Origin of the sequence: Paraeggerthella hongkongensis (genome assembly GCF_003726035.1) — a bacterium.
GTDB classification, from domain to species: Bacteria; Actinomycetota; Coriobacteriia; order Coriobacteriales; family Eggerthellaceae; genus Paraeggerthella; species Paraeggerthella hongkongensis.
Map to the genome: position 1 here is coordinate 1 of NZ_QICD01000014.1, position 57,671 is coordinate 57,671.

Annotated in this window: 44 protein-coding genes (1 of these 44 running past the window's edge); 3 read left to right on the forward strand and 41 right to left on the reverse strand. The window is 63.0% G+C overall.

Features of this window, described 5'->3' with window-relative positions; genetic code table 11:
- Positions 1 to 163: 163 nt before the first annotated feature.
- Together DMP08_RS07760 and DMP08_RS07765 are read left to right on the forward strand one after the other, a co-directional pair.
- Positions 164 to 973, forward strand: a complete 810-nt coding sequence (locus DMP08_RS07760; RefSeq protein ID WP_123192363.1) for an ABC transporter ATP-binding protein — start codon at positions 164 to 166, stop codon at positions 971 to 973.
- A 7-nt stretch (positions 974 to 980) separates the two neighbouring features.
- Positions 981 to 3,416: an ABC transporter permease gene (locus DMP08_RS07765; protein ID WP_123192364.1), complete on the forward strand. Its 2,436-nt coding sequence runs from the start codon at positions 981 to 983 to the stop codon at positions 3,414 to 3,416.
- An 86-nt stretch (positions 3,417 to 3,502) separates the two neighbouring features.
- Here the strand turns inward: DMP08_RS07765 and DMP08_RS07770 are convergent, their stop codons facing one another.
- From DMP08_RS07770 to DMP08_RS07840, 15 genes are all read right to left on the reverse strand, one after another.
- Positions 3,503 to 7,465 (reverse strand): acyl-CoA dehydratase activase, encoded by a 3,963-nt coding sequence (locus DMP08_RS07770; RefSeq protein ID WP_123192365.1) that lies wholly within the window; start codon positions 7,463 to 7,465, stop codon positions 3,503 to 3,505.
- 9 nt (positions 7,466 to 7,474) lie between these two features.
- Positions 7,475 to 7,684 carry a nitrate ABC transporter ATPase gene (locus DMP08_RS07775; RefSeq protein ID WP_114566820.1) on the reverse strand — a complete coding sequence of 70 codons (210 nt, stop codon included), beginning with the start codon at positions 7,682 to 7,684 and terminating at the stop codon, positions 7,475 to 7,477.
- On the reverse strand, positions 7,681 to 8,280 hold the full coding sequence (locus DMP08_RS07780) for an ATP-binding cassette domain-containing protein (RefSeq protein ID WP_123192366.1): 600 nt from the start codon (positions 8,278 to 8,280) through the stop codon (positions 7,681 to 7,683). Before DMP08_RS07780 ends, DMP08_RS07775 begins: the two co-directional genes overlap by 4 nt.
- The gene (locus DMP08_RS07785) at positions 8,268 to 9,515 is read right to left on the reverse strand and encodes an ABC transporter permease (protein ID WP_123192367.1); all 1,248 of its coding nucleotides are present in this window, start codon (positions 9,513 to 9,515) and stop codon (positions 8,268 to 8,270) included. Before DMP08_RS07785 ends, DMP08_RS07780 begins: the two co-directional genes overlap by 13 nt.
- A gap of 3 nt (positions 9,516 to 9,518) precedes the next feature.
- Complete coding sequence (locus DMP08_RS07790; RefSeq protein WP_123192368.1) at positions 9,519 to 10,631, reverse strand: substrate-binding domain-containing protein; 1,113 nt, start codon at positions 10,629 to 10,631, stop codon at positions 9,519 to 9,521.
- Between the two features lie 95 nt (positions 10,632 to 10,726).
- Positions 10,727 to 14,656 carry an MBG domain-containing protein gene (locus DMP08_RS07795; protein ID WP_123192369.1) on the reverse strand — a complete coding sequence of 1,310 codons (3,930 nt, stop codon included), beginning with the start codon at positions 14,654 to 14,656 and terminating at the stop codon, positions 10,727 to 10,729.
- A gap of 152 nt (positions 14,657 to 14,808) precedes the next feature.
- Complete coding sequence (locus tag DMP08_RS07800; RefSeq protein WP_123192370.1) at positions 14,809 to 15,441, reverse strand: ubiquinol-cytochrome c reductase iron-sulfur subunit N-terminal domain-containing protein; 633 nt, start codon at positions 15,439 to 15,441, stop codon at positions 14,809 to 14,811.
- A gap of 386 nt (positions 15,442 to 15,827) precedes the next feature.
- Positions 15,828 to 16,487 carry a Crp/Fnr family transcriptional regulator gene (locus DMP08_RS07805; RefSeq protein WP_114566814.1) on the reverse strand — a complete coding sequence of 220 codons (660 nt, stop codon included), beginning with the start codon at positions 16,485 to 16,487 and terminating at the stop codon, positions 15,828 to 15,830.
- Positions 16,488 to 16,950: 463 nt separating this feature from the next.
- On the reverse strand, positions 16,951 to 18,540 hold the full coding sequence (locus tag DMP08_RS07810; protein WP_161555442.1) for an ABC transporter ATP-binding protein: 1,590 nt from the start codon (positions 18,538 to 18,540) through the stop codon (positions 16,951 to 16,953).
- Positions 18,537 to 19,271 carry an energy-coupling factor transporter transmembrane component T gene (locus DMP08_RS07815; protein WP_161555443.1) on the reverse strand — a complete coding sequence of 245 codons (735 nt, stop codon included), beginning with the start codon at positions 19,269 to 19,271 and terminating at the stop codon, positions 18,537 to 18,539. The genes DMP08_RS07810 and DMP08_RS07815 overlap by 4 nt, the downstream gene beginning before the upstream one ends.
- A gap of 49 nt (positions 19,272 to 19,320) precedes the next feature.
- Positions 19,321 to 19,932: an MptD family putative ECF transporter S component gene (locus DMP08_RS07820; protein ID WP_114566811.1), complete on the reverse strand. Its 612-nt coding sequence runs from the start codon at positions 19,930 to 19,932 to the stop codon at positions 19,321 to 19,323.
- A gap of 129 nt (positions 19,933 to 20,061) precedes the next feature.
- Positions 20,062 to 21,051: a helix-turn-helix domain-containing protein gene (locus DMP08_RS07825; RefSeq protein ID WP_123192373.1), complete on the reverse strand. Its 990-nt coding sequence runs from the start codon at positions 21,049 to 21,051 to the stop codon at positions 20,062 to 20,064.
- Positions 21,052 to 21,074: 23 nt separating this feature from the next.
- Entirely contained in the window at positions 21,075 to 22,847 is a 1,773-nt protein-coding gene (locus DMP08_RS07830) for an ABC transporter ATP-binding protein (RefSeq protein WP_123192374.1), read from the reverse strand.
- Positions 22,831 to 24,696: an ABC transporter ATP-binding protein gene (locus tag DMP08_RS07835; RefSeq protein ID WP_123192375.1), complete on the reverse strand. Its 1,866-nt coding sequence runs from the start codon at positions 24,694 to 24,696 to the stop codon at positions 22,831 to 22,833. The genes DMP08_RS07830 and DMP08_RS07835 overlap by 17 nt, the downstream gene beginning before the upstream one ends.
- A gap of 452 nt (positions 24,697 to 25,148) precedes the next feature.
- Entirely contained in the window at positions 25,149 to 25,847 is a 699-nt protein-coding gene (locus DMP08_RS07840; protein WP_161555444.1) for a TetR/AcrR family transcriptional regulator, read from the reverse strand.
- Between the two features lie 213 nt (positions 25,848 to 26,060).
- Here DMP08_RS07840 and asnB point away from each other — a divergent pair, with 213 nt between their 5' ends.
- Positions 26,061 to 28,016 (forward strand): asparagine synthase (glutamine-hydrolyzing), encoded by a 1,956-nt coding sequence (gene asnB / locus DMP08_RS07845; protein ID WP_123192376.1) that lies wholly within the window; start codon positions 26,061 to 26,063, stop codon positions 28,014 to 28,016.
- A 51-nt stretch (positions 28,017 to 28,067) separates the two neighbouring features.
- Here the strand turns inward: asnB and DMP08_RS07850 are convergent, their stop codons facing one another.
- The 26 genes from DMP08_RS07850 to DMP08_RS07975 form a co-directional block, all read right to left on the reverse strand.
- Positions 28,068 to 28,265, reverse strand: a complete 198-nt coding sequence (locus tag DMP08_RS07850) for a hypothetical protein (protein ID WP_123192377.1) — start codon at positions 28,263 to 28,265, stop codon at positions 28,068 to 28,070.
- A gap of 39 nt (positions 28,266 to 28,304) precedes the next feature.
- Positions 28,305 to 29,147 (reverse strand): tRNA pseudouridine(38-40) synthase TruA, encoded by an 843-nt coding sequence (gene truA, locus DMP08_RS07855; RefSeq protein WP_123192405.1) that lies wholly within the window; start codon positions 29,145 to 29,147, stop codon positions 28,305 to 28,307.
- Positions 29,148 to 29,345: 198 nt separating this feature from the next.
- Entirely contained in the window at positions 29,346 to 32,807 is a 3,462-nt protein-coding gene (gene dnaE / locus DMP08_RS07860; RefSeq protein WP_123192378.1) for a DNA polymerase III subunit alpha, read from the reverse strand.
- Between the two features lie 269 nt (positions 32,808 to 33,076).
- Complete coding sequence (gene atpC, locus DMP08_RS07865; protein WP_123192379.1) at positions 33,077 to 33,481, reverse strand: ATP synthase F1 subunit epsilon; 405 nt, start codon at positions 33,479 to 33,481, stop codon at positions 33,077 to 33,079.
- On the reverse strand, positions 33,482 to 34,933 hold the full coding sequence (gene atpD / locus DMP08_RS07870; protein WP_123192380.1) for a F0F1 ATP synthase subunit beta: 1,452 nt from the start codon (positions 34,931 to 34,933) through the stop codon (positions 33,482 to 33,484). It abuts the gene before it with no gap.
- On the reverse strand, positions 34,934 to 35,839 hold the full coding sequence (atpG, locus tag DMP08_RS07875) for an ATP synthase F1 subunit gamma (RefSeq protein ID WP_114566801.1): 906 nt from the start codon (positions 35,837 to 35,839) through the stop codon (positions 34,934 to 34,936). It abuts the gene before it with no gap.
- Positions 35,840 to 35,851: 12 nt separating this feature from the next.
- On the reverse strand, positions 35,852 to 37,426 hold the full coding sequence (gene atpA / locus DMP08_RS07880) for a F0F1 ATP synthase subunit alpha (protein ID WP_181792552.1): 1,575 nt from the start codon (positions 37,424 to 37,426) through the stop codon (positions 35,852 to 35,854).
- Positions 37,420 to 37,998, reverse strand: coding sequence for an ATP synthase F1 subunit delta (atpH, locus tag DMP08_RS07885; protein ID WP_123192381.1), 579 nt, complete (start codon positions 37,996 to 37,998; stop codon positions 37,420 to 37,422). The genes atpA and atpH overlap by 7 nt, the downstream gene beginning before the upstream one ends.
- Positions 37,988 to 38,545 (reverse strand): F0F1 ATP synthase subunit B, encoded by a 558-nt coding sequence (atpF, locus tag DMP08_RS07890; protein ID WP_420541192.1) that lies wholly within the window; start codon positions 38,543 to 38,545, stop codon positions 37,988 to 37,990. The genes atpH and atpF overlap by 11 nt, the downstream gene beginning before the upstream one ends.
- 116 nt (positions 38,546 to 38,661) lie before the next feature.
- Positions 38,662 to 38,880: an ATP synthase F0 subunit C gene (gene atpE / locus DMP08_RS07895; protein ID WP_123192383.1), complete on the reverse strand. Its 219-nt coding sequence runs from the start codon at positions 38,878 to 38,880 to the stop codon at positions 38,662 to 38,664.
- Positions 38,881 to 39,002: 122 nt separating this feature from the next.
- On the reverse strand, positions 39,003 to 39,773 hold the full coding sequence (gene atpB / locus DMP08_RS07900) for a F0F1 ATP synthase subunit A (protein ID WP_114566796.1): 771 nt from the start codon (positions 39,771 to 39,773) through the stop codon (positions 39,003 to 39,005).
- An 18-nt stretch (positions 39,774 to 39,791) separates the two neighbouring features.
- Positions 39,792 to 40,073: a hypothetical protein gene (locus DMP08_RS07905; RefSeq protein WP_114566795.1), complete on the reverse strand. Its 282-nt coding sequence runs from the start codon at positions 40,071 to 40,073 to the stop codon at positions 39,792 to 39,794.
- Positions 40,074 to 40,313: 240 nt separating this feature from the next.
- Complete coding sequence (locus tag DMP08_RS07910; protein ID WP_123192384.1) at positions 40,314 to 40,775, reverse strand: deoxycytidylate deaminase; 462 nt, start codon at positions 40,773 to 40,775, stop codon at positions 40,314 to 40,316.
- Positions 40,776 to 40,953: 178 nt separating this feature from the next.
- Positions 40,954 to 41,598, reverse strand: a complete 645-nt coding sequence (gene upp / locus DMP08_RS07915) for a uracil phosphoribosyltransferase (RefSeq protein ID WP_123192385.1) — start codon at positions 41,596 to 41,598, stop codon at positions 40,954 to 40,956.
- 12 nt (positions 41,599 to 41,610) lie between these two features.
- A complete protein-coding gene (gene glyA / locus DMP08_RS07920) occupies positions 41,611 to 42,867 on the reverse strand; it encodes a serine hydroxymethyltransferase (RefSeq protein ID WP_123192386.1) in 1,257 nt (418 codons plus the stop codon).
- A 68-nt stretch (positions 42,868 to 42,935) separates the two neighbouring features.
- Positions 42,936 to 43,376, reverse strand: coding sequence for a ribose 5-phosphate isomerase B (rpiB, locus tag DMP08_RS07925; protein WP_123192387.1), 441 nt, complete (start codon positions 43,374 to 43,376; stop codon positions 42,936 to 42,938).
- A gap of 16 nt (positions 43,377 to 43,392) precedes the next feature.
- Complete coding sequence (glpK, locus tag DMP08_RS07930) at positions 43,393 to 44,889, reverse strand: glycerol kinase GlpK (RefSeq protein WP_123192388.1); 1,497 nt, start codon at positions 44,887 to 44,889, stop codon at positions 43,393 to 43,395.
- On the reverse strand, positions 44,868 to 45,851 hold the full coding sequence (locus DMP08_RS07935) for an alpha/beta hydrolase (protein WP_123192389.1): 984 nt from the start codon (positions 45,849 to 45,851) through the stop codon (positions 44,868 to 44,870). The genes glpK and DMP08_RS07935 overlap by 22 nt, the downstream gene beginning before the upstream one ends.
- 95 nt (positions 45,852 to 45,946) lie before the next feature.
- Positions 45,947 to 46,555: an L-threonylcarbamoyladenylate synthase gene (locus tag DMP08_RS07940; RefSeq protein ID WP_123192390.1), complete on the reverse strand. Its 609-nt coding sequence runs from the start codon at positions 46,553 to 46,555 to the stop codon at positions 45,947 to 45,949.
- A 57-nt stretch (positions 46,556 to 46,612) separates the two neighbouring features.
- On the reverse strand, positions 46,613 to 47,347 hold the full coding sequence (locus tag DMP08_RS07945; protein WP_123192391.1) for an ECF transporter S component: 735 nt from the start codon (positions 47,345 to 47,347) through the stop codon (positions 46,613 to 46,615).
- A complete protein-coding gene (locus DMP08_RS07950) occupies positions 47,344 to 48,813 on the reverse strand; it encodes an ABC transporter ATP-binding protein (protein WP_123192392.1) in 1,470 nt (489 codons plus the stop codon). Before DMP08_RS07950 ends, DMP08_RS07945 begins: the two co-directional genes overlap by 4 nt.
- Complete coding sequence (locus DMP08_RS07955; protein ID WP_123192393.1) at positions 48,801 to 49,697, reverse strand: energy-coupling factor transporter transmembrane component T; 897 nt, start codon at positions 49,695 to 49,697, stop codon at positions 48,801 to 48,803. Before DMP08_RS07955 ends, DMP08_RS07950 begins: the two co-directional genes overlap by 13 nt.
- Positions 49,698 to 49,923: 226 nt before the next feature.
- Entirely contained in the window at positions 49,924 to 50,703 is a 780-nt protein-coding gene (locus tag DMP08_RS07960; RefSeq protein ID WP_161555445.1) for a DUF4430 domain-containing protein, read from the reverse strand.
- A complete protein-coding gene (locus DMP08_RS07965) occupies positions 50,696 to 56,206 on the reverse strand; it encodes a DUF4430 domain-containing protein (protein ID WP_123192395.1) in 5,511 nt (1,836 codons plus the stop codon). The genes DMP08_RS07960 and DMP08_RS07965 overlap by 8 nt, the downstream gene beginning before the upstream one ends.
- A 286-nt stretch (positions 56,207 to 56,492) precedes the next feature.
- On the reverse strand, positions 56,493 to 57,242 hold the full coding sequence (locus tag DMP08_RS07970; RefSeq protein ID WP_123192396.1) for a nucleotide-binding protein: 750 nt from the start codon (positions 57,240 to 57,242) through the stop codon (positions 56,493 to 56,495).
- Positions 57,239 to 57,671, reverse strand: partial view of a nitrogenase component 1 gene (locus DMP08_RS07975; RefSeq protein ID WP_123192397.1) — the 3' end only. The gene runs 791 nt beyond the window's last position; 433 of the gene's 1,224 nt are visible here — the last part of the coding sequence; the start codon falls outside the window, past its right edge; its stop codon occupies positions 57,239 to 57,241. The genes DMP08_RS07970 and DMP08_RS07975 overlap by 4 nt, the downstream gene beginning before the upstream one ends.

Consider the following 57,671-nt stretch of genomic DNA (forward strand, 5'->3'; position numbering starts at 1 on the left):
CGCCCGACCCGCGCCGCCCTCCACCGCGCCGCAGAGCCCTCCTCGGCCGAGCAAGGCGCTGCGCGCGCCCGTATTCCCCCTTGTCGTTGTGTTTCCCTCTCCGTAGTGGTAAATGTTAGCCTTAGTAAACTTATAAGCCGCTCACGCGGGGAAACGAGAACCCATGTCCAACCAAGCAGCCTTCTTCCCCCCGAAGAAGCACGACCCCCACGAAAACCGCAAGGCGCAAGACGCCGACTCCGACGAACGCCGCGAACGCCCAGCGATCGACCCCGTCTTCCTGTCGGTCGACGGCCTTTGCAAGCACTACGGAGAAGGCGAAGCGCGCGCCACCGTGCTCTCGGACATTGCCACGACCATCGAACAGGGCGCCGTATGCGCGCTGCTCGGGCCTTCGGGCTCGGGAAAGTCCACGTTCCTCAACCTGGTAGGCGGGCTGGAGCCGGCCGACTCGGGCTCCATCCGCGTGGGAGGCGTTGAGCTGACCGGCCTTTCCGACAAGGAGCTTGGCGAGTACCGCCGACGCGAGCTGGGATTCGTGTTCCAGTTCTACAATCTGATCCCCGACCTGACCGTGCGCGAGAACATCGAGGTGTGCCGCCATCTCAGCGCAAGCCCGCTTCCCCTTGACGATCTGCTGCATTCGCTGGGGCTATGGGACCATCGCGGAAAGTTCCCGCGCCAGATATCGGGCGGGCAGCAGCAGCGTTGCGCGATCGGGCGCGCGCTCGTGAAAAACCCTCGCCTGCTGCTGTGCGACGAGCCGACGGGCGCGTTGGACTATCAAACCTCGAAAGAGATACTTGAGTTGATGGAACGGGTCAACCGCGACTACGGCTGCACCATCGTCATCGTCACGCACAACGACGCTATCAGGCACATGGCCCATCGCGTCCTGCGGCTGCGCGACGGGGTCCTGGCCGAAGACGCGCGCAACCAGCAGGTGCTCGCTGCGCGCGATCTGGAATGGTAGGCGCGCCATGGCAACCCCTCTTGTCCGCCGCCTTCCGCGCGAGCTCAGGCACAACTTCGGCAGGTACCTGGGCATCTTCCTGCTCATGACCATCTCCATCACGCTCGTGTCCGGCTTCCTTGCAGCAGCCAGCAGCATCGAGCGCATCACCGACGGCATGCGCGACGCCTACGCCGTCGAGGACGGGCGCTTCACGACAAGCCGGGAAGCGCCCGCCGAAGCGCTTGCGGCCGTCGAGGACCTGGGCGCGTCCGTGCACGAGAACTTCAGCTACGACCTGCCGCTCGAGCGCGACGACGCACCGGGCGCCACGGTGCGCGTGCACCTCAACCGCAACGGCTTCAACGAGGCCGCCTACGCGCAGGGCGAAGCCCCGCAGGGAGCCGACGAGATCGCGCTCGATCGGACCTTCGCGGAGCATGCCCGCATCGAAACGGGCGATACGGTGCGCGTGGGCGGGCGGGATCTGACCGTGTCGGGCATCATGACGCTTCCCGACTACGCGGCTCTTTTCGAAAAGAACTCCGATTTCGTCATGAACACGCTCACGTTCGGCACCGCCGTTGTGGACCGAGCCGCGTTCGCGTCCTTCGAAGGCGCGAGCGTTTCCCACGTCTACTCCTTCCTGTTCGACGACCGCGCCTTGCCCCTGTCCGAGCGCATCGACGCCGAGCAGGACATCGCCGATGCGCTGGCCAGCCACGGAGCCCTGCTGACCGATCTGGTGGACGCCGCGTCGAACCAAGGGATCACCTACGCCGCCGAAGACGTGGCGGGCGACCAGGTCACCTGGGAGACCATGCTGTTTCTGCTCATCGTCATCATGGCGTTCGTGTTCGTGGTGCTGACCTCGGCCGCCATCGACGAAGAGAGCGCCGTCATCGGCACGCTTCTGGCATCGGGATACCGCAAACGCGAGCTGATCGCGCATTACCTGGCGCTGCCTTGCTTGGTAGGCCTGGCGGCGGCCGTGGCGGGCAACGTACTGGGATACACCGTCATGGTCGACCCTATGAAAGGCCTGTACTACAACAGCTACAGCCTGCCGCCCTACGTTGCCGCCTGGAGCTGGCGCGCCTTCGGATTGACCACCGTCATCCCGTTTTTCCTGCTCATGGCAATCACGTCCGTCGGGCTGGCGCGCAAGATGCGCTGCACGCCGCTCATGTTCCTACGGCGCGAAACGGCGAAGGCAGGCATGCGCGCAACCCTGAAGCTTCCCGAGCGCCTTGGCTTTTCGGCGCGGTTCAGGCTGCGCGTGTTCCTGCGCAACCTTTCGCACTTCGCCACGCTGTTCGTGGGGATCGCGTTCGCCAGCATGCTGCTGCTGTTCGGGCTGTGCATGATGCCCACCATCGAGCACTACGCCGATTCCCTGCGCAACGATCTGGTGGCCGAGCACCAGTACCTGCTCAAGGCGCCGCTCGAAATCGCCGCGACCGACGACGAGCGCGAGGCGTTCGCAGCCACGACCGCGCTGGCCGCAACCGAGCAGTCCCAACTTGAAGCCATGGACCCGATCGAGCTTGCCGCGCTCGCGCAAAAAGCCTCGACGGTGCAGGAAGGAGCCCACCCCGTCAACGTGAAGCCGAACGACCGCAGCGTCATCGAGCAGGCCGAGAAGTTCGCCGCAGGGCGCCTGGAAACCGCCCGCTTGGCACAGGGGAACGAAGAGGTCGTCGTGTACGGCATCGCGGAAGGATCCCGCTACTGGAACGACGCCGACGTCGGCGAGGGAAAGGTGGCCGTAGGACGCGGATTGGCGCAGAAATGCGGGCTGAAACCCGGAGAGCCGCAAACGTTCTCGAACAAGTTCGACGGCGCAGCCTACGAGCTGACCCCCAGCTCGCTTTGGGGCAGCTTCTCGTGCATGGCGGTGTTCTTGAGCATCGAGGACTTCAACGAGCTGTTCGGCAACGATGCCGGCTATTTCAACGGATACGTGTCGAACGAAAGCCTCAACCTGGACGAACGCTATCTGGCAAGCGATCTTGCCCCTGCCGACATGGACAAGATCAGCGCCCAGATGCAAGACTCGATGGGCCATGTGATGGGCATGATGACGGCAGCGGCCACGCTTGTCTACCTGGTGCTCATGTACCTGCTCACGAAAACGGTGCTGGATCGAAGCGCGTGCAGCATTTCGTACATGAAGGTGTTCGGCTACCGAAACCGCGAGATCAACAAGCTGTACCTGCATTCCATCACAACCGTGGTGATCGCCTCGCTCCTTGCATCCCTGCCCCTGGTTGTCCTGGGTATATCGACGCTGATCAGAGCTGCCCTCGCGGGATACGGGGGCAACATGGAGGCGTACGCGCCCGCCGACCGCCTGGCGCTTATCGCGGCAATCGGCGTTGCCACGTACGCCGTCGTGGCGTTTCTGCACACCAGGCGCATCAAGCGCGTCCCGCTTGCCCTGGCGCTCAAAGCGCAGGAGTAAGCCCCGACCGGCGGCGGGGCCTGGATCCCGCCGCCGGTCGCAGGGCTGCGGTCAGCCCGGGAAGCCGCGCGTTTCGCAGCCGCTCCTCACACGTAGTAGAGAAACGACCGCAAGCGCTCGTCGATGCCCTGGTCGAGCGCGCCGTCGAACGACACGTGCAGCACGGGAGCCGCAAGGTCGTCGGCATCGTCGAGCAGCTTGAGCACGATGCCGGTGTTCTCGTACATCGACGACACCGCTATCACGCCGTCCGCCTCACGCGCCGCCAAGCGCGCCTTAGCCGCTCGGTACCTTCCGTTCGCGCCTCGATAGCCCCCCAGCGCCTCGCCAGCCGCAATCCGCAGGTCGTCCAAGCTGGCGCAAAACGGCGAGGCGCAGCCCAACGAACGGTGCACTTCGGCCATCTGCGCGGCGAAGGCCGCCAGCAGCCCGTCGGGCTGACGCGCATCGCGCCATAGAAACCACAGGTACTCGGACAGCGGCATACGCACCAGGCGATACCCCGCGCGCTCAAGGCCCTCCCAGCGTCCGCCCGTCAGCTGATCGGCGTACACCAAAGGCCACTCGCCCACCAGCGCAAGCGTCTTGCGGGCGCGGCGCGAACCCCCTTCGGCCGCAGTCCCCGCTCGGCGGGCTGCGGCGCATACGCGCTCGAACGTCACGCCATCGCGCAGGAACCCGTCCAGCACCTCTTGACGATCGTCCTGGTCGGCCGCGTAGGCTACGTCGCCGGCCAAAAGATGCAGGAAGAAGCCCTCGGGATCGGGCATCGACCAAGGCAGCTGATCGAGGATCGGCGCAACCAGCTTCGCGTCGGCCGCCCCTTCCTCGTCCAAGACGGCGCGGATCACGCGGTCGTACTGCCCGTCGGCCTCGGCGCCTTCCGTCGAAGGCAGCAGCAGCTGCAAGCCGCTCGCACCGGCACGTTCCGCCGAGGCTTTCGCAGCCGCCCGCAACGACATTCCCAGCAGCGCCGTGAACGACAGGTACTCCTTCGAAGCGCTGCGCGCACGTCCGGCGGCCACAGCCGCGTCGTCGGGTTCCAGCAATTCCACGCGCAGGCCGCGCCCCTCCAACCAGCCGCCCACCAAGGGCCCCCACGCCCCGAACGACGGCAGCGCCACAACCCGCTGCGCGTCGAGCGTCGCGTGCGGCGCCTCGTACGGACGGCCCGCCAGGGGCAGCGCGCGCTCGTCGCGCGGCTCGTAATGGTCGATCGCGTTCAAAAACGCCTCGATGCGCGTCACGACCCCCACCTGCGAAGAATGCTCGTCGGTCTCGATATGCAGGTAGGGCTTGTCGCCCATCTCCTCGCGAAACAGGTGGCTCACCATGGTGTCCGGGCCGCACCCGTGATTGGTCAGGTACACCGCGAACAGGCGCGGATCGCGGCGCACCAGCTTCGCGCCCGACACGATATGCTGCCCGAACGGCCAGTACAGCCCCGGATGATCCTGCGACACGTCCACGTCATGCGCATGCAGGTGGCTCACCGTGATCACCTTCCGGCCACGGTCCAGAAGCGCACCGGGAATGCCCATGTTGAGCGCCGGGTCGACAATGCCGTAGTTGCGGGTGATCAGCACGAGCACGCGCTCGTCGGGGCCGAGCGAACCCAGCAGCTGCTCTCCCAGCTCTTCGGTCTTGCGCGTGAACTCCTGCACCGCGAAACCGCCCGCCAGCATGGCGCGGACGGTTTCGCGCGGCTCCTTTCCCAGCTGCGCGCCCACGCCCAGCAGCGCTTCGGCAACGGCCTGCTGCCCGAAATCCATGTCCAGTACCGGGTTCAAAAGGCGAATGCCGCGACCCTCGAAGTCAAGCTCCTTGGCCGCCAGCATCGGCGCCGACTGCATGTAGGGGCACGCGTAGTTGTGCGCAACCTTGGAAGAGACGTGGCGAATCGTGCGCACCGCCGGCATGAACACGTAGTCCACGCCGCGCCGCGCCAACTGCTCCAGATGGCCGTGGACGAGCTTCACGGGATAGCATGTCTCCCCTTGAGCCGTCTGCTGGGAGAGGCGCACCGTCTCCTCGTCGGTCGCATCGGACAGCAGCACGTTGTAGCCCAACTGCTTGAAGAACGCGTTTGCCAGGGGAAACAGCTTGTGCAGCATAAGGCAGCGCGGAATGCCCACCGTTTGCTTGGACGGATCGATGCGGGCGTCGTACCCCTCCAAGAACAACTCGTCGACCTTGCGAAAGAACCGACGATTCTCCTCGACGGACGCGCGGTCGACGGCCCTCGAAGCCTGCGACGCGCGCGTCAGGTCGAACCCGCGAAACGCCGTGGCCTCCGCCCCGGCCTCCTGCGCGAGCAAGGCCGCGCCCACCGCGCCCGACACGGCGAACCACGGCGACACCGAAAGGGCGTCGCCCAGGTGCGCCTTGAACGCGGCCACGATGCCGGGGTTGTAGGCCACGCCGCCCTGCAGCACCACATGGGCGCCCACCGGCTTGGTTCCCACTACGCGATGCAGGTAGTTGCGCACCACCGACAAGCACAGGCCCGCCGCCACATCGGCCGTCGACGCACCTTTCGCCAAAGCCGCGTTGATGGCTGTTTCCACGAACACCGTACAGCGTTCCCCCAGGTCAATAGGTGCCTTCGAGGACAGCGCCAGCGGCCCGTAGCCGGCAAGCTCGATGCCCAGGCGCGCAGCCTGCTCCTCGACGAACGACCCGGTGCCCGCCGCGCATATCTTGTTCATTTGGAAATCGGCCACCCGCCCGTCCTTCAAGCTGACGTACTTGGAGTCCTGGCCCCCTATCTCGAACACGGTGTCGACCCGCGCGTCGGCAGCCACGGCGGCGCGCGCTTGCGCAGTGATCTCGTCGCGTACCGCATCGGCGCCAACCATCTTCCCGATCATGCTGCGCCCCGAACCCGTCACGCCCACGGCCGTCACGCGAACGGCGGAGCCCAGGCGCTTCGCAAGCGAGTCCAAGCCCTCGCGCACCGCCCGTCGCGCGTCGCCGCGCGTGCGCAGGTATTGCGCGTCCAGCAACGCGCCCCGTGCGTCCAGCAGCACCAGGTTCGTCGACGTGGACCCCACGTCGATTCCCAGCGCGCAGTCCACCGGCTCGCCCGTCAAAGCCGACCAGGACCGCGGGCGCAGCCGAAACCCGGGCCTCGCCTCGACCGGCACGGACGGCAGCGCGCGCAGCCGGGGCAGGTCGTCGACGACCGTATGCTCAGCCAACCGCACGGCAAGGTCGCCTATCGCAAGGGGGCGGCAGCCGTCTTTGCCGGAAAGCGTGCGCCCGCCTTGCGCCCGGGCCTCGCGCGCCGCGCCCGCCGCTTGGAAAAACAGGTGGTCGGGCGCGTGCAAAAGCTCGCCTTCTCCAAGCTCGAACACCTCGCGCACCGCCCGAACCACCCCGCGGTTCGCCAAAACGCCGCCGGAAAGCGCCACCGGGCGCGCCACGGGCAGCCCGCGCACGATGGTGGCCTTGTAGCTTTTCACCATGGCGAAGCACAGACCCAGCAGAATGTCCTGCACCGACGCGCCCTCCTGCTGGTGATGAATGATGTCGGTTTTTGCGAACACCGCGCAGCGCCCGGAGATACGCGGCACCGAAACCGCGCCTTCCACCAGATCCGAGTACTCCTCCAGGGCAAGTCCCAAGCGCTCCATCTGGTCCTCGAAAAACGACCCCGTGCCCGCCGCGCAGCTTTCGTTCATGGCGAACTGCGGCACCCGCCCCGACCCGACGCCCGTAACGAACAGCGCCGACTGCCCGCCTATCTCGATGACCGAACGCGCCTCGGGCGCCAGAAGCTGCGCGCCTTGGCACACCGCCGGCACTTCTTCCAGCATAAGGCAAGCGGGATCGATGCCCCGCAGCGCCGCCGCCCCCGATCCGGCGGCGGCCCAGCCCGCGCACTCGCCCTCCGGCAGCTTGGACGCCAAAACGGCCAGCATATCGCGCAGGCACGCGAGCGCGGCCCCGCGATGCAGGCGGCTTTCGCGCCACGCAAGCTCCTCAGCGTCCGTAAGCGCCACGAGTTTCACCGACGATGCGCCGATGTCGATGCCAACGGTGTACATGCCCGCCCCCTATTCCCCCTTCGCGCGCACGCGATACCGCTCGTACTCGGCCAGAAACGCGCGCTCGTCCAGCTGGCGCACCTGCACCACGTCGGCGAACGTCACCAGGTCGGCTATAGGGTTGTCCAGCGAAAACGGAAACCCCTTCGACACCAGGAACTCCCCGAACAAAGGCTCGTCCAGCACCGTCTGCTTCATGGTCTTCGTCGCGTCTATCATCGCGCAGCCCCCTTCGTTATATCGGCTAACATGATTTTTCGGGCGCCCAGAAGCGCCACGTCCTCGTCGCTGTGCGTTGACGCCAAAAGCGTGCGTCCGCGTCGCTCGGCCAGCAAGAACTCGATGACCGCGCGCTTTGTTTGCCCATCGAGCCCGGTGAACGGCTCGTCCAGCACGATCGCGCTGCCGGGATAGGCAACCGCCCTTGCCAGCGAAACGCGTCGGCGCATGCCGCCCGAAAGCTGCATCACCGGGCGCTTCAGGCAATCCGCGGGAAGGATCTTCTCCAGCATGCAGCGGATCTGGCGTCGGCTGGCCCGCGCGGGCAGCACCAACGCCACGTTCTCCACGGCCGTCAGCGTCTCGCACAGGCGGTCCTCCTGAAACATCGCCGAAACCGCGCCGGAAGGCGCGCCCTCGATGCGCCCCGCGTCGGCGCGCTCAAGGCCCAGCAGCACGCGCAGCAAGGTGGTCTTGCCCGCGCCCGAAGGCCCCATCAGGCAGTACACGCCGCCTTCGGAAAGCGTGCACGTCACGCCCGCCAGCACGCGCGCGTCTCCGAACGACTTGCCCACGCGCTCCATCACGATGTCCATGCGGCATCGCCCTTTCCCGCGTCGCTCGCGCCGCCCTCGTCGCGCCGCCCGCGTCGGGCGCGCCCTTCGCGCTCGTCATCGCGCACGCCCAGAAAGCCGCCCAGCGGACGTCCGGCGCGTTTCAACAGCGCCATGAACGCCTTCTCGAACGCCAAGCTCAGCACCATGACCATCACCGTCCACGCGAACAGATCGGGCGTGTCCAGGTACGTGCGCGCCAGGCTCATCTCTTTGCCGATAGAGGGCTTGGGCACGGCCAGAACCTCGGCCATGATGCCGCTTTTCCAGCTCATTCCCAGCGATATGCGGGAACTTGCCACCAGAAACGGCATGAACGCAGGGCGGTACACGTACATGAACGTGCGCCATCTGGACAGCTTGAACACCCGCGCCATCTCCAGCAGGTGCCGGTCCACGCTCTCGAACCCGGCAAGCGTGGACGTGTAGACCAGCGGCAGCACGATCAAGAACGCCAGGTACACGGTCAACGCCTGGTTGCCCACCCAGATGAGCAGCATGATGATGAACGAGATAACGGGAATGGTGCGCAGAAGCGACATCACGGGATCGATGAAGTCGCGTACGATGGCCACACGGTACGCCAATAAAGCCAACAGCAGCCCTATGGAAAACGATAGGAGAAACCCCGCGGCGATACGCGCCGTGGAAGCGCCGCAGATCAGCCAGAAGTCGGGCTTCGCCACCTGCTCCGCCAACGCCTCCAACACCCGAACAGGACCGGCCAGAACCAAGCGGTTGTCCACCGCCCGATCGAGCACTTCCCATACGACCAGCCAGAACAGCACGATCAGCGCTTTTTTTGCCCCTGCGATGCGCTTCGACGCGCCGCGGGCGGCAACGACGCGCTCCCGCCCGGCGCGCTCCTCTTCCAAAACAAGCTGCGCTTCCTCGTCGTCCATGAGGCTTTGCGCCTGCATGACGCGCACCACCTGCCGGCAAGAAACGCCCATGGAGGTCATCATCTGCATGATCTGATCTCTGCCGACGCCGCGGGACACGGCCGCTCTCATCATGAAGCCCATCTGGGCGTCGTCCATGCCGTTTTCCCTGATCATCTGCACAACCTGCGCAACCTTGTCCTCGGGCATGCCCAGCTTCTGCGCTATCTGAGCCACCTGCATGCGCGGGGCCTCGCCCGTATCACGCGTTTCGCGCGCCCGCCCGATGCGCACGCCCAGCCGCCTCAGCAGCTCTTTCGCTCGCCGTTCGCCCATGGCCTACGCGCCCGCGCTGCCCGCATCGTCAAGCTGACCCACGGGAGGCAGGTAGTAGAACCCGTCGTCTGGAACCTTGCCGCCAATCGAGTCGGGGTTCGAGCGGTACAGCTCCTCGAGAAAGCCCGAAAGCGCCGTGCGCATGTCGGTTCCCGTCAAGCTCACCATGCTGATCTGGGGCATAGCGTCCAGCGCCACGGCGTTGTTCAGAAACGTCCCCAGCTCCTCTTGCAGGGCGGCCGCGGCCGACATGTTCTCGAGCGACCACGCCACCGATTGTCCCGCCATCCGCAGGTACTCGATCACGGCTTGCTCGTGCTCTTCGAGAAACTTCCGGTTCACGATCGTGGTCGTGGTAACGGCCTGGCTCCCCGTGTCGGCAAACGCCGCATCCCATTCCTTGGTGATGTCGATAGGCGCGTACAGGGGGTCCACCATGAGCTTCGAAAGCGACACGAACGGCTGCGGAAGGATGGCCGCGCAGTTCGGTTCGTCCTGCAAAAGGTTCAGCACTTCGAACGGCGACGACTTGAACTCAAGGTTGAACGACCCCGCCTTGCCCATCTTGCCCAGCAACGCCTCGATCGTGTACTCGGGCGTGCCGCCTTCGCCGTAGCTGTACACCGTGCGACCCGCAAGGTCTTCCACGGCAGCCACCGACGGATCGGTGGTGATGCCGTAGAGCACGCCCAGGTTGTTGACGCTTATGACCTGGTAGTCGTTCTTTAGCTCCTTGTTGTTGTACAGGATGGGGCCGATATTGGACGGCAGCGTGCACATATCGTAGCTGCCCTGGTTGAACGCGGCGGAAAGGCCCACGTAGTCCACGCCGCTCAGCTCGAACTGGAAGTCGTTGAACGTCTTGCCGGCTCGCGCCGCCACGATGAACTGCGAAAGGCCCATGGATGGCGGGCCCATGATCAAGCCGACGCGCGCAGTGCACGCATCGGGGCTGCCCATGAGCTCGCGGCTTTCGGGCTGCGCAACCAGGTCGACCGTGCCGAGCGCCGCATCGCCTTGATCGGGGCCGCCCGACGAACAGCCCGCCAAACCCACGGCCGCCGTTGCTACGGCCGTGCTCGCAAACGCGCAGAACGCGCGTCTTGTCAGATTCATGCCTACCTCGTTTCCGGGTCGTTCCTTCAAATAAAGAGCTGCGAGCCCGTCCGCACGACGCGACTGGCGGACGGGCTCGCATTCAGTCGTGCACGCTAGAAGCGGGCCTTAGCCTTCGAAGGCACGCGCTTCCTGCGGTAGGCGAACGTGCCCGCCGCCGCTCCGGCCACGGCCAACGTGGCCAGCGCGCCCAAACCGATCACAAGAGCCGGATCGCCGGTCGAAGCGCTGTCGGATTCGGCTTGCGCCGGGTTCGACTTCGTCGCAACGCCCTTGGCCTTGGCGCGCGCAGCCTTGTCCTCGGCCGCAGCCAGAGCTTCGGCGGTAGCCTTTTCGGCATTGGCCGCCGCATCGCCCGACGCCGAGCCGTTCATCACGGCCAGGGCCGCAGCGGGAATCGAGCCGCCGCCCGAAGCGGGCACGCCGGAGAGGTTCATTTGGAACGTAGCCGGATACGTATGGTTGCGCTCGCCGCCGAAGATGGATCCGCCGATAGCCATGGCCATATCCCCGATGGTAACGTCCACCGTGCACGATCGCGAGACCACCGAAGCGGCGTCTTCCAGCACGCCCAGGTCGACCGTGATCGAAGACAGGCCGCCGCCGTTCGAGCTGGAGTCCACGATACGCAAGCCGCTGATGGCGTTCACCGTCATGATCCTCGACTGAATGACGATGGGAACCTGCACCGCAGCGCGCCCGGCAACATCGACGGTCAGGACGGCGTTGCGCGCCACCGGGTTCATGGGCGGGAAATCCCCGCTGGTCAGATGCGGATTCAACGGAAGCCCCGTATCTTGCCTGCTCAGCCAGATATTGGCGGACACCGTGTAGGTGCCGGCAGCCAGCGTGCCGCGCCGAACGTCCCCGCTGCTGGCAGCGTTGCCCGAGCCGCTGCTCGCGCTGCCGGAGCCGCCCGCGCTTGCGGATCCGCCGCCATTGCCGGAGGATTCCCCAGCAGAGCCCGCCCCGCCGGAACCGCCTCCTGCAGAGCCTCCGTTGTCGCCCGGAACGGCCAGGTCAGTGCTGTCGGACAGCTTCACGGCGCTGGCGTAGTCCACGGCCAGCGACAGGCCCCACGTTTTATCCAGGCGCAAGGGAGCTGCATACACGTGGCTCCCGGGAAACGTCAAGACGGGATCGTTGCCGTCCAGCTTGACAACGGCTTTGACGATGCGGCCCTGTGCGTTGGCGCCGTACGGCTTGCCGTCGCGCTCGATGCCGAGCACCTGCGCGCCGCTCGCCGGCGTTCCGAAATCGATCAGGGTGAACGCCGGATTCGGCAGCTCCAGTTCGAGCAGCTTCGTACCGTCCTCCTTGACCACGAGTTTCGCGTTGTCGGACATCGGGTCGGTGGGAATCCCGAAGTTCGGGCTTCCCTCGGGCTCCATTGGATTCTTGGGATTGGTCATGTAGGCCGTCAGATGCAAAATGTCGTTTTCAGACGAGGGGACGAACAGGTTCGCCGTCACCGCGTACGTGCCGGGCGCAAGCGCCGGAGCCTGCGCTTCGGCAACCGTCAGCACGCCGCTGCGGTAGGAAAACGCGTAGTTCGCAGCCGCGCCGCCCACAGGCGTCAGGCTGTACGCTGCACCCGCTTCCAAAGACGTCGGGGCGGAAACCGTCGGCGCGGCGAAGCCCTTCGCTGAGGCCGCCGTCTCCCCGTTCACGAACCCGGACACGTCCACGGACAGTCGCGGAGCCTCGTTCGCAGCGACCGTTTCACTGCGGTACGCGGCGGTCAGCTGCGCTTTCCCGATGGTCCATGCAAGCGTCGCAGCGCCCTTCGACCCGTCCGCCCACGTATAGCCGTCCTCGAGCGTGACCAGCGCGGTATAGGAGCCGGCATCAACGGCCGAACCTGTCAGGGAAACGCGATAGCCTTCGCCCGGAGCGACGCCTGTTTGCTCCTGCCCGTTGTACACCAGGCCCTGGGCAGGGATCGGCTTCTCGATCTTCGCAGGAGCCTCGGCCACCGCCACGTAGTACGCCACGTTTTCCGAGTTCATCCAGTCCTTGTGCCCGTTTAGAAGGTACGCGCCGTTGAGCAACCTGCCGTCCAGCCCGTCAAGGTTCGCAACGGCGTTGCCGTCAACGGGAAGGATGTCGAAGAACGCCGTGCCGCCGCCGATAGCCACGTCGACCTTGGTCGCGCTGGTCAGCTTGTCCGCCGTTCCTTCCACCAGATAGATCGCCACGTTCTTGCCGCTTACCGGAAGCGTACCGCTCAAGCCGCAGTTGCCGTTGCCGACTGTCGACACGAACCCGGCCGCCAGGGGCACTCGATTGCCGTCCTTAGGAGTCATGTCGACATGAAGCCCCATCGCGTACAGGCCCTCGATGACGGGATCGCTGAAGCCGGACGACTCTTTCACCAGCTCCAACGCCTGATCGACCGCGGCTCCGTCATGCGCGCGAGCGCCCACGACGCCCACGAACCCCAAGAACCCGGTTTCGTACAAACCCGACAAGACTTCTTCTTTGTCCATGTCCGGCACGCCGTTGTTCACGGCTTCGTTGTAACCGTTGGTCACCCACGTTGCCGACGTGCCCGAAGCACCGTCGGCGTACGTGTACGACCGAAGCCACCGAACGGTCGCCTCTCCCGGAGCCGAAGTCACCACGAACGATCCCAGCCGCGCGCTGTCGAACGTCAGGGAGCCGTCCGCCTGCGCAGCCGGAAGAGCAGTCAGGGATGCGCCCTTGTGCAAGAACACCTCGGAACCGCTTTCGCCCGGCAGCGAAACGGAGAACTTCACCTTGTCGTCAACCGCAATGTCCGCGCCGCCCGAAATCAGGCGCACGTCCAGCAAGCTGAAGTCGGGAGCCTTCTGATACTGCCGACCGAGCGCGGGCTTCACCGCCGAGCGGCGTCCTTCGTCTTCGACGAGCTGCGCCGAAAGCTCGGCGGATTGGATCGATTCGAACGCCGACGAACCCTCCTCCACGTTTACCGTCACCGACACGCGCGCCTCGTCGTCAACGAACGTCTTCGAGAAATCTCCCTCGACAACGCGCACGGCATTGGCAAGATCAACCGTCAAGTCCAGGTCGATGTTGAACGACTTTCTCAACGTGGTGGCGTACTCCGTGCAGCCCTGGAGCGTGTACGTTCCGCTCCAGTCCTTCAACTCCACCGTAACCGTGGAAATGCGCGACGTGATGCCGGCGCTGGCCAGATCGTCGTTGTACTGGCTGTCGTCGCTTTTCAGCTCGATGGGAACCCGCGTGGCCTCCACCACGGAAGCACTGGGGGAAGACCCTGCGACTTGCACCGTGAACACGGGGTTGATCAGCGTAAACGTGAGCGTTCTGGTTCCGTCGGCCGCCACGACCAACGTGCTGCCGTTCGTCACGGCCGCAGCAGGAACGCCCATCTGGCCGCCGATTCCTTCAGGGTTCGCGGGATTGGTCGCATACCCGCGAATGCCCATCGGCGTCATCATGGACACGTTGGCGGAAACCGTATAGGTTCCCGCGGCAAGCTCGGCGCTGCTCGCGCCCTGAGGGGCAACGTAGCCTTCGCCTTGCGCGCTGCCGAGCGCGGCCCGCGACGGTTCGGAGCCTTCGCCCTGCGGCTCCGCCTGCTCGCCGGAAGCACTGCCTTCGACGACGGCAAGGTTCGCACCCCCTTCACGGGATTCGCCTTCCGCGCTTGTCGATGCCGGCTTTTCGACGGCGTCCGGCGCGCGCTCTGCAGAAGAAGACGCAGCCTCCTTCGCAGATGCGTTCCCGTCCGGCGACTCAACCCGGTCGAGCGACCTGCGCGCCGCATCGTCCGCTTCCCCGCTGCGCTCCGCAAGCGGCGCCGCAGCCGCGTCTTCGCCCTCGCCGCCAGGGACGCCGCCTTCGGCAGCGTCGGCAGCCTCTGCGCCTTGCGCATGCGCCGGCGCGTCAGCCAGTCCGAGCGCAGATGCGTACGCAAAACCGGCCGGCGTCTGCGACAAAACCAACACAGCGACCAAGAGCACGGCAAGAACGGCGCCCGCAAGCGAATCGCTTGCTCTGTTCACCTTGTTCTTCATGGTTTCATTCCTCGTTTCTGTTTCATGCAACGTGCGATCAACCGCGATGCAGGCCGTTCGCGCAGCGCCTCCAGCGCCAAGCGCACCTGCCACGGAACCTCGAAAAGCCGGCTGCCGCAGATGCAGCAGCCGGCTTCAGCGCATAGGGAACGTTACGCAGCGCCCAAATCGGCAACAAGATGCAGATCCCAAGTCTTGCGTCCCTTGTACAGGGGAAACGATGCGTACTCAGCCGAAGGGCTGAACGTCGCGACCGCCGAGCCGCCGGCGAAGTTCGTCACGTCGAACGTTAGCGAGACAACACGCTCGTCGTAAGGAGAAGACCACAGGAAGTTCGGCATGACCCACTTCCCCATCTTCTTCTCGGTGATGCGCACCAGGCCGTCTTGCGAGGCCGAAGCGATCTCCAATACGCCGAACGAGCTGTTCACAATGGGTACGGTCAAGAGTTTCGCACCGCCCTCGGCCACCACGAGCGTCGCATTGTTCGCAACGGGCGAAGTGGGCTTGTTGAAGGGCGGGTTTCCCGGATTCGTGACGTACGCGTTCTTGCCGATAGGCGAATCGCGCTTGTCCACGTACAAGTTCGCCGTCACCGTGTAAGTGCCCGGTGCCGCATAAGCGCCCGACAGCGGCGCCGCGCTTGCCGCAAACGCCTTGCTCGCGTTGATGTTTGGCAGCGCCACGCCCGCCGCCGCTGCGACAACGGCGGCGCCTGCTGCCGCCTTGAGGAAGTCGCGGCGTGACAAGGACGCATCCTGCATGCCTTCGCGTATCTCGGTCATGTTGCCTATCCTTTCACTGAACTGGCTCTATCGCTTCGCGTTCGCAAGCGGGCAGCATGCGCTCCGCCCGCTCCACGGGGGACCTTCATGCGCGGTTGCCGTATTTAATTAGCCAAGGCTAACTTCAGGGTATTTTAAAAGCTGCAAGGTCTCGCCCTGCAGCTCCATCGCGCCGCCCGACCGGAACCATCCCTCGGCGCAGCACGTCAACCCTCGCCCACCTGTTGTTGGCAGGCATTCGACAATCCGCATGAGCGCAGTATACGCAGTGCGAAATCCCCTTGTCAGTGATCTATGTTACCTTTGTATAACTTTTTTTGAGAAGGTATGCCCGCCAAGAATGGGCAAGGCGATTTGCAGCCGACGAGCTGGGGCCGCCACCCCCTCTAGCGAGCTTGCCGCAGCACGCGAACCGTGCGACCGTCCACCTCGATGACGCCGTCATCCTGCATGACCTTGAGCTCGCGGATCAGCGACTTGTCCGCCACGCGCAGGCACGCCGCCCATTCCCTGCGTCCGAACGGAACGGTCACGCTCCCGTCCGCATTGCGCGGCAGCGTGTCCAGATACGCCAGAACGCGATCGGACAGGCGCGGCTCGCTCAAGACCGCAAGGCTGCGACTGAGGACCAGCACCTTCTTCGACATCTCGCTCATGAGGTTTCCATGCAAAGTCGATGCCCACGCATGGGAGCAGGCGCGAAGCCCGGCAGCGGGAATGCACAGCAGCACCGTGTCCTCAAGCGCGCGAATGTCAACGGGACAGCGCCGCAAAGACGAGGCGACGGCCTCGGCGAACGAATCGCCTGGGCCGAATAGGGACACGATGCGGTCCAGCCCGCCCTGCGGCAAAGAAGCTTGCACGCGGCCGGACACGACCACCGGGTAGAAATCAAGCCCGTCGCCCGCTCGGCGCACCAAGCTGCCGCCAGGGTACCGGCGCAGCATGCCCTTCGCATCCGCGATCAAAGACGCACGCTCTTCCATCGGTATGCCGGCAAACACGGGAGACTCGCTCAAAGGTCGCACGTCAATCGGATCCGCCATCTTTCGCCCTCCTTCACCACACGTTCAGCTTGCCTCGCCCCCCATCCGTTCATCATGTCCATGCTCCATCATACCTCAATTGTTAGCTAAAGGTTACTATTTTCGAAACATGCCGAATCGCAGCCGAGCAACAAGGGGTTCGAAGCGCGAACGGGTGCCCCTTCCCCGCGCGAACAGGACTTGCGCACGAAAACTCGCCCTCGCTGGCAGGTTTTGACGGTTTGGGGTCGTTTGATCCAACCGAGCGAGCACTCGCAAACGCACGGCGCAGCAACCCAGCTTCGTGACCAGGCAAAACGAAAAGCAAGCGAAGCGACGCCCGAAACAACGCCCGACTCAACGACCCCTAAACGCAAAAACCTCCCAGCGAGGGCAGGTTTTTGCGCGCAAGTCATCTCTATCACTATCGGCCGCAGCAAAACTCGGTGCTCGTCGCACGACGCGCCGAATCTTCCGCGCCCGATCAAGCAGAGGCGCCGCGAAACAGCAACGACCGAAGCCGAGCGACGTTTTGTCCAACCAGAAGAAAGTCGTCGGTCACTTCCCCGTCGCGCACGTGGATGATCCGATCGCACGCTCCCGCCAAAAACTCGAGATCATGGGAGATTACGAACACGAGCCGCCCCCGAGAAGCAAGGTCGCGCACGATATCGCACACGCTGCGCATGCTGTGGCCGTCAAGCCCACTTGTCGGTTCGTCGAAAAGCAGAACGCGCGCGGGGCTCACAGCGGCGGATGCAATGGTCACGCGCTGCTTCTGCCCGCCCGAAAGCGCCATCGGATGAACGCCTCGCAGCGACGCCATCCCCAGCCGCTCAAGCACGTCGCGCACCCGTTCGTCAAGGGTCCCGTCGTCCTCGTTGCCAAGGCGCAACTCGTCCTCGACGCTTTCGGTGAACAGTTGGTAATCCGCATCTTGCATGACGAAGTACATCGAGCGGGAGCGCGCCCGGCGACGAAGCATGCGCCCGTCAAGCTCTACAGTTCCGCGGCAGCGGCGCGAAAGACCGCAAAGGCAACGCGCGAGCGTGGTCTTTCCCGCCCCGTTGGGCCCGGTTATGCCGATAACCTCCGCCCGCTGCGCGCAGCGGGCGCCCGCATGCCCTCCTGCATCGAATTCCACGCCGCACAACACAGCGCGCTCGCCAAAAGACAGCCGCACGTCGCACACGTGCAAAAGCGGCGACACGGGCACATCCGCCTGCACCCGCCGATCCGCAGATGCAGGCGCGGCGCCGTCATCGCCCGCCGCACGCCCCGCCCTGCCGTCCGCCGCCGCCGAATCAGCGCGCGCAGGCGCCACATCGTCAAGATCGAACAATCGAAGCCCACGACGCATCAGCTCGTCCCGCGAAAGGGAACGAGCCCGGGAGGGCGTCCATTGGTCCACGATCCTCCCATCCTCCATGAACACCACTCGATCGGCAAGCTCCATAAGGTAGTACAGGCGATGCTCAGACACCACGACGGTGCGCCCGCGCCTCTTCAGTTCCGCCAAAACGTCGGCCAACATGAGCGTAGCCCGAACGTCAAGATTGGCGGACGGCTCGTCAAGGACGAACAGGTTGGGCTCCATTGCGTACGTAGACGCAAGCGCCACCTTCTGCTTCTCGCCGCTTGAAAGATCGAAGATGCTCCGGTTCCTCAAATGCTCGATGGCAAAATCGGCGAAAGCACCCTCGACCTGCGATGCGATCCTGTCGGAAGGTAAGCCCAGGTTCTCGCAGCCAAACGCCACCTCGGACACCGTGTTCGTCGTAAAGAACTGCGATCGAGGATCCTGGAACACCGACCCTACCGTGGCGGCCAATTCGTACGTGGCAAGCTGGCGTACGTCCCTTCCCCCCACCAACACCTTGCCCGACAGGTTGCCCGGGAAGAAATGAGGGATCAAGCCGTTCATCAGCCGCGTAAGCGTGGTTTTTCCGCATCCGCTGCGTCCGGTAGCCAGCACGAACTCGCCTTCGCGAACCGATAGGGCAACATCGTGCAAGGCTGCGCCCTGCGCACCTTGATAGGAAAAGCTCACGTGCTCCATTTCAACGATGTTCATGAAATCATCCTGCTTTCGAAGCATGCTAGAAACGCAGCGCAACCCACCACCGCACCAAGGTACGCGAAATCCCTGAAACGCAGCCGCATCTCAAGCAGGGACCCCCTGACGCCCGGACGTTCGATACCGCGTACGCAAGCCGCGGCAGCAAGCTCCTCGGCCGCCTTGACGAACCGCATCATAAGAGGAACCATAACGAACTCCATCATGGTCAAGGGAGCTTTGAGCACGTTGAGAACCGTCAAGGGAATGTTGCGTATCCTCATGGAGTCGCGCATGGCCCCCACTTCCTGCCCGATCGTGGGAAGGAAGCGAAGCGTCACGGCAAGCGTGATGGTAAGGGCGCGCGGCAGCCTGAGCCGTTCGAGCGCGTTCGCCAATTCGCTCGAGCTGACGCTTTTCGTCATCATGAAGTACACGCCGGCAAGGGGCGTGAACTTGAAGAATATGAAAACGGACATGCCCGCCGCAGCCGCAACCGCACCGGGAACGCTCGCAAGCAGAAGCGAAACCGCCAGCAACGCGCCCGTAACGGCAATCAGCCTCGCGGCGCAGCCGTACAATCCGAAGAACAGCAGCGCGACGACCATGAACGCATCGCTGAGCAAGATTCCCCCGGTAGACCGCACCACGAACAGCAAAACACCGGCAATCGCAACGTGCACGAGCTTCACGCGCGGATCGATGTACCTGATGCAGGCGGGGCTCGCCAAGACGAAAGACTGATCCACCAAACGCTCCTATCTTCGGGATTCCGCAATCGCCCTTTTGGACGAGCGGCTACACCAAGCCGGCCTTTACGAAGTGCTTCCTCAGTATCTTGCGCCCGACAACCACTCCCGCCGCAGCGCCAACGACGCAAGCGATGACCGACGCGATTCCCAACCAGCTTTTCGCGGTACCGATCAGTTCGTTGAGGTACGTCATGTCAACGCCGGCAGCTCCGCCGGTCGCCTGCTGGATGTACCAATCGGTGAATACGTAGATAGGAGCGATGTCCCCTGCGTAGAATCCCAGCATGAGCACGACGTACGCAATCGCTATGCGCTTGAAGTCGCGATACGAGCCGGAATTGGCTATGGCCTCGGCAATCAGGCCGAATACGATCACGGTAATCAGCAGCGTCTGAGCCCCCATGAGTCCCAGGAGAACCCCCATGACCGCCGACGGAACGAGAAACGCCCCGAACGTGCGCACCTTCACCGCGACAAGCATGAAAAGCGGGCCGCTTGCGAACGCGAACACGGCCGGGTAGAACAAGTACACGACAGGGGTCACGCCGGTCACCATCATAAGAACCATGGCCAGGGCGAACATGACCGCCCCGAAAATGCCCATGAGAGCGAAGTCCTTGATTCCAAGTTTTTTCTTTTCCTGCGTCGCGCTCTCCATCGCATTCTCCTATCGTCGATACGCGGACGTGCCGCTTGTTAGTTAACTAAAACTAACAATAACGAAAGGACCTCCTCGTTTCTCCCCGAAAACGCTTTTTCCGTACTCCGAAACGCTTGAAACGACAGGTTATTCCCGGAAGCGCCGAGCGTACTCGCCCGGCGTCATGCCGCACCTTCGCTTGAACTGGTCGCCGAAGTGGCTGATGTTGCTGTATCCCGCCATCGCGGCGGAGTCCTTGACCCGGTAACCGCGTTCAAGCAGTTCGCACGCTCGAACCATGCGCCGGTCCAGCAGGTACTGATGGACGGACGTCCCGTAACGCAACTTGAACTCGCTGCGAAGCCGTGATTCGCTCATGAGCGACAGCTTGGCCAACTCGGCAACGGAAACATGCTCGAAGCACCGCTCGTCCAACGCGCGGCGCACGCGCTCCAAAGCGTCGACCTCGGCCAACGCCGGCCTGCACGCACCGCCGTCCGATCCTGCTTCGGGCACAACCTCGCTCAGAAGCGCCGAAACGATCTCGAGCACCTTCCCCTCAAGATACAGCGCCTTCAGATCATGGGAGTACGAACAGCTCAGAAGATCGTGCACGAGAGGCTCGATCGAACGCGAAGGCCGAACCTTCTTCACGCAAGAAGACGGTTCTCGACAATCGGCGACGAAGCCTCTGTCCGCAAGACGGCGCATCACCGACCCGAATCGACCGGGATGCAGGTCTATCCCCATGCCGAACGAACGCCTGCTCGCCTCGTAGCGGTTCTCGAACGCGAATGCGCCGTTGCGGTACACGCAGCAATCGCCGCGCTCGAGTCGCACCCCGCCGCGCTCGCCCACCTTCCGCCACTCGAGCTCGCCCGAAAGACAGAAGGTGAGCGAGAACGTCTCGCGCACTGCGCGCTCAACCAAGGCGACGTCTTCGCGAAACGTCACATCGCCCACGTACACGTCTATCCCCGAGCACGGGGATAGACGCCGATAGTAACCCGACCCTAGGTCGGGGGCTAAAGGCACGACAACGTCCACCGCGCTTCGAGCAAATTGCGAAGACAGCATCTTCGCGCGAGCGTCCGCTGCGCCGTCTTCGCGCACAAGCCCGTATTCGGTAACCAGCACGGCCGACCGCCTCCCGCCGTGTGCTACGAGCCCGAAGCAGCCGCAGGCACGCCGCTCGACGCGCTGCCCAGCTTCCAGCCGATCGCCTTTTCGCGCATGCCCACGAAGTCGGCGTAGATGCCCCGCTGGCGAATCAACTCGTCGTGCGTACCGCGCTGCGCAACACGCCCCCGGTCAAGCACGATGATCTGATCGGCATTGCGAACGGTCTTCAACCGGTGGGCGATCATGATAACGGTCCTGTTGCGCGTGAGCGCTTCCACCGCCCGTTGCAAGTCGCGCTCGTTCTCCGGGTCCACGTTGGCCGTAGCCTCGTCCAAGATGACAATGGGAGCGTCCTTCAAGATGGCGCGCGCAATGGAGATGCGCTGCCGCTCGCCGCCCGACACGGTAGCGCCGCCCTCCCCCAAACGCGTCTCGTACCCCTGGGGCAGCTTCTCGATAAACTCGTGGCAGCATGCTTTCCGAGCAGCCTCCTCGACCTCCGCGCGCGAAGCGTTCGGGCGACCGAACCTGATATTGTTCTCGACGGTATCGTCGAACAGGTACACGCCCTGAAACACCATCGAGAAATTGGCAAGCAGGTCATCCACCTTCCAATCGCGCACATCGGTGCCGCCAAGCGTGATGCGCCCCTGGTCAACATCCCAGAATCGTGCGATCAACTGGGTGAGCGTGGTCTTGCCCGACCCCGACGGCCCCACGATGGCGCACGTGGTGTTCTGCGGAATGGCCAGGGAGACCCGGTCGATCACCGTACGATCGCCGTACCCGAACGAAACGTCCTGCACCTCGATGTCAAGGTTGCGCGCGCACGAGACGCCTGCGCCTTCGCTCATGGCCGGCGTGGCTATCATGTCGTTCACCTTGTCCATGCAAATGTCGATCTGACGCAGCAGGCTGGCGAACAAGCCCGAGGCTTCCAGCTTCCCGTACACCATGAACGACGCGACGATGGCCACCAGGCACACGCCTGCATCCATGGTCCCCTGAATCCAGAACCACGCGGATGCCAGGCACATCGCCACGCTTGACGTCTTCGTTACCAGCGCCTGCAAAATGGCAAACGCCAAGAAACGCAACTCCATCGTCACGTTCATGCGCTCGCATTCGGAGATCGCCGCGTCAAGGCGCCGCTCCGCGTCCCCAGTCAAAGAGAATGCGCGCACCACGCTCATTCCCTGGATATATTCCAGAACAGCGCCCACGATAGCGCTCTGAGCCGCCACGCGTCGGCCGGACACGTTGCGCGCCGCGCGTTGCATCCAGGCATTGACCAGCAGAAAAACAGCAATCGTAACCACGACCACCAGCCCAAGGCGCCAATCGAAGAACACCAGCATCACCGCGACGATCGCCGAGAACACAAATCCCGAAATGACGTTCATGTACACCTGGCCGCCCGCGTTCTGCACGTCGTCGAGCGTGTTGGTCATGGTCGACGCGATGTCGCCCAGGCTGTTCTCGTTGAAGTAGCCCATGGGAAGGTAGCGCATGCGATCGCCGATCTGCGTGCGCTTCTCGCCCGTCATGGAGAAGTTCCCTTTGCAGAAATTCCTGCTCTTGAAATGCAGCGTGACGAAGCATCCGACGATGCTCCCCAGCATGATGAGCAGCGACGTCCACAGCGTGGACTCCGTCACGGCTCCGTCCGCTAGCGCGAACAGCACCACGGCAAGCGCCATCATCTGCCATGCTTCGAAGAACGAGTTGAGCACCGACCACGCCATTCCGCGCTTCAGGTAGGCAACGTAGCTGCCCCCGAAGGCGAAGTACTTCTTAAACGTTGACAACATGCTGATCTCCCTTGTCCGACTCGGCAAGCGTTGCGTCCTTGGCGTCGATATGCGCGTTGTACATGCCGGCGTACAGCGCGCATGATTCCATGAGCTGGGCATGCGTTCCCTCGGCCTCGATGCGCCCATCGTTTACCACCACGATTTTGTCGGCGTCGACGATAGTCGAAAGCCGGTGCGCCACAACGACGAGGGTCTTGCCCTCCACAAGCCGGCCTACCGCCTGCTCGATGACGGCTTCGTTTTCGGGGTCCGTATACGCCGTCGCTTCATCGAGAATGACCACCGGCGCATCCTTGAGCATCGCGCGCGCAATGGCGATGCGCTGGCGTTCGCCGCCCGACAAGTGACCGCCCGCACCGCCCACCACGGTCTCGTAGCCGTCCTCAAGGCCCTCGATGAACTCATGGCATCCGCTCGCTTTCGCCACGGCCACCACGTCCGCATCCGTCGCGCCCGGCCGTCCCCTGCGAATGTTGTTCATGACCGTGTCGTCGAACAGGTAGCTGTCCTGCTCGACGAACGAGACGCACCCGCTCAGCTGGGAGGCCGTCATGTCGTTGACCTGCGCGCCGCCTATTGCGACCCTTCCTTCGTCCGCATCCCAAAATCCCGCAATCAGGCGCGCGAGCGTCGACTTCCCCGAGCCCGACGGCCCAACGAGCGCCGTCACCTGCGCCGGCTCGATGGCCAGGCTTGCCCCACGTATCACCTCTTCGCGACCGTAGGAGAACCGTACGCCGTCAAGCTCGATGCGGGAGCCCTCCACGCGCGCAGGCGTATCGCGGCGGCGCTGTTCGGGCTGGTGAACAACCGAGGAAATCTGCTCGACCACGGTGCCGATCTGCGCAAGCGTATCGATAAAGTTCATGGCCGCGTACAGCGGCGGGAAAATAGACAGCGACAGCACCGCCAGCACAACGAACGTCGCCGGATCGAGCGTACCCTGCATAACGAACAGGCAGCCCACCGGCAGAACCGTCACCAGCGTGGCCGGCCAAATGGAAAGCCCCAGATCTTGGAATACCTGCACGTGGCTCATCCAATCGATGAACGAACGGGAATAGCGGTCCACCGCCTGAGAGAACTTCTCGTACGAGCTGGCCGATTGCCCAAAAGCCTTGATCACCTCAATGCCGTTAACGTACTCGACCGATGCCGAGTTCATATCCTCCCCCGCCTTGACCGTCTTGTTGTACCACGCGGCATAATCCTTCATCATGCCCAGATACCCCACGAGCCCGATCGGCAACGTGACCAGCGCCACAAGCGCCATGCGCCAGTCGAGCACGAACATGAACACGACCACTGCCAGCGGAACGAGCAGGTTCGACGTCATCTCCGGGACAAGATGGGCAAGCGTGGGCTCTATACTGTCGGTCTTCTCCACCATGATGTTCTTGAGTTTGCCCGAAGGAGTGTCCAGTACGTAGCCCAACGGCACGCGCGTCAGCTTATCGGCCATCCGACGACGAATCATCGAGATGGTGGAGAACGCCGAAACATGGGACACCGTGGTCGAGGCGTAGTGGAACGCAATATGCAGGGCATAGCCCGCGGCGGCCACACCGCACCAACCAAGGTAGAAGCCGAACTCGCGCACGCCGCCCAGCACGCCCACGATCATCTGACCAGCAGCGTAGTACGGCACGATACTGCCAGCCACGCCCACTACCGCCAACACCACCGATAGCGCAAAGCGCGCTCGATTCACACCGCCAGCCCAGTCAAGCAGCAGGGCAATCGGGTTCGGCCCTTGCAGACCGCCCTTGCACTCGCTCGACGCCTTCGAGGCATGATGATCGGCCGAAACCGTACCGCCCGCTGCAGCCTCGCTCCCAACGTCCATGCACAGCCCCTTTCCTAAAAGTTATCTATGGATTACTTTTAGGAGTATAACACTGTTACATAGCGGTGCTGCAAGAATTTTCCCGCTTTGCCCTCTTCGCCCAGCAGCCCCTGAGCGGGCATCCCGAGCCAGCATGCGCCTCGACGGAAAACCCGTCGTCCATCCGCTCCGCCCTTCACGCAATCTGCTCAATTGTGAAGAAACGATGAATCCCGCTCCTGCCGAAAGGCGCCTCTCGACTTTTTCCAGAAGTTAACCTAAACTAACAAATGTCAAATGAACGCGATGCCTTTCCTAATTCCCGAAAAAGCATCGATGCCCTTTTGACGACTTCTCCTCTTTGCTTTACCGGGCGATGGTGGTTTTCTCTCGTCTGGCCAGCCATCGCAGCGAAGCCCGCAAGATCCCCCCTCTTGCGGGCTTTCGTCTTTCCCGGATGCGAAGCCAATCTCCTACTCAAGCTCGCGCGCGGTCATAAGCTCGACGTACCCCGCATGAAAAAAGCACTCGAGCGACGCGACGAACGCATGGGCTTCGTCGCGCGGCATGCCGCTGACGAGCGGCTCGAAATAGCCCCGGAAAAACATGCTCGCAAGAATGCGCGCCGCAGCAGGCTCGATGTCCGCAATGGCCTCTCCGCGTTCACGCATCATGCGGGCGTAACGATGGGTGCTCTCCCGTTCAAGCTCAACGAACCCGTCAAGATACCCCTCCCACGTCGTTCCCGCCGCCTTCGCCAGAATCAGCACGAACGCATCGTGGTGGTCGTACACGTAGTCCAGCATGTCATGGATCAGAACCTGTTCGAACCCCTGCATGCCTTGGAGGGTCTGGCGCTCTTCGGGCAACGCGTAGAACTGCTCCTGCATGGTCGCGTAACGTCGGTACAGCTCGCTTCCCGCAGGCTCGACCAGCGCGTCGAACAGCGCCTCCTTACCGGAAAAGTACCCGTAGATAGCGCCCGTGGTCACATTCGCCGCAGAAGCGATCGAACGAAGCGACGCCTCAGCGAATCCTTTGTCCAAAAACTCCCTCGCCGCGCAGCCCAGAATACGCTCGCGAGAAGGTAACGCAGCATGCTCCGCCACCTTCTCCTTCGCCGTTGCCCGTCCGTCCATCGTCACCATCGGCAGCCCGTCCCATCTTTTCACATGGCCACCATGATAGCGCATCCGCCCCGAACGCACCCAACCGGAACAGCCCGCCGTCCATAGCGCCCCGAGCCAACGCCAGACTGCCAGACGCGGCGCGCGTCCGAAACGCTGCGGCAAATCTGCGGTTTTGGCGTGATGGGCGCATGGCGCTTGGGACAACGCCGGCTTTCCTCTATCATGGTCGGGTACCGAAACGAAGGAGCATTCACTATGTGCGGAATCTGCGGGTTCACCGGGGCGAACGAGGCCGACGCGCCCATCCTGAAAGCCATGTGCGACGTCATGGCGCATCGCGGTCCCGACGGCGAGGGTCAGTACCTCGACCAAGGCATCGCGCTTGGGCATCGGCGCCTGTCCCTCATCGACCTTGCGGGGGGCAATCAGCCCATGGTGCGCGCCACCGCCGAGCACGACGCCGCCGTCACCTCCCCTGCCCTTGCAAGCGACGGATCCCCCATCGCCGGGCCCGAAGCCGCCGCGACGAAGGGCGACTTCGCCATCGTGTTCAACGGCGAGATCTACAACTACCGCGACCTGCGCGCCGAGCTGGAATCCGAAGGCTGGGCGTTCAAGACGAACTCCGACACCGAGGTGCTGCTCACCGGCTACCTCGCCTGGGGCGAAGGCGTGCTCGACCGCCTGCGCGGCATGTTCGCGTTCGCCATTTGGAATCGCACGACGCGCGAGCTGTTCTGCGCGCGCGATTTCTTCGGCATCAAGCCGCTTTACTACACCGTGCAAGAGGGCCGGTTCGTTTTCGCGTCCGAGATCAAGTGCATCCTCGAGCATCCCGTTTACCAGCGCGAACTCAACGAAGAGGCGCTTGAACAGTACCTGTGCTTCCAGTTCTCGGCCCTTGACGAGACGTTCTTCAAGGGCATCTTCAAGCTTGCGCCCGCGCACTGCATGACCGTGCGCGCGGACGGCTCCATCGACATACGCCGCTACTGGCGGCCCACCTACGAATTCGACGAGAGCCGCAGCCGCCAGGACACCGTGGATGCCATCGACGCCGCCATGCGCGAATCGGTGCGCTATCACAACGTGGCGGACGTGGAAGTGGGGTCGTTCCTGTCCTCCGGCATCGATTCCAGCTACATGGCCGCATGCCTAGCCAAGGAAAACCCGGACATCAAAACGTTCACCGTGGGCTTCGCCGAATACGAAGGCGAGCGCGACGAGATCACCTGGGCCCGCGAGCTGGCCGACGAGCTCAAAATAGAGAACAACTCCAAGCACATCTCCGAAGAGGAGTACTGGGAAAGCCTCCCGCGCGTGCAATGGCACATGGACGAGCCCTCGGCCGACCCAAGCGCCGTAGCGCTTTACTTCGTCGATCAAGAGGCCGCCAAAAAGGTGAAGGCCGTGCTGTCGGGCGAAGGGGCCGACGAGTTCTTCGGCGGGTACCGCATCTACCAGACCCCCTTCGCCAACGCGAAGCTGTCCTGGGCGCCGAAGGGCCTGCTGCGCAGCGCATCGAAAGCCGCGAGAGCGCTGGGCGTCCGCGGCGCGAACTATCTGGAACGCGCGAGCGAGACCGTCGAGGACTGGTACTACACCAACGCGAACGGCGTGGCCTTCAGCCCCGAAGAGCGCGAGCGCCTTCTGCGCCGGCCCGTGCAAGCGTGCTCGCCGCAGAAACTGACCGCCCCCGTGTACGCCGAGGTCGAAAACCTCGATGAAACCACGCGCATGCAATACGTTGACCTGCATTTTTGGCTAGTAGGCGACATCTTGCTGAAAACGGACAAAATGTCGATGGCGCATTCGCTGGAAAGCCGCGTTCCCTTCCTGGACAAGCAGGTGTTCGACGTTTCGCGCACCATTCCCACGCGCCTGAAAGCCAACGACGAGCAGACGAAGCTCACGCTGCGCGAAGCGTCCGAGCGCGCCATCCCGAAGGATTGGGCGCAGAAGGAGAAGCTGGGCTTCCCCGTACCCGTGGTGAACTGGCTGCGCCAGGAACGCTACTACAACCAGATCAGGGAATGGTTCACCGGCGAGCTTGCAAGCACGTTCTTCAACACCGACGAGCTGGTGAAACTGCTCGACGAGCACAAGGCCGGAGCCGACCGCTCCCGCAAGATCTGGATAGTCTACATGTTCCTCATGTGGTACAAGATCTATTTTGTGGACCGGAGCATCCCGGACAAGCCCGCCGCCTAACAGGTCGAAGCATCCTAAGGCCCGTCGAGCACAACCGGCGGGCCTTACGTTTTACACCAGCTTGGACGCATCGACGGCCACCAGATGGCCGTGCTCGTCCTCGAACACGCACAGGCCGCCATCGCGGCTTTCGTACAGATGACGAAATCGTGCGAACGCATCGTGCCGTGCGTCGGAATCGACCGCTCGGCACGCCTTTCCCTTATCGGCAGCGCACGCCGCGGGCAAGGGCTTCTTGTTCTCGAACATGCTGCACCACCTTTGCGACCGAAAGGTTCCTGAACTTCCTTAATAGATAACGCGCCAGAACACCAGGCCCTGAGCAGGGGCGTTCTCCCCCGCCGCACGCCGATCGCGCGCCGCCAGAACCTCGCGCACCCAGTCAGCATCGCGCTGGCCGCGTCCCACGGTTACCAGCGTGCCCACGATCGTGCGCACCATGGAATGAAGGAACGCGTTTCCCACCACTTTGATGGTGATGATGTTTTCGCCCATGAACGTTTCGGGATGAAACGAGATTTCGCGAACATTACGATGCGTCGGTTTGTCCACCGCGGAAACAGCCATGCAAAAACTCTTGAAATCATGCTCGCCCAGCAAATGATGGGCGCCTGCCTCCATGGCGGACATATCCAAGCCGCCGGGAACAAACCACGAGAAGTCCTTCATGAAGATGGGGGCGGTGCTGTCCACACACAGGTGATAGTGGTACTCGCGCGCTCGCGCATCGAAACGCGCTGAGAAACCGGGCCTCTTGGGCTCCACTTCGCGTACGGTGATGCCCTCGTGCGTGAGCGCGTTCAGCGACCGACGCAACGAGAAGAGCGACCGCCCGCTCAAATCCTCGTCGCTCACGTCGAAGCTCACCACCTGACCCAGCGCATGCACGCCCGAATCGGTGCGCCCCGCGCAGGTGGTTTCCACGTCGCGCCTGAACAGCAGGCGCAGCGCCTCCTCCAGATTGCCCTGCACCGTCAGCTTGCCCGGCTGGCGGGCGAACCCGCAAAACGGCGCGCCGTTGTACGACAGCGTCAACGCCAGCGTATGGTCGAGCTGGGGCTTTACGAACGCACCGGGCGCATCGCAGGTCTCTGAAGAACAAGATTGTTGGAAAGAAGTAGTCGTATTCATAGCAACCATCATAAACGAAGGCGGCCGCGCGACCAAGCGCAACCGCCCTCCCTTGCCAAATCGTCAATCACCGCCGCCGCGCAGTCGGCCCGCAGGGCGCGTTGCCCACCAAGCGAGTTCCGCACGAGCCGGACAGCCCAGCGGGCCGTCCGTGCGAGCCCGGGACTGCCGAGAGACTGGGCAACGCGCCTTGCGGCCTTACGACGCCCTCCACACCTGCGCGCCGAACAGCTCCTGCAACTCGGACTTCATGATGGGGCTGTTCGAATCCACGGTTATGGGCAGTTCGGCGCGGAACTTGTGCCCGTCGTTTTGCTGGACGAACAGCACCACGCCGTCGCGCCCGGGATACGACTTCAAAATGCGGTTCAATCGCAAGGACTTCGACTGGTCGAAATCGGCCATCGGCACGCGCAGCTCCAGATGCGAGGGACGCGCGTCGTCCTCGCTCAGCTCTAGCGCCTCCATCTCGAACGCCATGATCTGGTTGCCGCGGTCGCTGTGCTCGAACTTGCCCTTCACCTTGACGATGGCGTCTTCCTGAATCGCCTCGGCGTTCTCGTCGTACTTGAAGCAGATGCACTCCACATGGCCCGTCGTATCCTCCAACGAGAACGTGGCCATCTTCGTGCCGCGCTTCGTCAGCTTCGTCACCACGGACGAGATCATGCCGATGAACACGGCCGACTTGATCTCCTTCGTGCGCTCGGCCAGATCGCCCAGCTGGAACTTCGTCATGCGGGCGATGTAGTTCTCGTACGGACGCAGCGGATGGTCCGAGACGTAGATCTTCATGATCTCCTTCTCGAACGTCAACAGCTGGCGCTTCGGCCACTCCACTCCGTCCGGAGCGGGAACCTCTTCCTCGAAGCCCGAGTCGGGGTCGTCGCCGAACAGGTCGAACATCGACACCTGCCCGCGCTCGCGGTCCTTCTGACGCTTCGACGCGCTTTCCAGAAGCGGCGTCTCGTCCACGAAGTACATGAGCTGCTTGCGCGTGTAGCCCGTCGAATCGAACGCCCCGCCCTTGATGAGCGCTTCGAGCGTCTTTCGGTTGTAGCACTTCGCGTCCAACCGGTTCACGAAGTCGTGCAGCGACGTGTAGGGGCCGTTCGCCTCGCGCTCGGCGATGATCTCGTCGGCAACGTTGCGCCCCACGCCGCGCACGCCGACCAGGCCGAAGCGAATGCCCTCTTCAACCGGCGTGAACTCGGCGTTCGACGAGTTGATGTCGGGAGGCAGCACCGGCGTGCCGTTGTGGTTGCAGCTGGAGATATAGCGAATCAGGCGATCGGTGTTGCCCATGTAGCTGGACAGAACGGCCGCCATGAAGTCGTTCGGATAGTGCGCCTTCAAATACGCGGTGCGCATGACCAAGATGGCGTATGCGGCCGAGTGCGATTTGTTGAACGCGTACTTAGCGAACTTCTCGGCGTCTTCCCAGATCTGCTTGGCGATCTCAAGCGAGTAGCCGTTCTCCACCGCGCCGTTGTTCCAGTCTTCCTGCAACCCGCGCATGACGTCGAGCTTCTTCTTGCCCATTGCCTTGCGCAGCTTGTCGGCTTTACCAGCGGAAAAGCCGCTCATGGCCATGGAGATCTGCATGATCTGCTCTTGGTAGACCATGGTGCCGTACGTTTCCTCCAGGATGGAGCGCAAACGCTCGTCGTAATAGTGGATCTGCGTCTTGCCGCTTGCCACCTTCACGTAGTCGTCCACCATGCCGGACTCCAACGGGCCCGGGCGGTTGAGCGCGATCGAGGCGACGATGTCCGAGAAGCGCTTAGGTGGGAGCCGTGCGAACAAGCCCACGTACAGCGCGCCCTCCACCTGGAACAAGCCGTCCATGTTGCCCGACTGCATGAGCACGAACGCGCGCTCGTCGTCGATGGGAATCTCCTCGGGGATCACCTTGGTGCCGAAACGCGCCTCGATGTTGCGGCACGCGCGCGACAGCACGCCCAGGGTGCGCAGACCCAAGAAGTCCATCTTCAGCAAGCCTAGGTCGGGCGTGTAGTGACCGTCGTACTGCGTGATGATGCCGCCGCCCTTGGTATCGCGCTTCATGGGCACGTGCTCGCTCATGGGGTCGCGGCAGATGATGGTGGCGCACGCGTGCACGCCCTCGCCGCGCACGTGGCCTTCGATGGACTTGGCCGCGTCGATGACGGCCTTCACGTCCTCTTCGGTCTCGTACGCCTTCTTGAGGTCGAGGTTCGTCTCGAGCGCCTTGTCGATGGTGATGCCCAGCTCGTCGCCGATCATCTTCGTGATCTTGTCGCCCGTGCTGTACGGATAGTCCAGCACGCGCGCAGCGTCGCGCACGGCGTTTTTCGCCTGCAGCTTGCCGAAGGTGATAACGCCGGCTACGTGATCCTCGCCGTACACTTCCTTGATGTGCTCGATGACCTCTTGGCGACGTTCATCCTCGAAGTCGACGTCGATATCGGGCATCTCCACGCGTTCGGGCGAAAGGAATCGCTCGAACAGCAAGCCGTTGGAAAGCGGGTCCAAGTCGGTGATGCCCATGGCGTACGCCACGATGGCGCCTGCAGCCGATCCACGGCCCGGGCCAACGCCGATGCCCTGGCTGCGAGCCCACTCGATGTACTCCTGCACGATCAGGAAGTACGCCGGGAATCCCTGCTGAATGATGATGCTCATCTCGTAGTCGGCGCGCTCTTGCGCCTCCTGCGGCACCGGATCCCCGTAGCGCTTGATCAGGCCTTCCTGGACACGCGTGCGAAACCAGCTGTCCTCGGTTTCCCCTTCGGGCAGCGGGAAGCGCGGCAGAACCGAATCGCGCTCGAGCACCACGTCGCACTTGGCCGCCAGCTCCACCGTGTTGTCGCACGCTTCCGGAAAGTCCTTGAGCGCCTCGCGCATCTCCTCTTCGGTCTTCATGTAGAACTGGTCGTTCTCGAAGCGCATGCGGTTCGCGTCGTTCATGGCGCTGCCCGTGCCGATGCACAGCATGATGTCCTGCGCGCGGGCGTCCTCGCGCGTCAGGTAGTGGAAGTCGTTCGTAGCGATGGTCTTGAGGCCCGCCGCCTGAGCCAGCTTCGTCAACTGATGGTTGAGCTGCGTCTGCGTAAGGCCGGCATCGGTCATGATGCCCTGGTTCTGCAGCTCGATGTAGAAGTCGCCCGGATCGAAGCAGCTGGCCAGCTTATGCGCCCATTCAAGCGCCTCGTCGAACTGGTTGTTGTCGAGCAGCTTGGGAATGATGCCCGCAATGCAGGCGGACGAGCCGATAATGCCCTTGCCGTACTTCTGCAACATGCTGAAGGTCGTGCGCGGCTTGTAGTAGAAGTTGTCGACGTGCGACTCGCTTACCAGACGAAGCAGGTTGTGGTAGCCCTCGTTGGTCTTGGACAGCAGCAGCAGGTGGTAGAGCTTCGGCTTGACGTCCTTGCGCAGCTCTTCATCGGTTGTGAAGTACACTTCGCAGCCGTAAATGGGCTTGACGCGGATGCCCGTTTCCTTCTCGACGGCGTCGCACGCGTCGCACAGCTCGGGCACGCCGGACATCACGCCGTGATCGGAGATCGCCACGGCGGGCATGCCCAACTCGGCCGCGCGCCTGACCATGTCCTTCACATGCGTTGCGCCGTCGAGCAAGGAATATTCAGTGTGGTTGTGCAGGTGGACGAATGCCATAGCTATGCCTCGAATCAGTTAGGGATACGCGGGATTTTGGTTGTAGTCATGATACCAGCATTGCCCGAAAAGGTGTTCGAACAAACGATGGATTTTCGCAAGGGGCAAGCCGGACAGAACCCTCGCATCGCACGGGCATCGCGCGCGCCGCACGCAAAAGCCCCCGACCCTAATGGATCGGGGGCTTGCGTCTTGCTTCGATGGCGGCTTTCAGCCGTTGCGTTGCCAAGCGACCTCGAGCCGCACGTCGCAGGTTCGCCTCAAGCGACCTAGCCGACAGCTTTCAGCTGCACGTCGCACCACGCCTTATCGGCATGAAGCGTCGTTTTGGCGGCATCTCCCTCGGCCAAACCCGCAAGCTCGACCTCGATGGCTGCCAGCTGCTCGCGCACCTGCGCGGCATCGATCTCGGCAACAGGGAGCGCGCGGTCGGCCAAGACGATAACCTTGTCGTCCGTGACCTCCACGTAGCCGCCCTGCAGCGCGTAGTGCCTAACCTCTTTGTCAGAGGCTCCCGTCACGCGCGCCACGCCGTCGGCGAGCACCGACACGAGCGGCGCATGTCCGCGCAGAAAGCCCATCTCGCCTTCGACGCCGGGCACGACGACGAACTCGGCCTCTTCGGAGACCAGCTTCGCCACCGGCGTCACGATGTCGCACATGAATCCAGCCATTTACGCGTCCTTCTTCATCGCTTCGTACGCAGCGTACACGTCCTCGATGGAGCCCTTCATGCGGAAGCACTGCTCGGGGATCTCGTCGCACTCGCCGTCCAGGATGGCGGCGAAGGAGCGGATGGTGTCCTCAAGCTTGACGTACTTGCCCGGCAGGCCCGTGAACTGCTCGGCCACGTGGAAGCACTGGCCGAAGAACTGCTGCGCCTTACGAGCGCGGTTCACGATCTTCTTCTGGTCCTCGGACAGCTCGTCCATACCAAGGATGGCGATGATGTCCTGCAGGTCCTTGTAGTTCTGCAGCAGCTCCTGGATGCCGACGGCCACGCGATAGTGCTCGTCGCCGACGATCTGCGGGTCGAGCGCGCGGGAGGTGGACTCCAGCGGGTCGACAGCCGGGTAGATGCCCAGCTCGGAGATCGAACGGGACAGAACCGTCTTGGCATCGAGGTGCGTGAACGTCGTGGCCGGCGCGGGGTCGGTCAAGTCGTCAGCGGGCACGTACACGGCCTGCACCGACGTGATGGAGCCGGTGGACGTGGACGTGATGCGCTCCTGCAGGTCGCCCATCTCGGTAGCCAGCGTGGGCTGGTAGCCAACGGCGGACGGCATGCGGCCCAGAAGTGCGGACACTTCGGAACCGGCCTGCGTGAAGCGGAAGATGTTGTCCACGAACAGCAGAACGTCCTGGCCCTGGTCACGGAAGTACTCGGCCTCGGTAAGGCCGGCCAGACCCACGCGCAGACGCGCTCCCGGGGGCTCGTTCATCTGACCGTACACCAGGCAGGTCTTGTTGATGACGCCCGAGTCGCTCATCTCGAGGTACAGGTCAGTACCCTCGCGAGTGCGCTCGCCTACGCCCGTGAAGACCGACGTGCCGCCGTGCTCCTGGGCCAGGTTGTTGATGAGCTCCTGGATGATAACGGTCTTGCCGACGCCAGCGCCGCCGAACAGGCCCGTCTTGCCGCCCTTGACGAAGGGCTCCACCAGGTCGATTGCCTTGATGCCGGTCTCGAAGATCTCGGTCGTCGTGGACAGCTCGTCGTAGTCCGGGGCCGGACGGTGAATCGGCATGTAGCCGGACACCTCGGGCATCGGCTTCTCGTCAACGGGCTCGCCCATGACGTTCCAGATGCGACCAAGCGTCTCGGGGCCGACGGGCATCATGATGGGGTGGCCCGTATCGACAACCTGAGCGCCGCGGACAAGACCGTCCGTCGAGCTCATAGCCACCGAACGGACAAGGTTGCCCGGCAGGTGGGTTTCGACCTCGAGGACGAGGTGGATATCGCCCGCCGGGGTCTTCGCATCAACCGTCAGCGCGTTGTAAATCGCCGGCAGCTGATCGGGAGGAAACTCGACGTCAACAACAGGACCGACGATACGCACGATGCGTCCGGCAGCGCCCTTGCTGGCTTCGATCTCCTCCTTAGTAAACATGTGTTCAGCCATTTAATCCTCCAAAGCCGCTGCGCCACCGACGATTTCCGAAATCTCGGTCGTGATAGCGCCCTGGCGTACGCGGTTATACAGTCTGGTCAACGTTTCGACCATTTCGGTAGCGTTTTCCGTCGCCGACATCATGGCGTTGCGACGCGCGCCCTGCTCGGCAGCAGCCGAGTCGATAAGCGCATGGTAGAGCGTCGTGCGCACGTAAGCCGGCAGAAGCTGGTCGAGAACGGCCTCGGCGCTCGGCTCGAAGATCACGTCGCCCTCGGGCTTCGCTTCACTGTCGGCCGCTACGCCGTCGTCAGCCAGTTCGGCCTTGAGCTTCTCCGTGTCGACGGGCAGCACGAGCTCCTGGCGAAGCTGCTGCTCGGCAGCGTTCTTCGCGTGGTTGTACACGACGATAACCTCGTCGATGTCACCGTTCACGTAGCCGTCGATGGCAAAAGTGGCAACCGAAGCAGCCTCTTCCACCGTAGGATCGGCGGACAGATCCGCGAACGAAAGCACCGGCTGCACCTTGCGGTAGGTGTAGTACCCGACGGCCTTCTTGCCGCAGGCGACGACCTCGACGGTCGCGCCCGCCGCCTGCTTGTCCTTCATGAGGCGATCGACGTGCCGCAGCACATTGCTGTTGAAGCCGCCGGCCAGACCGCGGTCGGACACGACGACCACTACGAGCACGTTCTTGACCTCGTCGTGCTTGCGCAGCAGCGCGTTTTCAGAGCCACCTACACGCTTGGCAACGTTGGCCAACATTTCGACCATGGAGTCAGCGTAAGGCGTGGAAGCCGCGACGCGCTCTCCGGCGCGACGGATCTTCGCAGCCGCCACCATCTCCATGGTGCGCGTGATCTGCTTCGTCGAGGAGACGGAGCTGATACGCCGTTCTATGTCGTGAAGGTTGGGCATAGTCTACCTGCCTTAGGAAGCCGTGGGTGCGAACTGCAGCTTGAAAGCCTCGATCGCAGCGTTCAGGTCGGTTTCGATGGCATCGGTGAACTTCTGCTCCTTCTCGAGAGCCGCGACGATCTCCGCCTTGGAGGCGTGGATGTAGTCGAGCAGCTCGCCGCGGAAGCGGACGACGTCGCACACCGGGATGTCGTCAAGGTAGCCGCGCGCACCCGAGTAGATGGCGATGGCCTGGTCCATGACGGGCATCGGCACGTAACGACCCTGCTTCAAGAGCTCGGTCATGTGAGCACCGCGGTTCAGCTGGTCCAGCGTGGCCTTGTCCAGGTCGCTGCCGAACTGCGTGAACGCCTGCAACTCGCGATAGGCGGCCAGGTCGAGACGCAGCGTACCGGCAACCTGCTTCATAGCCTTGACCTGCGCGGAACCGCCAACGCGCGACACGGAAATGCCGACGTTGACAGCGGGGCGCTGGCCCTGGAAGAACAGGTCGGTGGACAGGAAGATCTGACCGTCGGTGATGGAGATGACGTTGGTCGGGATGTAGGCGGACACGTCGCCAGCCTGCGTCTCGATCACGGGCAGAGCCGTGAGGGAGCCCGCACCGTACTCATCGGACATCTTGACCGCGCGCTCGAGCAAGCGAGAGTGCAGGTAGAAGATGTCGCCCGGATACGCCTCGCGTCCCGGCGGGCGGCGCAGCGTCAGCGACATCTGACGATAGGCCACAGCCTGCTTGGACAGGTCGTCGTAAATGCACAGCACGTGACGGCCCGGGTTGTCGGCGGAAGCCGGCTTGCCGTCCTCGCCGTTGTACATGAAGTACTCGCCGATGGCGGCACCCGCCATGGGGGCGATGTACTGCAGCGGAGCGGAGTCGGAAGCCGAGGCGTTCACGATGATCGTGTACTCCATGGCGCCATGGCGCTCCAGCGTCTCCACCAGGCCGGCGACCGTGGACGCCTTCTGGCCGATAGCGACGTAGATGCAGATCATGTCCTTGCCCTTTTGGTTGATGATGGCATCAACCGCAATGGCCGTCTTGCCGGTCTGACGGTCGCCGATGATCAGCTCGCGTTGGCCGCGGCCAACGGGGATCATCGAGTCGATAGCCAGGATACCGGTTTGCATCGGCTCCTCAACGGGCTGGCGCTGAATAACGCCGGGGGCCTTGAACTCGACCGGGCGCATGCCGTCGGCCTTGATGGGGCCCTTGCCGTCGATAGGCATGCCGAGCGGGTTCACCACGCGGCCGAGCATACCCTTGCCCGACGGGATCTCCACGATACGACCAGTGGTCTTGACCTGATCGTTTTCCTTGATTGCGGTGACGTCACCAAGCAGCACGGCGCCGACTTCGTCCTCTTCGAGGTTCTGAGCCATACCGTACACGGTCTGGCCGTTGGAACCCACGAATTCGAGGAGCTCGCCCGCCATGGCGTCTTTCAGGCCGTCGACGCGCGCGATGCCGTCGCCCACCTGGATGACGGTACCCACCTCGCGAGATTCGACGCTCGTGTTCAACGCATCAAGCTGCTTGCGCAGTGCATCGTCAATAGACTGTGCGGTGATTTCAGTCACTAGCATTCACCTCCATCTGTTGATAGTTTGAGCACGTTGCGAGCGCTTTCCAACTGCGACTTGACGCTGGCGTCGATTCGCTTGCCGTTTGCACTCATCAATATGCCGCCGAGCAGAGACGGGTCGATGTGCTCTCGCAGCACCACGTTCGTCCCCAGGTCGGCTTGCGTTTTCTTTACAATGACCTCGCGCAAATGATCGTCCAGCTCGACGACGGTCGTGACATCGACGACGGTAACGTTCAACTTGCGTTCGAGAGCCTCTCCATAGCTAGCCCATACGCGCGACAGCAACGCGAAGTCCCCGCGTTCCGCCATGACGGCCAGAACATCCACGAGAACAGGATTCGCCTGCGCAAAGACGCTGCGCGCAAGCTCGTTCCTCTGCTCGGGCGTATAGGAGCTGTCCTCCAAAGCGTCGGAGAGTTCCATGTTCGAACGCACGATGCGAATAATGCGCTCAGCCTGGTCGCGAACTTCCAGAGCGGCATCCTGGCCGCCTGCAACGTACGCGCCATCCAAGAGGACGGACGCATACGTCGCGACCTTTTCCCTTTGAACATGGCGGTTAGTTGGCATTGAAACTGCCCGCCTCGTTCACGTAACGCTCAATGATCTTGCGATGCTCGGCATCGCCCAGATCCTCGCCGATCAAGCGGGATGCAACGGCGACGGACAGGTCGGCAACCGAACCCTGAAGCTCGGAGATAGCGGCCTTCTTGTCAGCTTCGATGGCGGCATGCGCCTTCTCGATCATGACGGTGGCCTCGGACTGCGCCTTGGCGGTGATGTCCGCCTTCACAGCCTCGCCGGTCTTCTTCGCGTCTGCAACGATCTGAGCAGCCTGGGTCTTCGCATCTTCCAGCTGGGACTTGTACTCTTCCAGCACGCGTTCGCTCTCGATGCGCGCCTGCTCAGACTTCTCAAGGGACTCCTTGATGGTCTGCTCGCGCTTCTCGAGCATGTCGTTGAACTTCGGCCAGCCGAACTTGGCCAGCACGAACCACAGCACCAGGAAGGCGATGAGCATCGGGACGAATTCCACCATGTTCGGCAGAATCGCGCTGATTCCCGCAGCGTCCTCCCCTTCGCTAGCAAACGCGAGCGCAGGAAAAGCAAACGTCATGCTGCCGGCGGCGAGCACGGCGGAACCCGAGAGGGCCGTTGCTTTTTTCGCTCTAACTTTCACTACGTAACCTCCTTTGAGCCTGTATCCGGCTATTGGTTCCGAATAAGGCCTGGCTACATGATGAAGGCGACAACAAGGCCGATGAGGGCCAGAGCCTCGGCAAGAGCAGCGCCGATGATGAAGTTCGTAAACATACGACCCTGCAGTTCGGGCTGGCGAGCGGTAGCGACGCAGCAGCCGTAGCAGGCGATGCCGATGCCGATGCCAGGGCCGATGGCGCCAAGGCCGTAGCCGACGACTTTGAGAGCCGAGAGTACGAGAACGATATCCACTTGGTTCCTCCTTTTACACGGTTTCGAGACCTCCCCGAAACCTCCTGCTTTATTCCCTAGCCGACCATCCGAGCCGACCAAGTAACCGAAATAGAATGCCGCGCTCGCGGGCGGCGACGGGCCTAGTGCTCGCTCGTTGCCAGGCTGATGTACACGGCCGACAGCGTGGTGAACACGTACGCCTGCAGAAACGCGACCAGAACCTCAAGCGCGTACATGGCGATGAGCAGCGCCATCCAGCCGACCGGCGGCAAGAAGAACAGGAAGTCGCCCTGCAGGCCCGCGCTGATGAACACGCTCGTAGCCAACGCGAAGATGCCCAGAACCATGTGACCGGCGAACATGTTGCCGTAGAGTCGCACAGCCAGCGTGAGCACGCGCAGCACGAGGGAGATGAACTCGAAGAACCAGATGACCGGGACCATGACCTTCGGCAGGCCGGACGGCGCGATGGACTTGATGTAGCCCCAGCCGCCATGAGCCTTGATGCCCCAGTAGTTGAAGTACACGAACGAAATGGCAGCCAGCGCCCACGTGATGCTGATCGATCCGGTAGCGGCCTTCGATCCCGGGATAAGGCCCACGAAGTTGCAGATCAAGATGAAGAAGAACATCGTAGCCAAGAACGGCAGGTGCTTCTTGTAACCATGACCGATAGCGCCCTCACCCATATCCTTTTTCACGAACTCGTAGCCGTACTCGACCATATTGGCGAACTTACTCTTGGGAACCAGCGTAAGACGCCTTCCCACCGTCAGCACCACCACCAGGGTGATGATGAAGCACAGGATCATGTACAGGGTGTACTGCGTCACTCCCCCGAACACGAACGTCGAGTCGAACGAGTGCTGAAGGTGGACAGCATCCTGCGCAAGGATTTCAAGTGGATTCACGTAACTAACCTTTCCGTTCTACTTCCGGACCAACTTCACCACACCGAAGCCGATAGCTGCGACGCTCAGCGCCAGCACCTCGGCCAAAGCAAACGAAAGCACAAGCTCGCGAGCGAATACGATGCAGGCCATGACGGTGGCGAACAAGATGAGGAACGAAGCGAATACACTGAGCAGCAGAATGCCCATGTGCCCCAAGTTACTGGTTTTGGTGACCCGCTTTGTCATGCGAAGCCCGAAGATCAAAGGCAAAAAGCCCGCGATTCCCGACAACGCCCCCAGAACAATCGCTCCTACCATAACCCGCTTTCCCATTCACGCGCACGCTTGCGCATCCTACCAATTAAAAACCGCTATGCATGATAACGGAATTTCCTGCTCCTCTTACGATAAGGTAACAGAAACCTACAATTTTTTGGTGAGCGGAAGCATAAACCGGCTAAAAAAATGCATAAATCAAGCGTCAGCGGTAGGCGAAACTGAATATTCTTCAGACGCCGATGAGGAGGATCCCCGACAGCTCAAGCCGCCGGGGATCTTTTAGCCTTCGAAAATGCGAAGCTTCATGCCCGCTTCCTCGAGCATGGACATGGCAAGCTCGTCGGGATACGGATTCTGGTACACGATCTCCTCGATGCCCGCATTGATGAGCATCTTGGCGCACACGACGCATGGCTGCGTGGTGATGTAGATGGATGCGCCCGTGATGTTGATGCCGTAGCGCGCCGCCTGGATGATGGCGTTCTGCTCGGCGTGCAGGCCCCGGCAGATCTCGTGGCGCTGGCCGCTGGGCACGCCGAGCTGCTGGCGCAGGCACCCCGTTTCGGCGCAGTGGCGCATGCCGGTGGGCACGCCGTTGTAACCGGTCGACAAGATGCGGCGGTCCTTCACGATAACCGCACCCACCCCTCTTCGCAAACATGTCGTGCGGGTGGCCACCTCGTTCGCCAGCTTCATGAAGTACTCGTCCCAACTGGGACGATGATCGAGCGGCTCGGTCATGGTTTTCATCCTTCCTGGTCCAGCAAAGTCAGCGAGAAGCGTCGAGGTGTCCGAGATCGCCCCGTTTTGCGGCCGAGCGTGCTTTTGCACGTGAGGGCAAGCGAAAAAGGGGCGAGATCGGGCGCATCGACGCTTCGCAGCGTCGAGCAGTTCCGCCGTCCGGCAGGACGGCGCAACGTTACTTGGTGCCGAAGATGCGGTCGCCGGCATCGCCCAGGCCGGGCACGATGTACGCCGCTTCGTTGAGCTCGTCATCGACGGCGCACGTGAACACATGCACGTCGTCGTCGGCTGCGAGCAGACACTCGATGCCGACCGGAGCGGCCACGATGACCATGACCTTGATGGTGCCGGTCACGCCGATGGAGCGCAGGTACTCCACCGCTGCGGCAGCGGAACCGCCCGTGGCCAGCATGGGATCCACCACGATGACGTTGCGCTCGGCGATATCCTCCGGCAGCTTGGCGTAGTACGCCACCGGCTTGTGGGTCTCCTCGTTGCGGTACATGCCCAGATGGCCCACGCGAGCGGCGGGCACCAGATCGAGCACGCCGTCCACCATTCCCAAACCGGCGCGCAGGATGGGAACGATGGCCAGCTTCTTGCCGCTGATGGCTCGGCACGTGGCCGTGCAGATGGGGGTTTCCACCTGCACGTCGGAAAGCGGGAGATCGCGCGTGGCCTCGTAGCCCTCGAACAGCGCCAGCTCCTTGACCAGTTCGCGGAATTGCTTGGACGACGTCTCCTTGTCGCGAAGAATGGACAGCTTATGCTGCACCATGGGATGATCGACGATGGTGACGCGTTCGTATTCTTTCGCCATGAATCAATGCTCCTAGTAGGTAAGTTCCGGGTACAGCGGATGGGCGGCCAGCATGGCTTCCACCTTCGCGCGTACGTCAGCGAGCTTCGCCTCGTCGCTCGCGTTGAACACGGTTGCGGCGATGAGCTGGCCCACCTGGTAGAAATCGTCAGCGGTGAAGCCTCGCGTGGTGGCGGCAGCGCTGCCCACGCGTATGCCGCTCGTGACGAAGGGGCTGCGCGGCTCGTTGGGAATGGAGTTCTTGTTCACCGTCAACCCCACGCCCTCGAGCAGTTTCTCGGCATCCTTGCCCGTGACGTCGGCGGCGGTCAGGTCCACCAGGCACAGATGGTTGTCGGTGCCGCCGGACACCAGGCGCAGCCCTCCGTCCATCATGCCCTGGCCGAGCACGCGCGCGTTCTCCACCACCTGGTCGATATAGGCGGCAAACGAAGGGGCCAGCGCCTCGCCGAAGGCCACGGCCTTGCCGGCGATCACGTGCATGAGCGGACCGCCCTGCGCACCGGGGAACACGGCGCTGTTGATCTTCTTGTACAGCTCTTCGTCGTTGGTCAGGATGAAGCCGCCGCGCGGGCCGCGCAGCGTTTTGTGGCTGGTGGAGGTCACGATGTCGGCATGCGGCACGGGGCTGGGATGCGCGCCCGCGGCCACCAGGCCGGCGATATGGGCCATGTCCACCATGAAGTACGCTCCCACCTCGCGGGCGATGGCGGCCATGCGCTCGAAATCGATGACGCGCGGGTAGGCGCTCGCGCCGCCGACGATCACCTGCGGACGGCATTCCTTGGCCTTGGCCTCGAGCGCGTCGTAATCGATCGTCTCGGTTTCGGGATCGACGCCGTACGCTTCCACATGGTACAGACGACCCGAGAAGTTCACGGGACTGCCATGCGTGAGGTGGCCGCCCTGGTCAAGGCTCATTCCCAAGATGGTGTCGCCCGGCTTGATGATGGAGAAGTAGGCGGCAAGGTTCGCATTCGCGCCGGAATGGGGCTGGACGTTGGCGAACTGGCACCCGAACAACTCGCAGGCGCGGTCGCGCGCCAGGTCCTCGACGATGTCGACCTTCTCGCAGCCGCCGTAGTAGCGCTTGCGCGGGTAGCCTTCGGCGTACTTGTTCGTGAGCACGCTGCCCACGGCCTCCATAACAGCAGGAGACGTGAAGTTCTCCGATGCGATGAGCTCCACGGAATCGCGTTCGCGGGCAAGCTCTTGACGGAGCGCGTCCGCAACGACGGGATCGGTTTGAGATACGTAGGAAAGAGCCATGGTATTCCTTTCGCTGGGCTGTTTCGGGGCTATGCTAGCACAACGGGCGTGCGTAAGATCCAGCCAAGCTAGCCGATCTCGAGAGCGGCGATCTTTTCCACGCGACCCGCATGGCGCCCGCCGCCGAACGCGGTGGACAGGAACGCGTCGAGGATAGCCTGGTTGACGCCCGGCTCGACGAAGCGGCCGGACAGCGTGATGACGTTCGCGTCGTTGTGCTCGCGACACAGCGCAGCGAATTCGGGGGACACGATGTTGGCGGCTCGGACGCCCGCCACCTTGTTCGCGGCCACGGCCATGCCGATGCCGGTTCCGCATACGAGCACGCCGCGCTCGGCCAACCCGTCGACGACGTCATGCGCGACGAGCGCCGCGTAATCGGGATAATCGACGCGATCGTCGGTGTCGGGGCCGCGGTCGATGACGTCGTGGCCCTGCGAGGCCAGGTAGTCCACGAGCTGCTGCTTCTGCTCGAATCCCGCGTGATCGCTTGCGATGCTGATCTTCATGTAATAAGCCCTTTCGTTAGTCCATCATCGTGCGGCGGACGGCCTTGGCCCAACCCTCCAGCAAAACCGCATGGCGCGCATCCTCGATGCACGGCTCGTAGCGCTTGTCGGACGCGCGCAAGCCGCGCAGCTCTTCGATTCCGCTCCAGAAGCCGGCGGCCAAGCCGGCAAGATAAGCCGCCCCCAAAGCCGTTGTCTCCGCATTCTGCGGTCGACGCAGCGGCGTGCGCAACACATCTGACTGGAACTGCATGAGAAAATCGTTGGCGGAGGCCCCGCCGTCCACGTTCAACACGGAAAGGGGCACGCCCGCGTCCGCCTCCATGGCCACCGCAAGATCGTGCACCTGGTAGGCCAAGGACTCGAGCGCGGCACGCACGAAATGGGCACGGGTGGTTCCGCGCGTCAGCCCGTACACGGCCCCGCGCGCATCGGCGTCCCAATACGGAGCGCCCAAGCCCGTGAACGCGGGCACGATGTAGACGCCGCCCGTGCTCTCCACGCTGCGCGCCAAAGCCGCGGTCTCCCCCACGTTCTCGATCAGTCCCAACTCGTCGCGCAGCCATTGCATGAGCGCGCCGGCCATGAACACGCTGCCTTCGAGCGCGTACTCGGGACCCGGCGCGCCGGGCGCGGACGCCGCAACCGTGGTGATCAGGTTGTGGGAGGATGCGCACGCTTCGCCGCCCGTGTGCATGAGCAGGAAGCACCCGGTGCCGTAGGTGTTCTTCGCCTGGCCGGGCTCGAAGCAGCACTGGCCGAAAAGCGCCGCCTGCTGATCGCCCGCCACGCCGCAGATGGGAATGCCCGGAGCGATGCCGGCGTTGGCCGTGCGGCCGAAGTCGCCCGACGAAGGGCGAACTTCGGGAAGCATCGAGGCCGGCACGTCGAACAGGTCGAGCAGCCAAGGATCCCAGCGCATCTCGTGGATGTCGAAGAGCATGGTGCGGCTGGCGTTCGTCACGTCGGTGGCGTGGACCTGCCCCTGCGTCAGCACCCAGATAAGCCAGCTGTCCACCGTGCCGAAGGCGAGCTTGCCCGCCCGAGCGTCCTCACGGGCGCCGGGCACGTTGTCCAGGATCCACTTCACCTTGCTTGCAGAGAAGTACGCATCGGGAACCAGGCCGGTCTTGCGCGCGATCTCGCGCGCGACTTCGGCATCGGCGCACAGCTCGTCGATGATGGGAGCCGTGCGACGGCATTGCCATACGATGGCATTGAACACCGGCTCGCCCGTTTCGCGGTTCCACACCACCGTGGTTTCGCGCTGGTTCGTGATCCCGATGCAGGCGATGTCGCTTGGTCCCAAGTTGTTCGACACGAGCAGTTCGGTGAACGCTCCCAGCTGCGACGACAGGATGTCGCGCGGATCGTGCTCCACCCAACCGGGCTGCGGATACAGCTGGGGAAACGCGTTTTGCACCGCATCGACGACAGAGCCCTGCCCGTCGATGAGCATGGCGCGCGACGAGGTGGTCCCCTGATCGAGCGCTACGACGTAGGTTGATCGCATGCGTGCTCCTCCATCCAATCGGCTACTTCGGCATAGACCTGCGCCCGACCGGGCTCGTTCAGTATCTCGTGGCGCATGCCTTCGTACAACGTCGCCGTCACGTCCTTGACGCCCGCCCGTCGCAGCAGGTCGGCCGCCGCCTGCACGCCCTTGCCGCACGCGCCCACCGGGTCTTGCGCGCCGGCGACGAACAGCACGGGCAGATCTTTCGGAACCTTCGATGCGCAGGCCATGGTGACCACTTCCCCGGTCAGGTCGGTAAGGGTGGCGTACGCGCCGACCGAGAACATGGCGCCGCACAGCTCGTCCGCCAAGAAGGCGTCGACGACGGCGGGATCGGTGGACAGCCAGTCGTAAGGCGTGCGGGGGTTTTCGATCTTCTTGGCGAAGCCGCCCGCGCCCATGCCGTCCAGAAACGCGCTGCGGTACTCCGGCCCCTTCGACCGCGCGATCAGCCGGGCCAAGGCGTTGCCGGCTTTCGAGAGAAGGTACGGCTGCTGGCCGGTGCCGCACAGCACGGCGGCCGCCACGCCTTCGCCATGGCGCGCTAGATAGGCACGCGCGATGAAGCTGCCCATGGAATGCCCGAACAGGATGTAGGGCGTTTGACGGGAGTAGCGCGCGGTGACGGTTTTGCGCAGCTCGTGCACGTCTTCGATCAGGATTTCCTTGCCGTCGACGGGCATGTGCCCCAGGCTTTCCGCGTCGGGAGCGCTTTTGCCGTGCCCGATGTGGTCGGCAGCGCACACCACGTAGCCGCGGCTTACCAGGTAGCGCGCGAACTCGTCGTAGCGCTCCACGTGCTCGGCCATGCCGTGCACGATCTGCACGATGCCGCGCGGAGAAGAGATGACGCGCGCGCTTCCCCTTGTTTCGGAAGCTTTCCAGACCAAGCCCCTGATGGTGGACGTTTCGTCGTTCGAAAGAAAGCCCACGGGCGCAACGGTCGTTTCGATTCCCATGCTGTATCCCCTCCCCAGGAGTTTCCTCCATTATACCCATCCTGCAACAAGAAGGGTGAAGACCGGGTTTCGCGCGAGCGAAACGCACGTCTGAATTAAAGGAAACTCCGGACGTCCTCGGCGGTGACGGCCCCTTCGCGCACCACAACGGGCAGATCGCGCGTGCAGTCGAGGACGGTCGAGGCAAGACCGCTTTTGTCGGCGTCGTTCTCGTCGGCCACGATCGCGCGCACGCGCGCGGCCAATGCCGGGTCGATGGCTTCGTACGAGCATGGAGACGCGCAGCCCGACAGGTTCGCGGAAGTAGTGGCAAGCGGGCAGCCGGCTTCAACGATGAGCTTGAGCGCAACCGAGTTGTCGGGCATGCGCAAGCCGATGGTCCCCTCGGCGGATTGGAACGCTTCGGGAACACGACCGTTCGCCTTCACGATGAGGGTGAGCGGGCCCGGCCAGTACGTTCGCGCAAGCGTGCGGGCTATATCGGGAACGCCTTCGCCGTAGCGGTCGAGGTCGTCCGCGCTGCCGACCAGCCATGCGATGGGCTTGCCGCGGTCGCGCTCCTTCAAACGATAGAGCACCTCCGGCGTATCCGCCGCATCAACGGCAACGCCCAGTCCGTACACCGTGTCCGTGGGAAAGATGATCGCGTCTGCGCGCCGCAGCGCCGCAACCGCATCGTCGAAAGAACCAGTTCCTCGAGCCATGGAAACACTTCCTTGCTGTTCAGGGTGAAGCCGCCGCCTAGGGAAGCTTGCATTGTATCACGATGGACGAGACGTGCCGAAACCAGCATCCACCAGGGCGTACTTGCACTTGATACGCTCAAGTTTCTTGCGCCAAGGCGCATAGAGCGCCAGCAGAAACAAAACCGTGGCAACGCCGTGCGCGACGTCGAAGGGAATCGCAGCGGCGAAAGCGACCGCTACGGCGGGAAGCGTCACGGGATGGACGAAACCCACAACGTACCAGCTGTTGAGGACAAGCCCGTACGCCAAGGAGGAAGCGAACCCGTAAGCGCACAGCACGACCGTCCGATCGAGCCAGCCCCGATCGGCTAGCACGCCGGCCACGTATCCGACCAGGCCCCACGCGTACATCTGCCACGGCGTCCACGGCCCTTGGCCGAAAAAGAAGTTGGACACGAGCGCAGCCAGCGCCCCCACCAGAAAGCCGCTGCGCCGACCGAACACGGCCCCCGCGAGAATGCAAATGGCCGAAACCGGCTTGAAGTCGGGAAAGGGCGCGAACAAGATGCGGCCCGCAGCCGCCAGCGCAGCCAGCACTACCGTGGGCATGACCTGGCGAAGCGGCGGACGGGACGTCTCAAACCCCGCGAAGAACACCGCGACCGCAACGCATGCGACCGCAACCGTCAAAAGCGCCCCCTGCTCGATGCCGAAATACGCGCACGCGACAAGCACGCAGGGAACGGCAACCAAGGCCGGAACCTCAAGCGCCGCCAAAACGCGATGCGCCTTCCCTTTCGAAGCGTTCATCGCGAGCCGCCTTCGTATAGGCACGCGAACGCGTCCTCGGAAGGCCGGTAGAACAAATTCCCCTCGAAAAACGAACCAGCAGGCTCCGTGCAGGCATCCTCGCCGTCGAACAGCATGGTGACCTCGTCGGCAACAAGAGCCGCAAAGGTCAGATCGTGCGTGGCCATAAGCACCGTCGCGCCCGCTCGAACCCGATCGAGCACCGCTTCAGCCATCGCGGCCTTCGACGACGCGTCGAGGCCCTTCGTGGGCTCGTCGAGCAACAGCAGATCGGGATCGGTCAGCAAGAGCTTGGCCAGCGCGAGCTTTTGCTGCTGCCCGCCCGACAGATCGTACGGGTGGCTTGCCGTGCAGGGCGTCAGGTCGAACCGCTCGAGCGCGGCGGACACGTCGCTGTCCGAGAATCCGCACGAACCCTGCCATTCCCGCAGCTCCTCATCCACGCTGTCGCACGCGAACAGGGCTTTCGGATCCTGCGGAAGAAGCGCCTGTCGGGACGACAGGCGATTGGTCACGTTGCCCCGTTCAGGCTTCAGCACGCCGGCGACCAGGCGCAGCAGCGTCGACTTCCCGCTGCCGTTTCCTCCCACCAGCGCATGCACGCACCCCGGACGCACGCTCAAATCCATGCCGCGCAGCACCCAATCGGCGTCGCGCCCGTAACGGCAACGCACGTCGTTCAGCGCCACGACAGGATCGACCGCGCGCGCTGGGCGCCCCGTTTCAACGGCGCGTCCAGCATCTGGAAGGCGAAGCGGTCGCGCCGTGAAACGATCGAGCGAAACCTCCTCTATCCGACCATCGCGCAACTCCACGGCATCGGTGGCGTACGAGGCCATGGATTCGGGTGCATGCGTGGCAACCACCACCGTGATCCCCAGCTCGCGGTTCACGCGGAAAAGCGCGTGCAGGAAGTTCTTCTCCGCCACCGGGTCAAGCTGGGCCGTCGGCTCGTCGAGCAGCAGCAGCCGGGGCTGCATGGCAAGGACGCTGGCCAGCGTGAGCATCTGCTTCTGACCCCCCGAAAGCTCGGACACCTGGCGCCGAAACCACGGCTCGATGCCGAAGAAATGCGCGACCTCGGCCACGCGACGGCGCATCTGGTCCTGCGAAACGCCCAAGTTTTCCAACCCGAAGGCAAGCTCGTGCCACACGGCGTCGCACACGATCTGGTTCTCGGGGCTTTGGGCAACGTAGCCTACGTGCGAAGCCGCCGCGAACGCGTCCATGTCCTCAACGGGAACGCCGAACGCCTTGAGCTTTCCGCTCTTCGTCCCAACAGGCGAGATAGCCTGTTTCAAGCAGCGCAGCAGCGTGGTCTTTCCGCTGCCGGTCGCCCCGACCAGTAGCTGGAACGCCCCTTCGGACACCCGCCAATCAAGCGGTCCGATCGATGCTGCGGCATCGGGATACGAAAAGGAGAACCCGCGCGTCTCGACGGCGAGCCGATCGGTTACGACCTCCATACGATCCGCTCCCTTACTTCCATAACCAGCGGCAAAACCGCGAACAGTACATAGGGGACGTAGCTCCACCACGAGGCGAAGCCGGTGATAGACGGGTAGAACCTGAATTGGACGCACGCCGCCCAGGCGGCGACGGCCGCGCTCGCGCCAACCACTATGAGAAACGCGAGCGCGCATGCGTCAAGGCGACGGAAACGAAAGCGCGCATAGGTGGTGCGCTTCGGTGCGGCGCCCCAGCCGCGCGCCTTCATGGCGTCGGCGGTTTCAAGCGAATCCTCCATGCTCCACCCCATAAGGACCGAGGTCAAGCGCATGTGCTCGCGAAATCGAAGGCGACGGCTCGCGCTCTTCGTCGCATCGGGCAACGTCGATGCAGCCGGACGGGCGGCCGTGCATGCGCGCGCAACGCCTTCGATAGCGCTTCCGCGCCGAACGAACTGGGGCACCAAGCGCGCCGTCATGGATATCATAAGCCCTACCGTGGGCACGACACCGCCGAACAAAGCCATGATCTTGTCGGACGTCAACACGCGCGAAGCATTTGAAAACGTGATCAGCACGCTTGCCAGCATCACGCCCATGCACGCACCGTACACGAAGCTTTCCAGGTAGAACGCCCGCGCTCCGATGCGGAACAACTCGGTGTACCCGGAGGCCGAGAACAGCGGGTTCGCCAGCGCGACGACCGCCACAAGGGGAAGCTGCCATGCGAGGGAGCGAACGACGGCACGAGCGCCGCGCAGCACCGCGCCAAGAGCGAGCGCAGCCGCAAGCGACACCAGAAGGTACACGGGCTGCATCGCCGCCATGCTCATAACAAGCAGGATGGAGAAGTACGTTAACGCGACCACGGGATGAAACAGGTCGAACGCCGTGCTTTTCACCAGGCTCGCACCCCTACTTGCCCACCGTGAAGAACAGCGAGATGACAAGAAGCACCGCAGAAGCCAATGCGATGATCGCAAGAATGATCGAAACCTTCCGACTGAACAATGTCCCACCTCGCCTTTCGACCGCCGAGCCGCCCTCATCCGAAGCAGCTAGGATAGCACACGAAACCGGACGCCCTTTCAACGAAGAAGAAAAGGCGTCCGGCTGAAAATCAGCAACTCAACCCGTCACGTAGAACCACGAAACGACATCCCCATCGTTCAGCGCGTACTTGTCGCACGCCATCATGGGAACCTCGCCGTTAACCGAGTACTTCCAGCCGCTTCCTCCCCCATGCTCCTTCTCGGCCAGGCCGCCGACGGCGCTCACATACACGCCGAACGGAGACGTCGACGCATTGACAGAAAAGCCACATGCCATGAGCGCATCGTACACCGTTGCCCCTTGGGCAAAGGTTGCCGTGGCACCGCCCGATACCGGGTTGCCCACGGCCGACGATTCCACATATACCGAAACGGTGACGACCGATTGATTGGAGCCGCCCCCAGAAGCTTCTTCCTTGAAAGATCCCGAGAGATCCGGACCTCCCGCCGAAGCCCCCGCCCCTTCTGCAAGAGCAGGCTCTTGAGCAGCGGGGGCCTCGGAGGTTTCACCCGGAGAAGCAGCGTCGCCCTGGCTTTCCCCCGGTCCCTCGCTCTGGCGCGCGGAACCCTCCGAACCAGCATCAACGACAAGCCCTGCATCCTGCTCTTTCGATGCAGGATCGGAAGAAGGGGCGGGCGAATCGACGGGAGATGCGCACAAAAACACCGCCGAGCATCCGATGAGAAGCACCGACAGAATGCCAACGATGCCCACGATGGTCTTTTGCCGAACAGAAAGGGCAGCTCGACTAGGAGCAACGGGCGCTTGAAAACGCATCTCTTGGCTGTCGTCCGTACGAGCCGCAGTTGTCGCACGTCGCGCGTCTTCGTCGCAAAGCTTATCTTGATCAAGCATTGCCATCGCCCTTCGTGCGGCGGCGCGCTACGGCACCATAAGCCACAGCTCCCACAAGACCGGCCATGCCAAGCATAAGACCTCCTGCAGCCCAAGGGTTCACGCCGTTACGAGCCACGCCCGCAGCGTCCTCGCCGTTCGGTTCCGCCACCCGAGTGTTCCCTGGACCGGACTCCCCGTTCGGGGACGAGGCCTCCTTGGCAACCTTGTCGGTCCGCCCGCCAACTTTGCCAGATGATTGCCGCACAAGCGGAGCATGAGCCGCACCCGGCGCCCCAGAAGATGCCCAGAAGGAGCCCGACGTCCCATTTGACTCGTCTCCCGATCCACCAACCCCGCCCGGGCGAGCGTTCGTGACCCATCGGGCGTACAACGTCATATCGCCATCGACCGGCGTTTCGAAATCCCAGGTTCGCGTACACGCGGAATCTACGAACCATCCGCCGAACGAGTACCCGTCGCGCGACGGATCAGCCGGCTGCACGATGGGCTTGTCCTTGACCGCCATGCCAGAAGGCACGAAAGACCCGCCCATGGAATCAAACGTCACTCGAAAGCCAGCCCGGCCTTTGAGTGCAAACAGGACGCCGGCATCGTTGGTGTAGTACAGATTGCCCTCCTCGTCCGCAATGACGGATGCCGTGCAGTAGTTCTGCTGCGGTCCCGCAGGCGTGTACAAAGCGTATGCAGCGGCATCGCCCACCCGGTACGCGTACACGCCGCCCGGCAACCCGTTGCACGTGAAGTACGCATACGTGCCGTCGCCCTGGATCGACACCAGCGGGGAACCCTGCGCCGCGCCAAGGCCGCCGACCACCGTACGATCGACGCACATGCCGGCCAGATCGATCAAGGACAGCGTCCCGTAGCCATCGGCGTCCGCACCACACACGAACACCGTGCCGTTCGATACGACGGGCGTCGATGTGGAGGATCGAGCAAACGAAACGCGGCCCGCAACCGAGAGCGCATCGCCCTCGCGAACGATCTTATACAGCACGCCGTCGCTCGTCACGGCCAGCAACGTTCTCCCATCGCCAACCGATACAATGGTCGAGCGACACGGGGCGCCAAGCGAGACCGAAGACTTCACCTTGCCCGTATCCCCCTCGATCAAAACGACTGCCCCCGATTCGTCGCCGATCACGATGTCCGATCCGGATGCAGCAGCACCCGCCCAATAGTAGCCCTCGGGCTTTCCGCTGCTCGACGTGACACCCTTGTTCGCCCACATCAGCTTTCCGTCACTCATGCGCACGCACACAAGCGCGCCCGCCGTGCCCGTGGAGTTCGCGGCTCCCGGCTGCGTAAACCCGGCGTATGCATAGCCCCCGTTCACCGTGAGCGTGGAAAGCGCCTGATAGCTGACAGAACCATCCGATGCGCCAAGCGATTCGGTACGCCACACGCACGCAAGTGCGTTGGCAGTAAACGCAGCCAAGCGACCGTCGTCAGTAGGGATCACAATCAAGCCATCGGCGTACGCCGGACGGCAGAAATAGCGGTTCGCGCTTCCGACGGTGGCCGATGCCGTAGGTCTTCCCGTTGCGGCATCTATCTTCATGAGAATACCGCCCGACACCAGATAGATATCGCCGTTGACAACCAGCGGATCCGACACCCCTTCAGCCGAGGTCACGGTCTTGTAGTCGAAGGACCAAAGCAAATCGGCCGACTCGGCGGGCGTGATGACGTTGGTCAGAGCCGACCCGGCGCCGAACTGTGGCCAAAAGGAGTCGTAGCTGGGCCGCGAGGCACTGGGCTCAATGACGACCTCGCCTGCGGTCGGCAGAGACGAACCCAATGCCGAGTAGTACCAGACCACCTGGTCGCCGGACTCAATCTTGATTTCGCCCGCACCCTTCTGAGCGACTTCGCCGTTCACGAACAGCTGCCAAAACCTGCCCGTGACTTGGTCCCGGCCGAGCGTGCGACCGTCGTAAGGCGAGACCAGGCTCTGTAGATACCAACTCTGGGAAGTGTCGACCATGGCCTTTAAGCCCGTTTTTACGAACATCTGATCACTCAGGTCGGCCATCGTGGCACCCTCCACCATGGCATAGCGAGAGGAAGCCGCCCACACCTGAGGATTGCCGGAAGCGTCCATGCCTACGACTTCGCACGAGGCGGCAACACTGCTGGGCAGCACGGCGCCATCTGCGGAGTAGTACCAAACCACTCGATCGCCAGCTTGCAGCGTGATCCCATTCGCGCCCTCCTGGGCGACCTCGCCATTGACGAACAGCTGCCAGAACCTGCCCGTAGCCTGGTCCCAGCCGAGGTTCTGGCCCGCATCGTAAGGCGACGTTATGGATTTCAAATACCAGCCCCATGAAGTTGCGATATCAGTCTTAAGACCCGCGTCCGCAAACAGCCGCTCGGACAGATCGGCCGCCGTGGCTCCCTTCGGCATCGCGTACGTCGCATCGGCAGCCCAGGTCTGCACAGCTCCGTCAGCATCCACGCCAACAACCGAGCACGTGGCCGAAAGCTGGTCGACAGGGGCCTCTTCCCCTTCGGCGGAATAACACCAGATTACGCTGTCGCCGGGCTTCAGCTCGTACCCGTTGGCGCCCGCCGTCGCAGCCGAACCATTGACGAACATCTGCCAGAACCTGCCCGTAGCCTGGTCCCAGCTGAGATTCTGGCCCGCATCGTAAGGAGACGTGACGGATTCGAGGTACCAACCCCATTTTCTATCGATGTTGGCGGAAATCCCCGTCTTAGTCAGCAACGCCTCGGTCAAACCGGACGCCTTCGAGCCGTTGTCCAGCGTGAACGGCTCAGCTGCCGCCCACGTCTGACGATTGCCGTGCTTGTCCATGCCTATGATGGAGCACGTCGCCGTGACGAAGGGATCCGTCTGGCCCTTCGTTCCCGCCACCGTGAACTCCGCCTGAACAGGCCGCTTCACAAGCGACTGCAGGTCACGGTTTTCCGGATGTGCAGCCGCCAGGGATTCGTACGCTTTGTAGGTGAGCACCGAATCGACCGCAACGCGGCGATCGTAGTCAGGACGGTTGGCGCGCAGAATCTCATCTTCAAGCACACCGGCGTCCGACGACCTGAACGTACGCCACTTTTGGCTACCCATCGGGTCGTATCCGGGAATATCGTCCGGGACAATGCCCTGGTCCGTCATCTGGTCAATAGAGCGAGCCCATGCAAGAGAGCCGTCGGCTGCACGACTAACCTCCATGAACGTATCGAGGTCGACCGTCACCTGGTCAGCGGAAGCATTCTGCCCCAAAAGCGCCTGGCCGTACGCCGCTGCAACGTCGTTCATGAATCCGACGGCCTGTTCCAGCTCGTCAGAAGACACGGGCTTGAGCGTATAGGCCCCCAGCTCCCTCGAGACGGTCACGCCATCGTAGGTCAAACTCGCTGAAACCTCAACCGTACGGATAGGCTCCCCTTCAAGGGAGCGCGTCACGACGCCTCGGTATCCGTTGACCTTCAAGAAATCCTCGTCGCTTGAAACGTAGGATAGCTTGTACACCTTGCCGTCCACGCCCAGCGAACGCGGTGTCGAAAACTTCACATCGCCGTCAACAGCACTCGCCTGAACGCTGCCGCCCGATGCCGCATCGACAACCTTCGCCCGTTTCAGCACGTTCGCAAGCTGCTTCTTGATATCATCGACTTCAGCGCCCGATTTTTGCTCGACCACCATATCGAAAGTCGTTCGATACGAAACACCGGGGCCGCTTCCGTAACCGGGAACCTGCAACTCGTACGTCGCCGTCAACGTAACTGACCGAGGAACCGCCGTATGCGAGAATACCGCCGTCGCAGTCTGGTTGTAATTGCCGTCAAAACCGTTCGCGATCTTCGCGACCGCCGAATCAGACGACGACCAGCTAATCGTCGCCGTCTTGGCGGATCCGACGCGCACCTCCGTAGGAAGACCTACCTTGAGGACCGACGCGGGTATCGAGCCCGTCTTGATGCCCTCGTCAAGAGAGACGTTAGCAGCTTGGCCTTCCAGATACGCAAGAACCCGAGCATCGTCCCATGCCAAAGACGATGCACGCGAAGGCGTATAGAACCCCGTCGCATCGCCAAACGTCAATGCATAGGTAGGTTTGAACTGCCGCAACACCGAATAATCGAACGAAACCGTCTTTGCATCGGGAGCCAGGAAGAAATACGTGATCGCGCCGTTATCCGAACCTTCGGAAACATCGACGGAGCCTTGCTGCTTCGGGTCGACTCCCGAGAACGCCGCAGCCGAAACGCGCGTCGACACGCCGTCGAACCCGAGTTCGGACAGGCGCGATTCGATCATGCGGTTGAGATTGGAGTCCGTACCGTACTTCGGATTCGGATAGTACCCGCGCAAGCCATCTTTTTCGAGAGCCGTGATCGCAGCGGCCACGCGAGCCTCGTTCTCCGCAGAACCGGCCGCGATCACCGCACCGACCGCTGGAGAGACGACCTCGTTGCGAGACGACGCCTCCACCTTGACGTACTTGCCAACTTCTGACGGCGTAAGCTCGAGCGAAGATCCCCGCGCTCCGGAAAGCTCGTGGAACTCGCCGTCAACCGCATCCCCGACCAACCAACGATACGCAACGCCCGATTCCACGGCAGTTCCGCTCGCGGCATCATGCGCAATGGCCGTAAGGGCGTTACCTTGCTTGGCCGTACCTTCGATCTCGACCGATGCAAGGTCCGCCTTGCCGTCTGTGACCTTGGGAGTTGACGAAGAAGACCACTTTTCGACGCCGTTGGCCAAGGTGACCTTGACGGCGAGGAACGAGCCGGCGTCGGCGTCGGCCAAAAGGTACGTCCGAGCATTTGCCCCATCAATCGGAGCGTAATTCTTGTAGATTAAAGCGTTTGGTGCATACGAAACCTGCGTACCGCCCCGATACCACTGAAACGAAATACCAGCGTAATCGCCGACTTCAACCTCTTCCGTATCGACGAACGCCCATGCCTTGATCTCCAAACCCGCGCCCAACTTGGAGGGGAGGTTCGCACCCGATGCGGTTTTGACGAGTACGCCGTCGACGTTTGAAACAGCCCGGGAGGTAGAGGGTTCGGAAGAGTCCGACGATGAGGTCTCCTCCAAAGAGTCCAGAGCACTGGGCTGGATGCTTCCATCCTCGTTCGACAACGCGTTCTCGGAGGGAACCGCGTCGCCAGCCAGCCCGCGATTGACCGTCGATCCTCCTCCGATATCGAAAGGCTCGCCCGCTTCGGCATTCGGAAGGGTCTCGGTGCGGTCCACCGAGCCCAGCGAATCCATCGGCCCAGTCGAACCGCCCTCGCTCGATTCGCCAGACCCGGCAAGAGCGCGCTCTTCAGCAACCGAAACGTGTGCACCGCCCGGCTGCGCCCAGGCGATGCCGGGAACCAGGGACACGACCAGGGCCACGGCCAGAAGTACAGCTAGAAATCTCTCCGAAACGCTTGCAACCGAAACGGCTGACAAAGGCGTGTTCGACCTCTCTCGAACGGAGCGCGTACCCACGCGCGCCAACTGAAGACCGATCATCGTCGGCACCTCTCTTCCAGGGCTTGCTGCGATGGATGGGTGTTCCGACTTCGCCTCATCTGGCTCGAACGCATGCCTGCATGTCGTCCGGCCATCAACGTTTACGGTTACTGGTATAGCGCAGGATTCTCACCCGCATTTCCCCAAACGAACATGATCCGCACGTTCGCTCGCGCCGCGCTTGGCGCAACCATCTTTGCCAATATATGCTTCGCGGTATTCTACCACGCAGGCGACAGGAGAAGGGGCAGAAGGATTCGTCGGCATTCCTTCGCGAACGCGCAAGCTAGCAGCTTTCCAAAAGCATCCGAGCAAGGCTGCGATAGCGCTCGGCCATTGCCGAGTCAGGAAGCGCCGCCACGACGGTCTTGCGAAGCTCTTCGACTTGTTGAACCTCCGGACTTCGAGGCAAACAAGCAACCAGGGAAGTGCCCATCTCCGCGCAGGCGGCCTCCACCGTAGCACGCTCGTCCTTCACGTTTCGCTCGTTCAGGATAACGCCGCGCACCCGAGCGTAGCCCTTGTTCCGGTACGCCGCTACGGCCCGGTTTATGTTGTCCGCCGCATACAAAGCCATCATCTCCCCCGATGTCACGATGTACACGTCTTCGGCATAACCGCCGCGTATGGGCATGGCGAACCCTCCGCACACCACGTCGCCCAACACGTCGTACAGCACGAAATCAGGCTCGTAGGTCTGGAACGCCTTCAGCTCGTCAAGGCGCTCGAACGCCGCAATGATACCCCGGCCCGCGCACCCGATACCCGGAGGAGGACCGCCCGCCTCGACGCACAGCACCCCCGAATCGCTGCGCACCACGATATCCTCCAGCTTCACGTGCCCGCCTTTTTCCTTGATGGCATCCAAAACCGTAAGGATACGAACGCCCTCCGTCAGGTTCTTCGTCGAATCCGACTTGGGGTCGCATCCTATCTGCATGACCGTGAGGCCTTGCTCTGCAAGGGCGGCGGAAACGTTCGACGTCGTGGTCGACTTCCCTATACCGCCTTTGCCGTAAAATGCTATCTTTTTCACCGGCTCGCCTTCTTCCGCGCCATGGCATGCCCTATCGTCGCGAGCGCCGCAGAAAGGGCGTCCGGCCCCACGGCAGGCGCCGGATTCGTCCAATACAAGCGGCTGGAAACAGCAACGTGGGGAACGCCCACGTACGCCACCTTGCAAGGAATGGCCTCATGAAACAACGGATCTCCGATCACCACGTCGTACCCGCGATCAACAACGTGCTCGCAAAATTCACCTTCGCTTGAAAACGACCGGTCGCCCTCAAGCATCAGCTCGTCGTCCATGCCGAAGAAGCTGGCCACCGTGCAGTCAACGCCCGAAACCTCTCGCATCAACCCGGCGCGAAAGGCGTTTGCCCATACTTGCTGGCCAACAATCAGCACCTTCACGCCGCATGCCGTTGCGCACGGATTCCCGATGCCGCCCAAAAGCTTTGCCGAG

What these genes read in the sequence shown, in the direction of transcription:
- dnaE (WP_123192378.1), bottom strand. Translation starts at nt 32,807, where the DNA reads ATGGCATTCGTCCACCTGCACAACCACACTGAATATTCCTTGCTCGAC.
- asnB (WP_123192376.1), top strand. Translation starts at nt 26,061, where the DNA reads ATGTGCGGAATCTGCGGGTTCACCGGGGCGAACGAGGCCGACGCGCCC.
- DMP08_RS07910 (WP_123192384.1), bottom strand. Translation starts at nt 40,775, where the DNA reads ATGACCGAGCCGCTCGATCATCGTCCCAGTTGGGACGAGTACTTCATG.
- DMP08_RS07775 (WP_114566820.1), bottom strand. Translation starts at nt 7,684, where the DNA reads ATGATAGACGCGACGAAGACCATGAAGCAGACGGTGCTGGACGAGCCT.
- DMP08_RS07965 (WP_123192395.1), bottom strand. Translation starts at nt 56,206, where the DNA reads ATGATCGGTCTTCAGTTGGCGCGCGTGGGTACGCGCTCCGTTCGAGAG.
- DMP08_RS07770 (WP_123192365.1), bottom strand. Translation starts at nt 7,465, where the DNA reads ATGTACACCGTTGGCATCGACATCGGCGCATCGTCGGTGAAACTCGTG.
- atpG (WP_114566801.1), bottom strand. Translation starts at nt 35,839, where the DNA reads ATGCCCAACCTTCACGACATAGAACGGCGTATCAGCTCCGTCTCCTCG.
- DMP08_RS07765 (WP_123192364.1), top strand. Translation starts at nt 981, where the DNA reads ATGGCAACCCCTCTTGTCCGCCGCCTTCCGCGCGAGCTCAGGCACAAC.
- DMP08_RS07830 (WP_123192374.1), bottom strand. Translation starts at nt 22,847, where the DNA reads ATGTTGTCAACGTTTAAGAAGTACTTCGCCTTCGGGGGCAGCTACGTT.
- upp (WP_123192385.1), bottom strand. Translation starts at nt 41,598, where the DNA reads ATGGCGAAAGAATACGAACGCGTCACCATCGTCGATCATCCCATGGTG.
- DMP08_RS07935 (WP_123192389.1), bottom strand. Translation starts at nt 45,851, where the DNA reads ATGGGAATCGAAACGACCGTTGCGCCCGTGGGCTTTCTTTCGAACGAC.
- DMP08_RS07960 (WP_161555445.1), bottom strand. Translation starts at nt 50,703, where the DNA reads ATGCTTGATCAAGATAAGCTTTGCGACGAAGACGCGCGACGTGCGACA.
- DMP08_RS07850 (WP_123192377.1), bottom strand. Translation starts at nt 28,265, where the DNA reads ATGTTCGAGAACAAGAAGCCCTTGCCCGCGGCGTGCGCTGCCGATAAG.
- rpiB (WP_123192387.1), bottom strand. Translation starts at nt 43,376, where the DNA reads ATGAAGATCAGCATCGCAAGCGATCACGCGGGATTCGAGCAGAAGCAG.
- DMP08_RS07805 (WP_114566814.1), bottom strand. Translation starts at nt 16,487, where the DNA reads ATGGCGGATCCGATTGACGTGCGACCTTTGAGCGAGTCTCCCGTGTTT.
- truA (WP_123192405.1), bottom strand. Translation starts at nt 29,147, where the DNA reads ATGAATACGACTACTTCTTTCCAACAATCTTGTTCTTCAGAGACCTGC.
- atpA (WP_181792552.1), bottom strand. Translation starts at nt 37,426, where the DNA reads ATGCTAGTGACTGAAATCACCGCACAGTCTATTGACGATGCACTGCGC.
- glpK (WP_123192388.1), bottom strand. Translation starts at nt 44,889, where the DNA reads ATGCGATCAACCTACGTCGTAGCGCTCGATCAGGGGACCACCTCGTCG.
- atpC (WP_123192379.1), bottom strand. Translation starts at nt 33,481, where the DNA reads ATGGCTGGATTCATGTGCGACATCGTGACGCCGGTGGCGAAGCTGGTC.
- atpF (WP_420541192.1), bottom strand. Translation starts at nt 38,545, where the DNA reads ATGACGTTTGCTTTTCCTGCGCTCGCGTTTGCTAGCGAAGGGGAGGAC.
- DMP08_RS07795 (WP_123192369.1), bottom strand. Translation starts at nt 14,656, where the DNA reads ATGAAGAACAAGGTGAACAGAGCAAGCGATTCGCTTGCGGGCGCCGTT.
- DMP08_RS07800 (WP_123192370.1), bottom strand. Translation starts at nt 15,441, where the DNA reads ATGACCGAGATACGCGAAGGCATGCAGGATGCGTCCTTGTCACGCCGC.
- DMP08_RS07950 (WP_123192392.1), bottom strand. Translation starts at nt 48,813, where the DNA reads ATGGAGGTCGTAACCGATCGGCTCGCCGTCGAGACGCGCGGGTTCTCC.
- DMP08_RS07790 (WP_123192368.1), bottom strand. Translation starts at nt 10,631, where the DNA reads ATGAATCTGACAAGACGCGCGTTCTGCGCGTTTGCGAGCACGGCCGTA.
- DMP08_RS07785 (WP_123192367.1), bottom strand. Translation starts at nt 9,515, where the DNA reads ATGGGCGAACGGCGAGCGAAAGAGCTGCTGAGGCGGCTGGGCGTGCGC.
- DMP08_RS07905 (WP_114566795.1), bottom strand. Translation starts at nt 40,073, where the DNA reads ATGGTAGGAGCGATTGTTCTGGGGGCGTTGTCGGGAATCGCGGGCTTT.
- atpD (WP_123192380.1), bottom strand. Translation starts at nt 34,933, where the DNA reads ATGGCTGAACACATGTTTACTAAGGAGGAGATCGAAGCCAGCAAGGGC.
- DMP08_RS07810 (WP_161555442.1), bottom strand. Translation starts at nt 18,540, where the DNA reads ATGAACATCGTTGAAATGGAGCACGTGAGCTTTTCCTATCAAGGTGCG.
- DMP08_RS07940 (WP_123192390.1), bottom strand. Translation starts at nt 46,555, where the DNA reads ATGGCTCGAGGAACTGGTTCTTTCGACGATGCGGTTGCGGCGCTGCGG.
- DMP08_RS07780 (WP_123192366.1), bottom strand. Translation starts at nt 8,280, where the DNA reads ATGGACATCGTGATGGAGCGCGTGGGCAAGTCGTTCGGAGACGCGCGC.
- DMP08_RS07760 (WP_123192363.1), top strand. Translation starts at nt 164, where the DNA reads ATGTCCAACCAAGCAGCCTTCTTCCCCCCGAAGAAGCACGACCCCCAC.
- DMP08_RS07945 (WP_123192391.1), bottom strand. Translation starts at nt 47,347, where the DNA reads ATGAACGCTTCGAAAGGGAAGGCGCATCGCGTTTTGGCGGCGCTTGAG.
- glyA (WP_123192386.1), bottom strand. Translation starts at nt 42,867, where the DNA reads ATGGCTCTTTCCTACGTATCTCAAACCGATCCCGTCGTTGCGGACGCG.
- DMP08_RS07835 (WP_123192375.1), bottom strand. Translation starts at nt 24,696, where the DNA reads ATGGACGTTGGGAGCGAGGCTGCAGCGGGCGGTACGGTTTCGGCCGAT.
- DMP08_RS07820 (WP_114566811.1), bottom strand. Translation starts at nt 19,932, where the DNA reads ATGGAGAGCGCGACGCAGGAAAAGAAAAAACTTGGAATCAAGGACTTC.
- atpH (WP_123192381.1), bottom strand. Translation starts at nt 37,998, where the DNA reads ATGCCAACTAACCGCCATGTTCAAAGGGAAAAGGTCGCGACGTATGCG.